Origin of the sequence: Caldibacillus sp. 210928-DFI.2.18, from assembly GCF_020554505.1 — a bacterium.
Classification (GTDB): domain Bacteria; phylum Bacillota; class Bacilli; order Bacillales; family Caldibacillaceae; genus Caldifermentibacillus; species Caldifermentibacillus hisashii.
In genome coordinates, this window is sequence record NZ_JAJCHL010000001.1 from 57,672 (window position 1) to 115,342 (window position 57,671).

Annotated in this window: 60 protein-coding genes, 1 tRNA gene, 3 pseudogenes and 1 riboswitch (1 of these 65 only partly in view); of the genes and pseudogenes, 39 read left to right on the forward strand and 25 right to left on the reverse strand. The window is 36.9% G+C overall.

The window, feature by feature from the left end; all coding sequences use genetic code 11:
* From LIZ98_RS00285 to LIZ98_RS00315, 7 genes are all read left to right on the forward strand, one after another.
* Positions 1–1,626 carry the 3' portion of a long-chain fatty acid--CoA ligase gene (locus LIZ98_RS00285; RefSeq protein WP_227138642.1) on the forward strand. It extends 48 nt beyond the left edge of the window, so the window shows 1,626 of its 1,674 coding nt (coding positions 49–1,674); its start codon lies off the left edge, out of view; it ends in the stop codon at positions 1,624–1,626.
* Positions 1,627–1,743: 117 nt separating this feature from the next.
* A complete protein-coding gene (locus LIZ98_RS00290) occupies positions 1,744–3,357 on the forward strand; it encodes a long-chain-fatty-acid--CoA ligase (protein ID WP_227138640.1) in 1,614 nt (537 codons plus the stop codon).
* A 138-nt stretch (positions 3,358–3,495) separates the two neighbouring features.
* On the forward strand, positions 3,496–3,648 hold the full coding sequence (locus LIZ98_RS00295) for a hypothetical protein (protein ID WP_161792890.1): 153 nt from the start codon (positions 3,496–3,498) through the stop codon (positions 3,646–3,648).
* A gap of 40 nt (positions 3,649–3,688) precedes the next feature.
* Positions 3,689–4,675 (forward strand): NADPH:quinone oxidoreductase family protein, encoded by a 987-nt coding sequence (locus LIZ98_RS00300; protein WP_108898011.1) that lies wholly within the window; start codon positions 3,689–3,691, stop codon positions 4,673–4,675.
* Between the two features lie 30 nt (positions 4,676–4,705).
* Complete coding sequence (locus LIZ98_RS00305) at positions 4,706–5,449, forward strand: SDR family NAD(P)-dependent oxidoreductase (RefSeq protein ID WP_041845196.1); 744 nt, start codon at positions 4,706–4,708, stop codon at positions 5,447–5,449.
* Between the two features lie 33 nt (positions 5,450–5,482).
* Entirely contained in the window at positions 5,483–5,890 is a 408-nt protein-coding gene (locus LIZ98_RS00310; RefSeq protein ID WP_034770023.1) for an acyl-CoA thioesterase, read from the forward strand.
* A 20-nt stretch (positions 5,891–5,910) separates the two neighbouring features.
* Entirely contained in the window at positions 5,911–6,921 is a 1,011-nt protein-coding gene (locus LIZ98_RS00315) for an NADP-dependent oxidoreductase (protein WP_227138639.1), read from the forward strand.
* A 283-nt stretch (positions 6,922–7,204) separates the two neighbouring features.
* On the opposite strand, the pseudogene LIZ98_RS00320 reads toward LIZ98_RS00315, so the two are convergent.
* Positions 7,205–7,600, reverse strand: a pseudogene (locus tag LIZ98_RS00320) (SDR family oxidoreductase); the annotation flags it as partial.
* A 117-nt stretch (positions 7,601–7,717) separates the two neighbouring features.
* Between LIZ98_RS00320 and LIZ98_RS00325 the strand changes: the two are divergent.
* The 3 genes from LIZ98_RS00325 (at position 7,718) to LIZ98_RS00335 (ending at position 11,248) form a co-directional block, all read left to right on the forward strand.
* A complete protein-coding gene (locus LIZ98_RS00325; protein WP_034770026.1) occupies positions 7,718–7,960 on the forward strand; it encodes a YkuS family protein in 243 nt (80 codons plus the stop codon).
* A 462-nt stretch (positions 7,961–8,422) separates the two neighbouring features.
* Positions 8,423–9,631 (forward strand): acyl-CoA dehydrogenase family protein, encoded by a 1,209-nt coding sequence (locus LIZ98_RS00330; protein ID WP_227138638.1) that lies wholly within the window; start codon positions 8,423–8,425, stop codon positions 9,629–9,631.
* A gap of 468 nt (positions 9,632–10,099) precedes the next feature.
* Positions 10,100–11,248: a saccharopine dehydrogenase family protein gene (locus LIZ98_RS00335; protein WP_227138637.1), complete on the forward strand. Its 1,149-nt coding sequence runs from the start codon at positions 10,100–10,102 to the stop codon at positions 11,246–11,248.
* 51 nt (positions 11,249–11,299) lie between these two features.
* Here LIZ98_RS00335 and LIZ98_RS00340 read toward each other — a convergent pair whose 3' ends face one another.
* Positions 11,300–11,710: a bis(5'-nucleosyl)-tetraphosphatase gene (locus tag LIZ98_RS00340; RefSeq protein WP_034770032.1), complete on the reverse strand. Its 411-nt coding sequence runs from the start codon at positions 11,708–11,710 to the stop codon at positions 11,300–11,302.
* 189 nt (positions 11,711–11,899) lie between these two features.
* Here LIZ98_RS00340 and LIZ98_RS00345 point away from each other — a divergent pair, with 189 nt between their 5' ends.
* Together LIZ98_RS00345 and LIZ98_RS00350 are read left to right on the forward strand one after the other, a co-directional pair.
* On the forward strand, positions 11,900–12,364 hold the full coding sequence (locus LIZ98_RS00345) for an NUDIX hydrolase (protein ID WP_034770034.1): 465 nt from the start codon (positions 11,900–11,902) through the stop codon (positions 12,362–12,364).
* Between the two features lie 345 nt (positions 12,365–12,709).
* Positions 12,710–13,243 carry a YceI family protein gene (locus LIZ98_RS00350; RefSeq protein ID WP_227138635.1) on the forward strand — a complete coding sequence of 178 codons (534 nt, stop codon included), beginning with the start codon at positions 12,710–12,712 and terminating at the stop codon, positions 13,241–13,243.
* Between the two features lie 83 nt (positions 13,244–13,326).
* On the opposite strand, the gene LIZ98_RS00355 is transcribed toward LIZ98_RS00350, so the two are convergent.
* Positions 13,327–13,638, reverse strand: coding sequence for a winged helix-turn-helix transcriptional regulator (locus tag LIZ98_RS00355; protein WP_227138634.1), 312 nt, complete (start codon positions 13,636–13,638; stop codon positions 13,327–13,329).
* 267 nt (positions 13,639–13,905) lie between these two features.
* Here LIZ98_RS00355 and LIZ98_RS00360 point away from each other — a divergent pair, with 267 nt between their 5' ends.
* From LIZ98_RS00360 to LIZ98_RS00375, 4 genes are all read left to right on the forward strand, one after another.
* Positions 13,906–15,291: a S1C family serine protease gene (locus LIZ98_RS00360; protein WP_108898016.1), complete on the forward strand. Its 1,386-nt coding sequence runs from the start codon at positions 13,906–13,908 to the stop codon at positions 15,289–15,291.
* Between the two features lie 244 nt (positions 15,292–15,535).
* Positions 15,536–15,650: riboswitch (TPP riboswitch) on the forward strand.
* A gap of 65 nt (positions 15,651–15,715) precedes the next feature.
* Positions 15,716–16,288, forward strand: a complete 573-nt coding sequence (gene thiT, locus LIZ98_RS00365; RefSeq protein ID WP_227138633.1) for an energy-coupled thiamine transporter ThiT — start codon at positions 15,716–15,718, stop codon at positions 16,286–16,288.
* Positions 16,289–16,437: 149 nt separating this feature from the next.
* Positions 16,438–16,794 (forward strand): hypothetical protein, encoded by a 357-nt coding sequence (locus tag LIZ98_RS00370; protein WP_034770043.1) that lies wholly within the window; start codon positions 16,438–16,440, stop codon positions 16,792–16,794.
* A 12-nt stretch (positions 16,795–16,806) separates the two neighbouring features.
* Positions 16,807–17,103, forward strand: coding sequence for a hypothetical protein (locus LIZ98_RS00375; protein WP_034770044.1), 297 nt, complete (start codon positions 16,807–16,809; stop codon positions 17,101–17,103).
* A gap of 86 nt (positions 17,104–17,189) precedes the next feature.
* Here LIZ98_RS00375 and LIZ98_RS00380 read toward each other — a convergent pair whose 3' ends face one another.
* The 3 genes from LIZ98_RS00380 to LIZ98_RS00390 form a co-directional block, all read right to left on the reverse strand.
* A complete protein-coding gene (locus LIZ98_RS00380) occupies positions 17,190–18,563 on the reverse strand; it encodes a dipeptidase (protein WP_227138632.1) in 1,374 nt (457 codons plus the stop codon).
* Positions 18,564–18,682: 119 nt separating this feature from the next.
* Positions 18,683–19,048, reverse strand: coding sequence for an Hsp20/alpha crystallin family protein (locus tag LIZ98_RS00385; RefSeq protein WP_034770047.1), 366 nt, complete (start codon positions 19,046–19,048; stop codon positions 18,683–18,685).
* Between the two features lie 138 nt (positions 19,049–19,186).
* Positions 19,187–19,333, reverse strand: a complete 147-nt coding sequence (locus tag LIZ98_RS00390; protein ID WP_072012675.1) for a small acid-soluble spore protein P — start codon at positions 19,331–19,333, stop codon at positions 19,187–19,189.
* A gap of 113 nt (positions 19,334–19,446) precedes the next feature.
* Here LIZ98_RS00390 and LIZ98_RS00395 point away from each other — a divergent pair, with 113 nt between their 5' ends.
* From LIZ98_RS00395 to LIZ98_RS00440, 10 genes are all read left to right on the forward strand, one after another.
* Positions 19,447–19,698, forward strand: coding sequence for a hypothetical protein (locus LIZ98_RS00395; protein ID WP_034770049.1), 252 nt, complete (start codon positions 19,447–19,449; stop codon positions 19,696–19,698).
* 105 nt (positions 19,699–19,803) lie between these two features.
* Positions 19,804–19,876 (forward strand) — tRNA-Lys (locus tag LIZ98_RS00400).
* Between the two features lie 320 nt (positions 19,877–20,196).
* Entirely contained in the window at positions 20,197–22,926 is a 2,730-nt protein-coding gene (acnA, locus tag LIZ98_RS00405; protein ID WP_255601870.1) for an aconitate hydratase AcnA, read from the forward strand.
* A 150-nt stretch (positions 22,927–23,076) separates the two neighbouring features.
* The gene (locus LIZ98_RS00410; protein ID WP_043988134.1) at positions 23,077–23,208 is read left to right on the forward strand and encodes an FbpB family small basic protein; all 132 of its coding nucleotides are present in this window, start codon (positions 23,077–23,079) and stop codon (positions 23,206–23,208) included.
* 227 nt (positions 23,209–23,435) lie between these two features.
* Positions 23,436–23,579 (forward strand): acid-soluble spore protein N, encoded by a 144-nt coding sequence (locus LIZ98_RS00415; RefSeq protein ID WP_041845130.1) that lies wholly within the window; start codon positions 23,436–23,438, stop codon positions 23,577–23,579.
* A gap of 99 nt (positions 23,580–23,678) precedes the next feature.
* Positions 23,679–23,900, forward strand: coding sequence for a small acid-soluble spore protein Tlp (gene tlp, locus LIZ98_RS00420; RefSeq protein ID WP_041901932.1), 222 nt, complete (start codon positions 23,679–23,681; stop codon positions 23,898–23,900).
* A gap of 118 nt (positions 23,901–24,018) precedes the next feature.
* Positions 24,019–26,322, forward strand: coding sequence for an AAA family ATPase (locus tag LIZ98_RS00425; protein WP_227138629.1), 2,304 nt, complete (start codon positions 24,019–24,021; stop codon positions 26,320–26,322).
* Between the two features lie 2 nt (positions 26,323–26,324).
* Positions 26,325–26,747: an acyl-CoA thioesterase gene (locus tag LIZ98_RS00430; protein WP_034770060.1), complete on the forward strand. Its 423-nt coding sequence runs from the start codon at positions 26,325–26,327 to the stop codon at positions 26,745–26,747.
* Between the two features lie 11 nt (positions 26,748–26,758).
* Positions 26,759–27,064 (forward strand): hypothetical protein, encoded by a 306-nt coding sequence (locus LIZ98_RS00435; RefSeq protein WP_041901930.1) that lies wholly within the window; start codon positions 26,759–26,761, stop codon positions 27,062–27,064.
* A 129-nt stretch (positions 27,065–27,193) separates the two neighbouring features.
* Complete coding sequence (locus tag LIZ98_RS00440) at positions 27,194–27,655, forward strand: FixH family protein (protein WP_227202899.1); 462 nt, start codon at positions 27,194–27,196, stop codon at positions 27,653–27,655.
* Positions 27,656–27,745: 90 nt separating this feature from the next.
* Here LIZ98_RS00440 and yidC read toward each other — a convergent pair whose 3' ends face one another.
* Together yidC and LIZ98_RS00450 are read right to left on the reverse strand one after the other, a co-directional pair.
* Entirely contained in the window at positions 27,746–28,612 is an 867-nt protein-coding gene (gene yidC / locus LIZ98_RS00445; RefSeq protein ID WP_082025862.1) for a membrane protein insertase YidC, read from the reverse strand.
* A gap of 34 nt (positions 28,613–28,646) precedes the next feature.
* Positions 28,647–28,934: a hypothetical protein gene (locus tag LIZ98_RS00450; protein WP_034770069.1), complete on the reverse strand. Its 288-nt coding sequence runs from the start codon at positions 28,932–28,934 to the stop codon at positions 28,647–28,649.
* Positions 28,935–29,168: 234 nt separating this feature from the next.
* Here LIZ98_RS00450 and spoIIP point away from each other — a divergent pair, with 234 nt between their 5' ends.
* Complete coding sequence (gene spoIIP / locus LIZ98_RS00455) at positions 29,169–30,284, forward strand: stage II sporulation protein P (protein WP_227138626.1); 1,116 nt, start codon at positions 29,169–29,171, stop codon at positions 30,282–30,284.
* A 91-nt stretch (positions 30,285–30,375) separates the two neighbouring features.
* Here the strand turns inward: spoIIP and plsY are convergent, their stop codons facing one another.
* On the reverse strand, positions 30,376–30,978 hold the full coding sequence (gene plsY, locus LIZ98_RS00460) for a glycerol-3-phosphate 1-O-acyltransferase PlsY (RefSeq protein WP_034770073.1): 603 nt from the start codon (positions 30,976–30,978) through the stop codon (positions 30,376–30,378).
* Between the two features lie 200 nt (positions 30,979–31,178).
* Complete coding sequence (locus LIZ98_RS00465; protein ID WP_041901927.1) at positions 31,179–31,469, reverse strand: hypothetical protein; 291 nt, start codon at positions 31,467–31,469, stop codon at positions 31,179–31,181.
* 217 nt (positions 31,470–31,686) lie between these two features.
* On the opposite strand from LIZ98_RS00465, the gene LIZ98_RS00470 reads away from it, so the two are divergent.
* Positions 31,687–32,052 carry a helix-turn-helix domain-containing protein gene (locus LIZ98_RS00470; RefSeq protein ID WP_052480288.1) on the forward strand — a complete coding sequence of 122 codons (366 nt, stop codon included), beginning with the start codon at positions 31,687–31,689 and terminating at the stop codon, positions 32,050–32,052.
* Positions 32,053–32,240: 188 nt separating this feature from the next.
* On the opposite strand, the gene LIZ98_RS00475 is transcribed toward LIZ98_RS00470, so the two are convergent.
* Together LIZ98_RS00475 and LIZ98_RS00480 are read right to left on the reverse strand one after the other, a co-directional pair.
* Complete coding sequence (locus LIZ98_RS00475; protein WP_227138625.1) at positions 32,241–32,723, reverse strand: spore coat protein; 483 nt, start codon at positions 32,721–32,723, stop codon at positions 32,241–32,243.
* A gap of 183 nt (positions 32,724–32,906) precedes the next feature.
* The gene (locus LIZ98_RS00480; protein ID WP_041901926.1) at positions 32,907–33,194 is read right to left on the reverse strand and encodes a hypothetical protein; all 288 of its coding nucleotides are present in this window, start codon (positions 33,192–33,194) and stop codon (positions 32,907–32,909) included.
* Between the two features lie 322 nt (positions 33,195–33,516).
* On the opposite strand from LIZ98_RS00480, the gene LIZ98_RS00485 reads away from it, so the two are divergent.
* The 4 genes from LIZ98_RS00485 (at position 33,517) to LIZ98_RS00500 (ending at position 39,488) form a co-directional block, all read left to right on the forward strand.
* Positions 33,517–33,930, forward strand: coding sequence for a CoA-binding protein (locus LIZ98_RS00485; RefSeq protein WP_034770077.1), 414 nt, complete (start codon positions 33,517–33,519; stop codon positions 33,928–33,930).
* Positions 33,931–34,279: 349 nt separating this feature from the next.
* Positions 34,280–36,271 carry a DNA topoisomerase IV subunit B gene (gene parE / locus LIZ98_RS00490; protein ID WP_227138623.1) on the forward strand — a complete coding sequence of 664 codons (1,992 nt, stop codon included), beginning with the start codon at positions 34,280–34,282 and terminating at the stop codon, positions 36,269–36,271.
* Entirely contained in the window at positions 36,258–38,723 is a 2,466-nt protein-coding gene (gene parC, locus LIZ98_RS00495; RefSeq protein ID WP_227138622.1) for a DNA topoisomerase IV subunit A, read from the forward strand. Before parE ends, parC begins: the two co-directional genes overlap by 14 nt.
* 297 nt (positions 38,724–39,020) lie before the next feature.
* The gene (locus LIZ98_RS00500; RefSeq protein WP_108898028.1) at positions 39,021–39,488 is read left to right on the forward strand and encodes a CarD family transcriptional regulator; all 468 of its coding nucleotides are present in this window, start codon (positions 39,021–39,023) and stop codon (positions 39,486–39,488) included.
* A 522-nt stretch (positions 39,489–40,010) separates the two neighbouring features.
* On the opposite strand, the gene LIZ98_RS00505 is transcribed toward LIZ98_RS00500, so the two are convergent.
* The gene (locus LIZ98_RS00505; RefSeq protein WP_034770090.1) at positions 40,011–40,385 is read right to left on the reverse strand and encodes a hypothetical protein; all 375 of its coding nucleotides are present in this window, start codon (positions 40,383–40,385) and stop codon (positions 40,011–40,013) included.
* Positions 40,386–40,409: 24 nt separating this feature from the next.
* Positions 40,410–41,186 carry an LAGLIDADG family homing endonuclease gene (locus LIZ98_RS00510; protein ID WP_041901924.1) on the reverse strand — a complete coding sequence of 259 codons (777 nt, stop codon included), beginning with the start codon at positions 41,184–41,186 and terminating at the stop codon, positions 40,410–40,412.
* A gap of 179 nt (positions 41,187–41,365) precedes the next feature.
* On the opposite strand from LIZ98_RS00510, the gene LIZ98_RS00515 reads away from it, so the two are divergent.
* The 3 genes from LIZ98_RS00515 (at position 41,366) to LIZ98_RS00525 (ending at position 43,122) form a co-directional block, all read left to right on the forward strand.
* The gene (locus LIZ98_RS00515; protein ID WP_108898029.1) at positions 41,366–41,977 is read left to right on the forward strand and encodes a winged helix-turn-helix domain-containing protein; all 612 of its coding nucleotides are present in this window, start codon (positions 41,366–41,368) and stop codon (positions 41,975–41,977) included.
* A gap of 90 nt (positions 41,978–42,067) precedes the next feature.
* Positions 42,068–42,796, forward strand: a complete 729-nt coding sequence (locus LIZ98_RS00520; protein ID WP_108898030.1) for an MFS transporter — start codon at positions 42,068–42,070, stop codon at positions 42,794–42,796.
* 101 nt (positions 42,797–42,897) lie between these two features.
* Positions 42,898–43,122, forward strand: coding sequence for a hypothetical protein (locus LIZ98_RS00525; protein ID WP_034770111.1), 225 nt, complete (start codon positions 42,898–42,900; stop codon positions 43,120–43,122).
* Positions 43,123–43,323: 201 nt separating this feature from the next.
* Here the strand turns inward: LIZ98_RS00525 and LIZ98_RS00530 are convergent.
* A pseudogene (locus tag LIZ98_RS00530) lies at positions 43,324–43,575 on the reverse strand (proline dehydrogenase family protein); the annotation flags it as partial.
* Here LIZ98_RS00530 and LIZ98_RS00535 point away from each other — a divergent pair.
* Positions 43,567–43,710: pseudogene (locus LIZ98_RS00535) on the forward strand (MocR-like pyridoxine biosynthesis transcription factor PdxR); the annotation flags it as partial. The pseudogenes LIZ98_RS00530 and LIZ98_RS00535 sit on opposite strands and share 9 nt — an antisense overlap.
* Positions 43,711–43,770: 60 nt before the next feature.
* Here the strand turns inward: LIZ98_RS00535 and LIZ98_RS00540 are convergent.
* From LIZ98_RS00540 to LIZ98_RS00550, 3 genes are all read right to left on the reverse strand, one after another.
* Entirely contained in the window at positions 43,771–44,154 is a 384-nt protein-coding gene (locus LIZ98_RS00540; protein WP_034770093.1) for a hypothetical protein, read from the reverse strand.
* A gap of 358 nt (positions 44,155–44,512) precedes the next feature.
* Positions 44,513–44,902 carry a thiol-disulfide oxidoreductase DCC family protein gene (locus LIZ98_RS00545; protein ID WP_095141255.1) on the reverse strand — a complete coding sequence of 130 codons (390 nt, stop codon included), beginning with the start codon at positions 44,900–44,902 and terminating at the stop codon, positions 44,513–44,515.
* A 133-nt stretch (positions 44,903–45,035) separates the two neighbouring features.
* The gene (locus tag LIZ98_RS00550; RefSeq protein WP_227138621.1) at positions 45,036–45,584 is read right to left on the reverse strand and encodes an HD domain-containing protein; all 549 of its coding nucleotides are present in this window, start codon (positions 45,582–45,584) and stop codon (positions 45,036–45,038) included.
* A gap of 385 nt (positions 45,585–45,969) precedes the next feature.
* Here LIZ98_RS00550 and LIZ98_RS00555 point away from each other — a divergent pair, with 385 nt between their 5' ends.
* Together LIZ98_RS00555 and LIZ98_RS00560 are read left to right on the forward strand one after the other, a co-directional pair.
* A complete protein-coding gene (locus LIZ98_RS00555) occupies positions 45,970–46,233 on the forward strand; it encodes a DUF1292 domain-containing protein (RefSeq protein ID WP_227091332.1) in 264 nt (87 codons plus the stop codon).
* Between the two features lie 35 nt (positions 46,234–46,268).
* Complete coding sequence (locus LIZ98_RS00560; protein ID WP_162835736.1) at positions 46,269–46,415, forward strand: hypothetical protein; 147 nt, start codon at positions 46,269–46,271, stop codon at positions 46,413–46,415.
* Between the two features lie 58 nt (positions 46,416–46,473).
* Here LIZ98_RS00560 and LIZ98_RS00565 read toward each other — a convergent pair whose 3' ends face one another.
* From LIZ98_RS00565 to LIZ98_RS00575, 3 genes are all read right to left on the reverse strand, one after another.
* Entirely contained in the window at positions 46,474–48,072 is a 1,599-nt protein-coding gene (locus LIZ98_RS00565; protein ID WP_227138620.1) for an acyl-CoA synthetase, read from the reverse strand.
* A 157-nt stretch (positions 48,073–48,229) separates the two neighbouring features.
* Positions 48,230–50,116 (reverse strand): molecular chaperone HtpG, encoded by a 1,887-nt coding sequence (gene htpG / locus LIZ98_RS00570; protein WP_227138619.1) that lies wholly within the window; start codon positions 50,114–50,116, stop codon positions 48,230–48,232.
* 120 nt (positions 50,117–50,236) lie between these two features.
* Complete coding sequence (locus tag LIZ98_RS00575; protein WP_227138618.1) at positions 50,237–51,010, reverse strand: NRDE family protein; 774 nt, start codon at positions 51,008–51,010, stop codon at positions 50,237–50,239.
* Positions 51,011–51,198: 188 nt separating this feature from the next.
* Between LIZ98_RS00575 and LIZ98_RS00580 the strand changes: the two genes are divergently transcribed.
* Positions 51,199–51,912 carry an NAD-dependent protein deacylase gene (locus LIZ98_RS00580; protein WP_041845149.1) on the forward strand — a complete coding sequence of 238 codons (714 nt, stop codon included), beginning with the start codon at positions 51,199–51,201 and terminating at the stop codon, positions 51,910–51,912.
* A 168-nt stretch (positions 51,913–52,080) separates the two neighbouring features.
* Here LIZ98_RS00580 and LIZ98_RS00585 read toward each other — a convergent pair whose 3' ends face one another.
* The 4 genes from LIZ98_RS00585 to LIZ98_RS00600 are packed head-to-tail and all read right to left on the reverse strand — an operon-like array spanning position 52,081 to position 57,578.
* Positions 52,081–53,607 carry an aldehyde dehydrogenase family protein gene (locus tag LIZ98_RS00585; RefSeq protein WP_309240435.1) on the reverse strand — a complete coding sequence of 509 codons (1,527 nt, stop codon included), beginning with the start codon at positions 53,605–53,607 and terminating at the stop codon, positions 52,081–52,083.
* 50 nt (positions 53,608–53,657) lie between these two features.
* Entirely contained in the window at positions 53,658–54,755 is a 1,098-nt protein-coding gene (locus LIZ98_RS00590) for an SDR family oxidoreductase (RefSeq protein ID WP_227138617.1), read from the reverse strand.
* A gap of 33 nt (positions 54,756–54,788) precedes the next feature.
* Positions 54,789–56,636, reverse strand: coding sequence for an AMP-dependent synthetase/ligase (locus LIZ98_RS00595; RefSeq protein ID WP_227138616.1), 1,848 nt, complete (start codon positions 56,634–56,636; stop codon positions 54,789–54,791).
* 30 nt (positions 56,637–56,666) lie between these two features.
* Positions 56,667–57,578 carry a R2-like ligand-binding oxidase gene (locus tag LIZ98_RS00600; RefSeq protein WP_216405240.1) on the reverse strand — a complete coding sequence of 304 codons (912 nt, stop codon included), beginning with the start codon at positions 57,576–57,578 and terminating at the stop codon, positions 56,667–56,669.
* Between the last annotated feature and the right edge of the window lie 93 nt (positions 57,579–57,671).

A 57,671-nucleotide genomic window follows, 5' to 3' on the forward strand; every position in this document is an offset into this window, starting at 1 on the left:
TTAACAGTACCGAAAACAACACTTTATGAAAATTTAGTTATAACCACTAAGAAATATCCGCAAAAACAAGCTTTACACTATTACGGGAAATCTTATACGTACAAACAATTGCTTGATGAAGTCGAAAGGTTAGCCGGATATTTGGAAAAAGTACTTCAAGTAAAGTCGAATGAAAAGATTTTACTGTTTATGCAAAATTCACCGCAGTTCATCATCAGTTTTTTTGCTATATTACGGGTTCGTGCAGTTGTTGTTCCAATTAATCCGATGAGTTTGACAAAGGATTTAGAATTTTATATTAAGGATTGTCAGATTAAACATGCCTTGGTCAGTCAGGAATTATATGAAAAAGTGGCACCGCTCAAAGGTTTCACATCGCTTCAAAGTATTATTGTGACCACATATTCAGACTATGCAAGCGAAGAACAAGCGATAGGCAATTTACCTCCAGAAGTAAAGGCACCACGTCAAACATTGTCACAAGACATTTCATGGCAAGAAGTTCAAAAGGCCGGATTTTCACCATCCCCTTATACTGGTGTAGCAGATGATGTTGCTGCTATTCCATATACATCCGGGACAACCGGATTGCCAAAAGGGTGTGTCCATACAAATAAAACCATTCAGGCCAATACGGTCAGTGCTTACCAGTGGATGAATGTGACCGCAGATGCCGTAGCTTTAACGACTTTACCGCTTTTTCATGTGACAGGACTTATTCACAGTCTTCTTGCACCGATTTATGCAGGCAGTACGATTATTTTATTTACAAGATGGGACAGAGATTATGCGGCAAAAGCGATCGAACAGTTTCAATGTTCGCACTGGATTAATATTAGTACGATGTTAATTGACTTTTTAGCAAACCCAAATCTTAAAGAATATGATCTTTCATCTTTACAAGTCATTGGAGGCGGCGGAGCAACAGTACCACAGGCTGTTGGAGAAAATTTATACAAAAGAACCGGTTTACAATATGTTGAAGGATACGGATTAACTGAAACTATGTCACATACCCATTTCAATCCGCCAGACCGGCCAAAAATGCAATGTCTTGGGATTCCTTCCTTCAATACAGATGCAAGAATTATTGATATTGGAACAGGAAAGGAACTTGGTCCTAATCAGGAAGGTGAACTCGTTGTCAATGGTCCCCAAGTGTTTAAAGGGTATTATCAACGGGATGAAGAAAATAGAGAAGCCCATATTGAGATTGATGGAAAATTATTCTTTCGGACCGGTGATATTGTAAAAATGGATGAAGAAGGATACTTTTTTATGGTTGATCGATTAAAACGGATGATTAATGCTTCCGGTTTCAAAGTTTGGCCGACAGAAGTAGAGTCGATTCTTTATGAACATCCTGCTGTTCAACAAGCTTGTATTGTCAGTGCCCCTGATCCAAGACGAGGAGAAACCGTGAAAGCTTATATCATTTTGAAAGAAAATGCAAAAGGTAAAGTTACTGAACAAGAAATCATTGAATGGGCAAAGGGAAAAATGGCAAGTTATAAAGTTCCTAAAATAGTAGAGTTTCGCGAAACATTCCCGACCACAAGTAGCGGAAAAATATTATGGAGAGTTCTTCAAAAAGAGGCAATGGAACAAAAAACAGCTTCAATCTAATTACAATTAAGCATGAAAAATGCTTAGCATGAATATTTTGATGTGAAGGAGAAAAACTTGTAATCTTGCAATTGGATGTAAGCGCTATCTATTAAATCGATTTTGGAGGTTGGTAATATGGAAAAAGTCTGGCATAAGCATTATCCAAAACATATTCGCCCAGAGTTGGAGATTCCCAATCTATCATTGCCTGAAATGTTGGTCGAAACAGTTAAGAAATATCCTAATCATCCGGCCCTTTATTTCTTCGGACAAGAAATTTCTTATACGAAGTTAGGGGAACTGGCCGGTGCATTTTCATCTTGCCTGCAACAGGATGGTTTTGAAAAAGGAGATCGGGCAGCAATTATGTTACCGAATTGTCCTCAGTATGTCATTAGCTATTACGGAATTTTACAAACGGGTGGAATTGTAATCCAAGTAAATCCGATGTATACATCGAACGAATTGGAATACATTTTACGGGATTCCGGAGCAAACGTCATTGTGATCTATGAACCATTGTTGCCGGTACTGAAACAAATTATTGCAAACACTTCTGTTAAACGCGTTATTACTGTAAATTTTGAGGGAAAAGAAGCAGTGGATGAGTTCTCGATTGATTTTGCCAGCTTTTTAAAATCAGTAAAAAAACCGCCGACACCGGTAATGATTCAAGCTAGTGAAGATGTTGCCGTATTGCAATATACCGGTGGAACAACCGGACGTTCGAAAGGGGCCATGCTTACCCATCGAAATTTACTGGCCAATGTAATCCAGTGTTATGAGTATTTTAAAGATGAGATTAAACCGGGGCAAGATCGTATGTTGACTGTTATTCCATTGTTCCATGTATACGGGATGACGTCCTGTATGAATTTGGCAATCTATACCGGTGCACTTAATATTTTGTTACCGCGATTCGAAATTGAAGAAGTATTGCAAACGATTAAAGAAAGAAAACCGACTTCCTTCCCGGGTGTGCCGACAATGTATATCGCATTAATCAACCATCCGAAAGTAAATGAATACGGTCTTGACAGCATTTCAATTTGTAATAGCGGCAGTGCACCGATGCATGTGGAATTAATGCGTACCTTTGAAGAGAAAACCGGGGCAAAGATTCTGGAAGGGTATGGACTGTCAGAAAGTTCACCGACAACACATTGTAATCCGGCATTTGGTCCGAGGAAGCCGGGCAGCGTAGGTATTGGTGTTCCATCCACCGATTATAAAATTGTCGATTTGGGCGATGGTATAAAAGAATTAAAGCCCGGCGAAATAGGCGAATTGATTATAAAAGGACCGCAAGTGATGAAAGGATACTGGAATATGCCTGAGGAAACAGCGAATACACTTCGGGATGGATGGCTTTATACCGGTGATATTGCCTACATGGATGAAGATGGCTATGTCTACATTGTGGATCGGAAAAAAGATATGATTATTGCCAGCGGGTATAATATATATCCCCGTGATGTAGAAGAAGTGATTTACCAACATCCGGCGATTAAAGAAGCGGTTGTGGTCGGTGTACCGGAAGCCTATCGCGGTGAAACCGTAAAAGCTGTCGTCGTTTTAAAAGAAGGTCAACAAGTATCAGAAGATGAATTAATCAGTTTTTGCCGTGAAAAATTGGCTGCTTTTAAAGTACCGAGAATTGTTGAGTTTCGGTCAGAATTACCAAAAACAAGCGTTGGTAAAATTTTAAGAAGAAAGATTAGAGAAGAATCTGCGAAAGTTTCAAAGTAATTCAATTAGTTGAAAGTGTTATATAAGACTATAAACATTCAGGCAGTTGTTTGGAAACGGGTCCTCTTTGTTGAAAGGAAATTTAGAAGAGGACCTGTTTAAAAATTCCCGTTCATATGCGTTGGAGGTGTGGTTAGTTTGAGTTCCGTACTAAAAAAGAGTTGGCCAAAATTTATCCCGGAAACACTAGAGTATCGTCTTGGTGAAAGACCATTACACGAATATTTAATACAAAATGCAACGGACTACCCAAATGAAACTGGGTATGTTTATTACGGGAATCATATCTGATTTTCCAGACGAACCGATTAAAAAGGGAGGTATATGTAGTATGCAAAGTTGGAAAGTGACAAAATTAGGCGAACCGAAAGAGGTATTGGCATTGCAAGAAGTGCCGGTTCCATCTGTTGAACCGGGAAAAGTTTTAATAGAAGTTGAAGCGGCGGCGTTAAATTTCTTTGATATTTTACTTTGTCAAGGAAAATACCAGGAAAAACCCCCGCTTCCTTTCACTCCGGGTTCTGAAATTTCCGGGGTTGTCAGAGATGTTGGGGAAGGTTGCAATCTCAAAATAGGCACACGTGTTCTTGCTACCCCCGGTTTACCAAATGGCGGTTTATCGGAGTATGTCGTCATTCCGGAACATTCCGTCTACGAAATTCCGGATTCAATGTCAAGTTCGGAAGCTGCCGGAATATTTATTACCTATCAAACGACTTACTATGCACTGCATCATCGGGCAAATCTCAAAACTGGTGAGGTATTACTCGTTCATGCCGGAGCTGGTGGAGTTGGTTCTGCTGCCATCCAACTTGGTAAGGCGATTGGAGCAAAAGTAATTGCTACGGCGGGCGGAGCTGAGAAAGTAAAAATTTGTCAACAATTGGGAGCAGATGTTGCTATCGATTATACACGTGATGACTTTGTGGATATTGTTAAGAAAGAAACTAATGGGCGAGGAGCAGACGTTATTTATGATCCGGTCGGTGGGGATGTATTCGACAAATCCCGAAAATGTATTGCCTTTGATGGAAGAATCCTTGTCATTGGTTTTGCCGGCGGAAGAATTTCAGATGCTCCGGTGAACCACGCATTGGTAAAAAACTATTCCATTGTTGGTGTCCATTGGGGATTGTTTGCAAAGCTTTATCCGGAAAGAGTAAAAGAAATCCATCAGAAGTTAATGAACCTTTATGAACAAGGAAAGATTCATCCTCTTATCTATCGTGAATTTGATTTAAAAGAAGTTCCGGAAGCATTAGAAATTTTGGCCGAGCGGAAAACATACGGAAAGTTAATTGTAAATATATCAAAATAGAAATTCAATAAAGATAGAAAGGAAGATTGGATGAGGTTACAGAATAAAGTTGCCATTATTACAGGCGGTGGGGGAGGAATCGGCCGTGCCACTGCATTAAAATTTGTTGAAGAAGGTGCTCGGGTCGTTATTTCTGATATTCAGGAAGCAAAAGGCATCGAAACTGTCAGCATGATTAAAGAAAGGGGAGGTGACGCATTATTTATAAAAGTAGATATGTCCAAACCGGATGAAGTTCAGTCATTGGCAGAAGCAACAATGAATACATTCGGAAAAATTGATATTCTTTTTAACAATGCAGGGGTAGGCAGTATGGAGAAAAAATTGCCCGATGTTTCTTTGGAAGAATGGCAACAGGTAATTAATATCAATTTGACCGGTGTCTTTCTGGGAATGAAATACGTCATTCCAAAAATGGAGCCGGGCAGTTCCATTATTAATACAGCAAGCATCGCCGGGATAAAGGGACAAAAGCTTGTTAGCGCCTACTCAGCATCCAAAAGCAGTGTCATCGCTTTAACAAAAACGGCCGCGACCGAGTTTGGCAGAAAAAATATACGAGTGAATGCCATCGCCCCCGGAATTATTGATACAGATATCGTTGAAGATTGGAAGAAGTCGGAAAAATGGCCGATTCTTTCAACGGCAAATGCATTAAGAAGAGTCGGAAAACCGGAAGAGATTGCTAATGCAGTGTTATTCCTGGCCTCAGACGAATCCTCCTTTATAACCGGTGAAACATTAATCATTGATGGAGGAACATTAAACCTTTAGAAATACATAATTTAATAGAAAAGGAGACTAGCTATGCACGAAATTGAAGTATATGTCCGTTTTAGTGAAACCGATGCGGCCGGACATGTAAATAATACAAGTTATTTTTTATATATGGAAGAAGCACGGACAAAATTTTTCAATGAACTGGGTTACGGTCATCATGAATCCTTACCCGGATTAAATTTAATATTAGCTTCAACAAAATGTGATTATATTGCTCAGAGCTATGCAGGTCAAACATTAAAGGTGGCGACCACTGTTTCTAATATTGGAAATAAAAGTTTTACAGTCGAACATCTCATTACCAATGCTGATTCCGGAACCATCATCGCAAAGGGAACAGCCACACTCGTTAGTTTCGATTTTGAACAGCAAAAAACAATGCCGATTCCGGAAGTCGTTCGGACCAATTTAGAACAATTTTTACAGCCACAGTAATTGAAAGTGAGGGGTTTCAAATGAAAAATGAAAACAGACGTTTCATTTTAGGTAGCCGGCCAAGCGGAATGCCGACAAAAGAAAACTTCCAAATCGTAACAGAGGCTATCCCTGAGATTAAGGAAGGAGAAATTTTAATTCAAACAATCTTTTTATCCGTCGACCCTTATATGCGTGGAAGAATGACCGGGATAAAAACATATGTTGACCCGTTTGAAGTAGGTAAAGTTTTAACCGGCGGGGTAGTCGGTAAAATTGTCGAATCGAAACATTCGAATTTCCAAGAAGGGGATATTGTAGAAGGGCAACTTGATTGGGCGGATTACTCCGTTTCAAACGGGCGCCACATTCGAAAAGTGGATCCGAACTTAGCACCGATTTCGACAGCGCTCGGCGTTATCGGAATGCCGGGTTTAACCGCTTATTTCGGGCTGCTAGATATTGGAAAACCAAAAGAAGGGGAAACGGTTGTCATCTCAGGGGCAGCCGGTGCAGTCGGCATGGTTGTCGGCCAAATTGCGAAACTAAAAGGTTGTCATGTCGTTGGTATTGCCGGTTCCCAGGAAAAAATCGCATATTTAAAAGAAGAGCTGGGATTTGATGCAGTTATCAATTATAAAACAGATCAAATAAAGCAGGCGTTAAAAACAGCTTGCCCAAATGGTATTGACGTTTATTTTGATAATGTTGGCGGAGAAATTTCCGATCTAGTGATGCGCTTTATGAATTTCCATTCGCGCATCGTCCTTTGTGGTGACATTTCTCAATATAATAATGAAAAAATTGAATATGGACCACGTTTCCAAAGCCTGTTAGTAACCCGTAGTATTTTAATGCAAGGATTTATTGTTTCCAATTATTCTAAACGTTTTGCGGAAGGATACCGTGACTTGGCAAAATGGGTGAGTGAAGGTAAATTGAAATATCGGGAAACGATTATTGACGGGTTGGAAAACGCACCGGATGCATTTATCGATTTATTTTATGGAAAAAACATTGGAAAACAACTAGTCCGAGTATCAAATGAGTAATTCTTAAAAATACTATTTAGGAGCTGTGCAAAAAGGCCAGCTCCTAATTGAATAAGTAAGCAACTTTTTCAATGAAATTTTTTTCTTGCGTTTTACGTACCGAACTCAACGATTTCTCAATAAGTATGTAACAATTTGACTTCTTTTTTGATATTAATAAAAAAATAAAATAATGTTTCTCTCAAAATAAAGTTTTTTTGTGCATTCTCAATAAAATCAGATTATAAGTGTAACAATTGACCTTATAGCAACCGGATGAATGTACTTTCGTCAATCACTTCCATTATCCGTTAACAATTTCCCCACCGTTTATGTGTAAAACTTGACCCGTCATATAAGAGGAATCTTCGCTGGCTAAAAATACATAGGCAGGGGCGAGTTCAGCAGGTTGACCGGCTCTTTGCATCGGAGTAGTTGACCCGAACGTTGCTACTTGATCACTTGTAAAGGTAGATGGAATGAGTGGTGTCCAAATTGGACCAGGTGCAATCGAATTAACACGTATTCCTTGTTTCACGAGAGAAGCGGAAAGTGATCTCGTAAATGAAACAATTGCTCCTTTCGTTGCTGAGTAGTCTAGTAAAGTCGCGTTTCCTAGATAGGCGGTAACACTGGAAGTATTAATAATGACACTTCCTTTTTGTAAATCGGGAAGGGAAGCTTTTGTAAGATAAAAATATCTACTATGAGGTTATCATTGCCAAAAAAGTGGAAAATATGATTGATTTGTCATTATGATGAATAAATGTATAAATTTGACACGAAAGGCAAAATTATCTATGAGGAGGTGGAATGTATGCCAAAAATCGGTGTTGCGTCTTCTTTGACAGATGTAAAACATGCATTAATGGAAAAAGGATATGATGTGGTAGAATTGAAAAATGAAAACGATGCTTCCGGTTGCGATTGTTGTGTAGTAACAGGTCTGGACTCCAATATGATGGGGATGCATAATACGGTTACACAAGGTTCAGTCATTGAAGCCAGTGGATTAAGTGCTGAAGAAGTTTGCCGTCAAGTGGAAAGCAGACTAAGTTAATTTATACTTAGGATTGTATTTTGCCTTTTCGCTTCATGATAAAACCTTGAAATGCGGAAGGCTCATAATCAATCCCAAAAATAAAAAGAAAACGTTTACAAATATTTGGTTTTGTATTAAAATAAACAGTAATAACACATGTTTTAACATTCTATTGTTAGTTACTTGTGTTTCCTCCATCATTTTGCAGGTCTGCCAAAAAGCAGATCACTTTGCCAGTTCATAATGACATCATCTATTCCGTGTCATTTATTGAACTGGTTTTTTTGTTAAAGAAATGATTGGGATTTACAAATAATTTTATGGAGGAAAACATAAATTTTATTGAAGGGAGCTGAGTAAAAACGCATTGCTGAGACATGTGGAAAATGAATGCACTGTTTTTTACGCACGACTATAACAGGAGTTTTGTCACGATTGTTTAAAATTATCACTTGGACTATTTATAGGAGATGAAAAAAATTGAACTTTGATTTTACCGAAGAACAAAATATGCTAAGAGAAACAGTTAGAAGCTTTGTAGATAAAGAGATTGTTCCCTATATTCGTGAATGGGATCGTTCCGGTGGATTCCCTCGCGAAATTTTCGATAAGCTGCGTGAACTTGGTTTAATGGGCGTTTGCATTCCGGAAAAATACGGTGGGAGTGGCATGGATTATAATTCACTTGCCATTGTCTGTGAGGAATTGGAAAGAGGAGATACAGCTTTCCGGACGGCGGTTTCTGTCCACACCGGACTAAATAGTTTAACTTTACTGCAATGGAGTACTGAAGAACAAAAGCAAAAATATTTGGTTCCACAGGCGAAAGGGGAAAAAATTGGCGCATTCGGGTTGACGGAACCGGCGGCAGGTTCAGATGTGGCTTCTATTCAAACAACCGCGAAAAAAGAGGGAGAGTATTATATTCTTAACGGTCAAAAAACATGGATTTCCCTTAGTGATATTGCCGATCATTTTATCGTATTTGCTTATACCGATAAAACAAAGAAATATCACGGGATGTCTGCATTCATTGTGGAACGGACTTGGGAAGGCTTTTCATCTAAAGCTATTAAAGGAAAATTAGGGATTCGTTCCGGTAATACGGGGGAGTTATTTTTTGAAAATATGAAAATACCAAAAGAAAACTTACTTGGTGAAGAAGGTGAAGGATTCAAAATTGCGATGTCTGCCCTCGATAACGGCCGTTTTACGGTTGCTGCCGGTGCAGTTGGTCAAATCATGGCCTGTCTGGAAGCAAGTGTAAAGTATTGTCATGAAAGGGAAACGTTTGGAGAACCTATCGGTAAACATCAATTAGTCCAGCAAATGATTGCCAATATGGAAGCAGGTTTACAAATGAGCAGACTACTTGTTTATAAGGCTGGGGAGTTGAAAAATCAAGGAAAACGTAATACACGTGAAACCTCACTCGCAAAGTGGCAGGCATGTGACTTTGCCAATAAAGCTGCCGATGATGCTGTCCAAATTCACGGAGCCTACGGTTACTCCGATGAATATCCGGTAGAGCGATTTTTACGGAATTCGAAAGCACCGGTTATTTATGAAGGAACAAGAGAAATCCATACAATTATGCAAGCAGAGTATGTGTTAGGTTATCGAAAGGATAAACCATTAAACAAAATGCTACCAGCTTGGGAAGGTAACAATGAACTGAATATCAAGTAAAACTCAATTTGATAATAAAAGGGGTATTTCATCCTTGTTTGTTGCAATTTGCATTTCTTACCCCTTTCGTCTTTTTACTGAAAATTTATCCCGCATAAACGGTCACTAAATTTTCCCCTTGAGGCTTAAGAGAAATCAAGGATGTAGGGGGGAAGATAAGTGCCTGATTGGTACAGCTAACCATCAGTGGGGATAGAGAACTCCCTTGATGGAAATTTCACTTTATTCCACCTTACTGAACCCCGCTAAACTTTCAACTACAAATGAAACCAGATTAATGGCAAAATATTCCAATACTATATCATGTCAAGATTTCCTACTAAAGCAGCAACTTACAAACGGTTCAAAATGATACTGAATCAGTTAAACAACTAGTAAAGTCATCGTGATTATTAGAATGAATAAAAATTAATGGTCACAAACTTTTTGACTTGTCACAATATAAAAAATACAGAAAGGAGTATTGTGATGAAAATCGGTGTGTTAGGCTCTGGACTTATGGGCAAAGAAGCAGCCCGGGACTTGGCGGAAAGTTCCGGTGTAACAACAGTCGGATTGGCTGATCTTGATTTTAACCGTGCAAAAACAGTATGTGAACAAATTCAATCTCAAAAATTGACTCCCTTTCAAGTCGATGCTCGTAATGAAGAAGAACTGGCGAATTTTATGAGTCAATTTGATTGTATTATTAATGCACTATTTTACTCGTTTAATGAAATCGTCGCAAAAACGGCAATTAAAGTGGGTGTTCATTCTGTAGATTTAGGTGGTCATATCGGTCATATGACGGATAAAGTACTTGCATTAAAAAATGATGCGAAAAACGCCGGAGTTACCATTATCCCTGATTTAGGGGTAGCTCCGGGTATGATTAATATTTTATCAGGTTATGGATACAGTAAGCTTGATAAAGCAACAGCGGTAAAAATGTACGTGGGCGGAATTCCGGTAAGACCGGATCCACCATTAGAATACAATCATGTGTTCTCAATGGAAGGTTTACTTGATCACTACACCGATCCTTCTTTAATTATTCGTAATGGAAAATTAATGGTTGTACCATCGTTATCTGAAATAGAACCGATTTATTTTGAAAAATTTGGTCCACTGGAAGCCTTTCATACATCAGGCGGAACTTCAACATTATCTATTTCTTATCCGGAATTAGAAACATTGGAATATAAAACGATTCGTTATCCAGGTCATGCGAAAAAGATGAAATTACTTGTTGATTTAAATCTTACAAGAACAGATTATGAAGTTGAAGTTGACGGAAAAACCATTAATCCAAGGAAAGTACTATTAAAGGTCCTAGATCCGATTGTTGAATTAAAAGATAAAGACGATGTCACTTTATTACGGGTAATCGTTTCAGGGGAAAAAGATTTAAATCCAGCTACTTATACGTATGAAATGGTGACATTTAAGGATTCAACTAAAAATATCACCGCGATGGCGAGAGCAACAGCGAATACGATTTCAGTTGTTGCACAAATGATTGCAAATGGTATTATTACAAAAAGAGGCGTTTATCCACCTGAACAAATTGTTCCCGGTGATATTTATATTGAAGAAATGAAAAAGCGTGGTGTGGTTATATCGGAAAATTTAAGTTGAATGGAGACCTTGGCTAACAAGATCTCAAATTTCTAGATGACCAGAGCATTTTTACTCTGGTTTTTTTATATAATCAATCGCAGCTTTAAGAATATGTTTGTCATTATCGAAGGTCACTTTGTCGATGGCTTCAGATAACGGGAACCATTTTGCATCACTTACTTCCTCCAGTTGACGATGAATGGCAGTTGGTTTTGTGTAAGCAAGAAAATAAATAACCTCTTTTAAAACGCCCTCGGCAGGAGAATAAGTAACCACTTTGCGAAAGTTCGTATCCAATTCAACTTGAAGACCGGTTTCTTCTGCAATTTCACGAAGGGCAGTTTCAGTTTCAGTTTCGTCCTCTTCCACATGTCCCTTAGGAAATGCCCAATGCCCGCCGTTTTGATGTTTAATAAGCAGAACTTTGTGAGGTTCTTCGGATGTAAAAACAATGGCACCGCAAGATTTTTCTCTTTTCATATAAACAATCCTTTCTTTACCAATTAATCAATATTATAACAAAAAAAGATCAAGGCTGTATGATTGTTTATTAATCTTTGCAAAATTTTAATGGAATAGTGATTTAAGTTCCCATCCTTGATATCTTTCCAATGAAGCAATTAATTAATATAATACAAATAGAAAAATAAAATGACAGGGGTTATTCATGTGGGCTATGTTGAGGATTTACGTAAAATTATTGGATCAAGACCTATTATTTTGGTAGGTTCTGTTACTGTTATTGTAAATGATGAAGGTGAAATTTTATTACAGGAAAGAACATATCCTACTGGTTTTTGGGGATTACCGGGTGGGTTAATGGAACTGGGAGAAACAACGGAAGAAACAGCACGTCGGGAAGTATTTGAAGAAACCAGTCTCGTCGTTGATCAATTACAATTTATTAATGTGTATTCAGGACCGGAATATTTTGTCCGTGCACAAAATGGGGATGAGTTTTTTATGGTTACTGTTGCATATTATACAAAGCATTTTTCAGGGGAAATGAAGGTCGATTTTTCAGAATCGGTATCGGTCCGATTTTGCCATCCGGATAACCTACCCGGACAATTGGTAAAAGGCCATAAAGTAATCTTGGATGAATTTTTAAGTAAGCATTATAAAAACATATGAAAAAACAAGCAACACCTTTCTTAGGAGAGGTGTTGTACTCATTTCATAGCTTGAAAAAGTGTTAACCGAATACATCCATGTAGTTGCTGCAATTTTTGATATGGATTGAGCAAAAGTTGCTGTCTATTTTCTTCCGTTTATTAATAGGCGAAATAATATCAAAACGCTCAAAATTTCAGTGCCAATAAATTTTTCGTAAAGCCGAGGCTAACATTCAGGGTTAATTTATTTCTAAAAAAAATATTTTTAAATCGAGATATTTTAATTGACAGTGATTTCTTTTGCTCTTATACTTATGTATATAAATAAGCTTACATAAAGTAAGTTGAAATGGAGGAATTAATTATGGCAAAAGAAAAATGGGTTTTAGATGCAGCTCATAGCAGTGTTGATTTTTCTGTAAAACATATGATGATTTCAAAAGTGAAAGGAACATTCCATACGTTTGATGCAACAATTGAGGCTGACCCGACCGATTTAACAACCGCAAATATTGATTTTGTCGTTGATTTGGCAAGCATTGACACAAGAAACCAAGACCGTGATGGACATTTAAAATCTGCAGACTTTTTTGATGTAGAAAATTATCCGAAATTAACGTTTTCTGCTACAAAGATTGTCAAAACAGGGGATAATGAGTATGCTGTAACCGGCGATTTGACCATTCGTGGTGTTACACGATCAGAAACATTCAAAGTGGAGCTCGTTGGATTATCTAAAAATCCGATGACTGGTGCTGAAACTGCTGGTTTTTCCGTCAGCGGACAAATCAATCGAAGCAATTATGGATTAACATGGAATGCTGCACTAGAAACCGGCGGCGTACTTGTTGGTGATGAAGTAAACATCTCACTTGAATTAGAAGCAACAAAAGGATAAGTAAATCTGCCAGGTGATCACGAGAGGAAAGTGGTCAGCTGGCATTTTTGTTGTTTTTTAGTAATTTTTTTCACTACATTTACTTATCCATCTATATAGTTCAGTGCCCAAGTTTGCAATTCCTTCATCACCGGATTTAATGCCAATCCTTTTTCGGTTAATGAGTATTCCACCCGGACCGGCACTTCCGGGAATACTTGTCTTGATACAATCCCCAGTTTTTCCAGATCCTTAAGGCGTTCTGAAAGGAGTCTGCCGCTAATCGGTATGGAACTTTCGATTTCACAGAACCGCATGGGACCATTCATTAATTGGTAAATAATTAATCCTGTCCAACGTTTCCCAATGATTTCAAAGGCCTTTTCTACCCGTGGACAAAGTGTCGGTTCCAACATCATCACCCCACTTTAACATGATTTTATCGAAAAAAGAATACGATCTACGTAAGCAAGTTTATAATCATAATAACATGAATCGTTCAAATCCTATAGGTCATTATTCTCACCTAGATGATTGAATTGGATGATACTTAATCATTTTTGGTAAGTGTTTTTTTTATAAATTCCTGTACATTTTTCATTTTTTTTCTACTTCTATTCATAATTTATTCATAATTTTTGTCTAAAATAATTGTAGAAAAAAGAGAGGGGAGGATAATAAACATGGAAGATTTCACAAACAAAAATCATGATGAATCTTTCGACAAACCAATTGATAACGATCAAAATGTTGATCAAAATGCGATGAATAAAACGACAAAACAATCGGATGGGAATGATTTACAAACAAACGAGGAACATGCAAATTCCCAAGAAACTGTTCGTCATTCTTCAACAAATACAAGCAGTGACCCGAACGATCATTTGAATGAGGATAGAAATAAGAAGAAAAGGAAATTCAATATCAAAACAATCGGATCAAATTTATTAGTTGGTATCATAAGTTCTGTATTAACAGTTGGTCTTGTTTCTTATTTTGGATTTCCGGCAAATGGAAATGATGATGGAGATACGACATCAGACGCGAAAGTAGTTCAACCGGTTTCAAAAGATGCGGTGTATACGAGCACGTTTACAAAAGCAGATCAAGCAACCATTGCCGATATCGTTGAAGAAATGTCACCGACCATTGTTGGTGTTATTAATCTTCAAAAAATGCAAAGTCAGTTTAATTTGCAATCAGAAAGTGTTCAAACCGGATCGGGTTCGGGTGTCATTTTTAAGAAGGATGATAAATATGGTTACATTATTACAAATAATCATGTCATCGAAGGGGCAAACGAGATTCAAGTATCATTATATAGCGGTGAAAAAGTAAAAGCAGAAGTCGTTGGTGCCGATGCATTGACCGACTTAGCAGTTCTGAAAATTGACGGAAAATATGTTAATGAAGTAGCTAGTTTTGGAGATTCCAGTCAATTGCGTACCGGTGATGAGGTGATTGCGATTGGAAATCCGCTTGGTGAAGAGTTTTCAAGAACGGTAACCCAAGGGATTGTCAGTGCTACCGAACGTTCGATATCAGTTAATACATCCGCAGGGGAATGGGAAATCACGGCTATTCAAACGGATGCAGCCATTAATCCCGGCAATAGTGGTGGTGCTTTGATTAATGCAAATGGGGAAGTTATCGGAATTAATAGTTTAAAAATTGCTGAGGACGGTGTGGAAGGTTTAGGATTTGCGATTCCGAGTAATGATGTAATTCCAATTGCTGAAGAGTTGATTAATAACGGTGAAATTAAACGGCCATATTTAGGTATTCAAATGTATGATGTATCGAATATTGTTCAATTTTATCGTCAGAGTATGTTTGGAAACTTGGAAAACGGTATCGTCGTTGCCGCTGTTGAACCGGGCTCACCGGCTGCTAAAGCAGGTTTGAAAGTAAATGATGTCATTGTTGGCATTGATGGCAATGAAATAAAAAATGTTACCGAATTAAGAAAATATTTATATAGCAAAGTAACACCGGGAGATTCCGTTAAAATCGATTTTTACCGAGATGGAAATAAACAAACAGTAACGGTGGAAACGACCTCAAGCTAAAGATAGGGAAACGGGAGGGAGTAGTACGAATCCTTCCCGTTTTTTATGGGAATTAGTACTCCTATTAAGATTTCAGTCAAACGGGCGCGAGGAAACCTATAAAACGTCCGATTGGTTCGGTCAAATAATCAGTGAGGATATTGATTCCCACCAAAGAATAAAGTTCCCTTTTTGAATATGTTTGTTTTTAAAAACTTTCCATTTTCCAAGATTTGTACTATAATATTTTTGACAATGAAATCAACGTTTCCACAGGGGGAGCTGTTGCTGAGAGTGAATAGCAATCGTAAAGAGAGCTATTCAGACCCTTTGAACCTGTCTAGTTAATACTAGCGTAGGGATTGTGGAAGAGAGGTAGGATTTATTTTCTACTTTTCTTAGCTTCCTATGGAACGTTTGATAAAAAAACATAGGAGGTTTTTTTATGCGTTCAAAACAATTACAACCATTAATTGAGTCTGCCATTATGGCGGCATTGGCACTGATCATTGATTTGTTGCCGTCAATTCAATTGGGACCATGGATTAGTATGTCATTTGCTATGGTACCGGTATTTATCGTTTCTTTCCGTTGGGGATTCCGATATGGTGTAGTATCCGGGTTGCTTTGGGGACTGCTGCAAGTAGTAACAGGAGATGTTACTTTTCTTCACTGGTTCCAATTTCTTGTTGAATATTTTGTTGCATTTGCTTGTGTCGGATTTGCCGGCTTATTTATGAATGTAATACAAAGGAAATTTCGTGAAGGACAAAAATTGGCCGGTTTAGGTTTTGCTGTTCTCGCTATGTTTATCGGTAGTGTTGCTAGATATATATGGCATTACATTGCCGGAATCGTTTTTTGGGGAAGTTACGCACCTGAAGGACAGCCGGCTTGGGTATATTCTTTAATCGTAAATGGCTCTGCTTGGTTGGGTTCATTTTTGCTCTGTTCGTTTGTTATGGCGTTTCTTTTGTCAGCATCTCCACGAGTTTTAACAGTAAGCCGAAACCAATAAAGCAAATAAGGAAGGGGGCTATCCAATTAGGAGCATCCCCTGTTTTATTTTATCTATTCAAAAAAGTTAAAAAACGGGAACTGTTTTACATAAAAAAGTTGAAAATGGGGATTCATAGGAATGGTACAGAAAACAAGGAGGGATTTTATTTGAGTAACTTAGAATGGTTGTCTCGAATTGAACAAGCAATCAGTATAAGCTTACCTGAAGTGAGTGCAAAATTTGATGACTACGAAATTCGGTTAACCGTGAATACGACGAAAAAACACCCGTCACTATCTTTTTATACAGAGATAGATACAAAGATTTTTGAATTTTGCACCATTTACTTCGATCCGGTAAATCAAGAACTTTATTCTTACTATTGGAATGAGGATTTTGAATTAAATTCAAAAATTCTTTTTACTGAGTTGGAAGAGATCATTGACTTTATCTATGATGCATTTTTTGACTTTTTGGATCATGTTGAGGAAGATGACGAAAACGAGCAAGTGGAAAGCAGTTAAGAAAATGAAGAATTGGAAGACGAATTCCCTTATAGCGAGATTGATGTTATTGAAGAAAATATTCAGTGGATTTCAAATAATAAACATTTAGAAATTGAACAAAACTGGAACGGTGGTGACCATTTTACTATTCTTTTAAAATTAGGTGTCAATACCGAGAATGGGGACGGCTTGCTCTATCGAAGTGTGATTTTTGAGGAAGATGAGAATGAAGTACAAGAAACAAATTTCTTCTCATTTAAGGAAGAAGAGGCAGAATATGTAATCGACTTATTAAATGATTATATCCGCTATCTAGAAAAGGAGTAAGCAAAATGAGTATTAGGGCTGCTCCAGGCACTTGGAACTTCCCTAATACTCGAAACCTAACTGAATTAATAAAAGTCAAACGTTTCTTATAAGGATTCCGCCAGATCATACCAATAATGGCACAGTGTCTCCATCCCTTTATAAAAGTTTTCTAAATGAAAATGTTCATTGGGTGCATGAAAGTTTTCACTGGCCAAGGCAAATCCAAGCAAAACAACCGGAATATTTAATGTTTCATTAAAATCGGCAACAATCGGAATTGAGCCACCACTTCTTGTGTAAGCCACTTTTGTCCCGTAAACTTTTTCACAAGCACGTCCGGCAGATTGGATAGCCGGGTGATCAAATGGTGTTAAGAAAGGTGAACCTTGGTCAAATGGAGTGATTTGAACGGTAACCCCTTTAGGTTTATGATTTTCAATATGTTTTACTAATAATTGAAAAATTTCTGCAGGATCTTGATTTGGAACGAGTCGGCAAGTAATTTTTGCAGTTGCCGTATTAGGTAATACCGTTTTAATGCCCTCACCTTGAAAGCCGCTATACATGCCGTTAATTTCCAAGGTTGGACGATAAGAAGTTCGTTCATAGAAGCTATAACCGGGTTCGCCAAACAGTTCCGGTACACCAAGTTCTTGACGAATTTTTTCATCATCAGAAGGGACTTGAGCAATTGCTTTCTTTTCTTCTTCAGTAATTTCCTCAACTTTATCGTAAAATCCCTCTACTAAAATTCGACCCTCACTGTCATGAAAAGAAGCGAGAATTTCAACAAGGGCATGGGCAGGATTTTGCACTCCGCCGCCGAAACTGCCGGAATGAAGATCACTATTAGCCCCTTTGACATCAATTTGCAAACCGGTTAAGCCCCGTAGACCATAACAAATCGACGGTTTACCTTTATCAAGCATATCCGTATCAGAAATGACCAACACATCCGCTTGCAGCATTTCTTTATGGCTTTGTAAGAAAATCGGTAAGTTTGGGCTGCCAATTTCTTCTTCACCTTCGAAAATGATTTTTACATTAACAGGAAGTTTTCCGTCCGTTTGAAGTAGCGCCTCAAGTGCTTTAATATGCATAAATACTTGTCCTTTATCATCGCTGGCACCACGGGCATATATTTTTCCGTCACGGACATCCGGATCAAATGGAGGTGTTTCCCATAAGTTTAACGGGTCAACCGGTTGGACATCATAATGGCCATAAATAAGCACTGTCGGTTTATTTTCGGCATAAAGCCAATCGCCATATACAACAGGGTGGCCTTTTGTCTTTAGCACTTGAACATGTTCGAGACCAATTCTTGTCAGTTCATCACGGAGCCATTCTGCTGCTTTAAGGACATCTCCTTTATGTTCAGATAAAGCACTGATGCTGGGGATCTTTAAAAATTCTTTTAATTGCTCCAAGTTTTCGCTTTGATTAGTATCTAAATATTGTTGGAATGATTGTGCCATTTAAAATTCCTCCATATGATTTTTGCTATTTTTGACAATTTTACTCCAAATTGGTGAGAATTTCCAGTCACTAAAAAAATGACATCAAGGCAAACCTGCCGTGACGCCTCATATTTTTATTATTTATCTTTTTTGTATAATTTTATTTCAAGTATATCATGTTCAAACCGTGTATCTATCTTGAGTTCATCAATCGACATGGGAAACGTAACCGTTCGTATTTTATAATTGTGGGAATGAGGATGATTTTTCTTGTGATCCTTTACTTTTATGGAAAGTTCTTGTCCGTTAACAGCAACATGGATATTTTCCTTTTGACAAGACGGTAAAAGTGCCTCAACAATAAATTCATTTTCAGTTTCGAATAGGTCAATACGAAATACTGTTTCATCCAAGTAAGTTGTAAGTGGATCAAGAAAAAACTGTTCAAACCAGTTTTCAATTAATTTGGAATCAAATGGGGCGTTTTCATCTTTCCCATTCATTTTAGGTCCCCCCAAATTTGAGCCATATGAAAATATATCGTATTACCTCTATTTTACGTATCACTTATTATTTAGTGACATAAAAAATTCGTTAAATTATTTGAATTTTATATATTTGATATTGAAGACTACAACAAATTACATCCCATGCCCCGGATTATTATTTTTTCTTGAATGATTTTGGTTTTTTACCTTTTTTGACCCACTTAACGGTTCGGGCTGTGTTCCATTACCATCACCTTTTCTGGCATTTTTCCGTACGTCTGAACCATCATTTTTATTCATTGTTTTCCCTCCTTACAATTTTAGGGGACCTTTGAGTATAGCATGTTCATAAAGAATGAAAGATAATCGAATAAAATTTTTCCTAATGAGCACGATAAAAAAGGGGTGATGTTATGCCTTACCATAAAAATAAACAACAGGCGTTTCAAGCGGCGGAGCAAGGAATGGAACAAGCTAGAGATATTTATCAACAACTTGATCCTTCTTCATCGGAATACGGGCATTATCTGCAACGTTTGAAGCAGGAAATTGATGAAACGGAACAACAACTTGAAAACGCACATGAAGTAGCTAGTGAAACGCAAAGAAAACAACTGGAAAATTACCAAGCAGAGATTGATACAATGAAACAAAATCTAGAATAAGCTTTTCGCGACTATTCCATTGGGATAGTCCTTTTTGAGTTTTTTTTCACATTTACTGTTGACAAGTCTTCTTAAAAGCAGTAAAATTTTCTTTGTCAACAGAACGGGGTATTAGCTCAGTTGGAAGAGCAGCTGACTCTTAATCAGCGGGTCGCAGGTTCGAGCCCTGCATGCCCCATCAAGGTAAAAAGCAATCAATTATTTGATTGCTTTTTTTTTACTTTATAAAAAATAATAGTAAATTGACTATAGGAAGGTTTTTGTCCTGCTCCAGCCACTTTGCAATTTTTTCTGGTTGGCAGCTAATTATCGTAACATAATAGTTTTCATTTTTACTGATGGTTATTTCAGTAAAATGATAAGAAAAAATTATGTATAACAATAATATAGTCATAATTTACTTATCTTATAAATTATATTAATATAGACTAAAAGGAAAGTTATATTGGACTTCGAATGTCTAACTTTTCTACTATTTGCTTTAAGGGGGGAGTTATTTTGTCAAACAAAGCACTATACGATGCAAAGAAATCCTTTCAACTAAACGGAAAACGATATCATTATTATCGTCTGAAATCAATTGAAGATGCAGGGGTAGCAAAAATTTCCCGTCTACCTTATTCGATCCGGGTATTACTTGAATCAGTCCTTCGACAAGTAGATGGACGTGTCATTACAAAGGAACACGTTGACCATTTGGCAAAATGGGGTTCTGATGAAGTGAAGGATGCCGAAGTACCGTTCAAACCTTCACGAGTAATCTTACAAGACTTTACCGGAGTTCCTGCTGTAGTTGATCTTGCTTCGCTCAGAAAGGCAATGGCAGATCTTGGTGGTGATCCAGATCAAATCAATCCGGAAATACCGGTTGATCTAGTTATTGACCATTCAGTACAAGTTGATAAGTACGGAACAAATGATGCATTGCGTTTAAATATGGAACTCGAATTTAAGCGTAATGCAGAACGTTATCAGTTCCTGAGCTGGGCACAAAAAGCATTTGATAATTACCGGGCTGTACCACCGGCCACAGGTATTGTTCACCAAGTGAATTTGGAATATTTGGCCAATGTTGTTCATGCTGTGGAAGAAGGCGATGGAGAATATATCGCATTCCCTGATACGTTAGTAGGTACTGATTCTCATACGACAATGATTAACGGTATTGGTGTACTTGGTTGGGGTGTCGGCGGTATTGAAGCGGAAGCAGGGATGCTCGGACAACCGTCTTATTTCCCTATCCCGGAAGTCATTGGTGTTAAATTGACAAATCAATTGCCAAACGGCGCAACAGCAACAGATTTAGCATTAAAAGTAACGCAAATTTTACGGCAAAAAGGGGTTGTTGGGAAGTTTGTCGAGTTCTTTGGACCGGGTGTATCAACATTGCCGCTTGCTGATCGGGCAACCATTGCCAATATGGCACCTGAATACGGGGCTACTTGCGGTTTCTTCCCGGTTGATGAAGAATCTTTGTCATACTTACGGCTCACCGGACGCAGTGAGGAACATATTGAATTAGTAAAAACTTATTTACAAAATAATGATCTATTCTTTACACCGGAAAATGAAGAACCGGTTTATACTGATGTTATTGAGCTTGATTTATCAACAATTGAAGCAAATCTTTCCGGGCCAAAACGTCCGCAAGATTTAATTCCATTGTCAAAAATGAAAGAAGCATTTCATACAGCAATTAGTGCACCTGCCGGTAACCAAGGCTTCGGCTTAAAACCTGAAGAATTAGATAAAGAAACAACAGTTACTTTCGCCGATGGGTCCAATGTAAAAATGAAAACCGGTGCTGTTGCCATCGCAGCAATTACAAGCTGTACAAATACATCGAACCCGTATGTTATGCTAGGTGCCGGACTTGTTGCGAAAAAAGCTGTTGAAAAAGGTTTACAGCCACCGAAATATGTTAAAACGTCTTTGGCACCAGGTTCAAAAGTTGTTACCGGTTATTTAAGAGATTCCGGCTTATTACCTTATTTAGAACAAATCGGTTTCAATCTTGTCGGTTATGGTTGTACAACATGTATTGGTAACTCTGGTCCGCTTTTACCTGAAATTGAAAAAGCTGTAAGTGATGCAGACCTTTTAGTTACATCCGTTTTATCCGGTAACCGTAACTTTGAAGGACGAATTCATCCACTAGTTAAGGCTAACTATTTAGCTTCACCGCCTCTTGTTGTTGCCTATGCTTTGGCCGGATCAGTGGATATCGATCTTCAAAACGATCCAATTGGTAAAGATAAAGACGGAAATGATGTTTTCTTGAAAGACATTTGGCCGACAACGGATGAAGTAAACGATTATGTAAAACGTACAGTTACACCGGAATTATTCCGCAAACAATATGAACATGTTTTCGATGATAATGAACGGTGGAATGCCATTGAAACGAGTGATGATCCGTTATACAATTGGGATTCAGATTCAACATATATTCAAAACCCGCCATTCTTTGAAAACTTGAAACCGGAACCTGATGAAGTAAAACCATTAACCGGTATGAGAGTAGTTGGTAAATTTGGCGATTCTGTCACAACTGACCATATTTCTCCGGCAGGATCAATCGGAATGAATACACCAGCCGGAAAATATTTAAGAGAAAAAGGTGTTGAACCACGTGATTTCAACTCTTATGGTTCTCGTCGCGGTAACCATGAAGTAATGATGCGCGGAACTTTTGCAAATATCAGGATCCGTAACCAAATTGCACCGGGAACAGAAGGCGGCTATACAACTTACTGGCCGACCGGTGAAGTTATGTCAATTTATGATGCTTGCATGAAATATAAAGAAAAAGGTGTTGGACTTGTTGTTCTTGCCGGTAATGATTACGGTATGGGCTCATCACGTGACTGGGCGGCGAAAGGTACGAATTTACTTGGAATTAAAACTGTTATTGCCCAAAGCTTTGAACGGATTCACCGCTCCAACCTTGTATTGATGGGTGTTTTACCATTACAATTTAAACAAGGTGAAAGTGCGGATACACTTGGTTTAACCGGAAATGAAATCATTGATGTTCATATTGATGAACATGTCAAACCACGTGATTATGTAAAAGTTACTGCGAAAAAAGAAAATGGCGATGTTATTGAATTTGAAGCGCTTGTTCGTTTCGACTCGGAAGTTGAAATTGATTACTATCGCCACGGTGGTATTTTGCAAATGGTATTACGTGAAAAACTACAGAAAAAAGCAGTTGCGAAAAACTAATTCATATTATCTTTAACCTGTCCTTTATAGAAGGGCAGGTTTTTTTAATTTTTTTTCTAAATCAACAAAAAAATGTCAAATTTTTGTCATAATTTAGCGAGCTTTTGTCAATAATATGTGATATTATGAATATAAAGGAGTGTGAGAAAATTGGGAAAAAGTAGAAATCGCTCATTTTCCGAACTTGTTAAACAAAATAAATCACAAATTTTAAAGGATCAGGAAATTATGGAAAAAATTGAAAGAAAAATTGAAGAAAAACAAATAAAAAAGGCAGAATAAATTTTGGAAAAAATGTAAGCGTCGACATTGCTTACATTTTTTTCTTTACATAACCGGTTGTATTAGATACAAGATAAATAAAGTGTAGGGTATCTCCACACGGATGGTTAGTTGAACCAATCGGACGCATGCGGGCAGCCCGTCCACATTTAACTTCTTTCTAAACTCGAAAATCTTGAGATGGGAGCTTATTGCCCGTTAAGGCGGGATAAAAGAGGAGGGATAAGATGAGTAATCCAAAAAGGAACGCTAAAGCATACCAACCGGACCATATCGGAATGCAGCCAAGGAAATACGGAGGAAACAAAGGGAAGAAAATGCAAGATCAATCCGGTCAGCATGCGCAAGTAATTCAAACAAAAGGGGAATAACGCCAAATTACTTATTCAATTTTATTGTATTCGTATAGTTTTCCGATAACTGTTAAAAATAAGATAGAACCTTTATTACATCAAGGAGGGCTAAATTGAATGAATCATACTCCGAAACCGGATGATCGGTCTGATAATGTAGAAAAACTGCAAAATATGGTACAAAATACAATTGAAAATATTCATGAGGCTGAACAATCTATGAAAACAGCTAGTGAGGAACAAGAACAACAAATTCGTAACAAAAATGAACGTCGTAGAGAAAGCATTGCAGCCATGCGGGATGAAATTAAAGATGAATACCATTCGCAACACGAGTAATTAGGTACTACAGGGAGGTCTTGACGATCTCCCGTTTTGTTTTCATTGTCTTAATTTGCGCTGGAAACCTTTTCAAAAGTATAATAAGTGAAAATAGCATTAGAAAGTGATTTATATTATGAATAAAATGAATAGCAGTAAAGCTGAGCAAATAAAGAAAACCTATAGTGAACAAGAAATGCTTGACTATCTCATTTCTAATTATGATCAACTGAAATCTGAACAACCTAAATATTTAGCTGATCTGATTGTGTCCTTTACAAATCAATTGTTAAATACAGGCATGAATCAACAATTTATTAAACGTTGGCTGGAGCATGCTTTGAAAATCGATCCGAAAAATAAACCGGCCCTTTCATCTTTAAGTACATATCGTTTGCAGGAAAAAAGGCAACTGACTAACTCACTTGTATTCCCGCCGCTAAGGGAATCTGATAATCGCTCCCAACGGCAATCGACATTATTAAAATACAGACAAGTATGTGAATCATTTTTATTGCTTGCCGATGAAGAATTACAGCAGCTCCAGCATGAACTTTTATTGTTTAAAGACAATGAACAAATGAAAAAAACGTATGATGATCTTATCGAGGTACTTGAAAAAATTATTGAAGAAATTGTTCAACTTCAAAAACGGTTAAATGACTTTGATGAATTATCCGGACGGACCTTTTATAACGTCAATCAAGTTGAACAAATCCAGGAAACCGTAACAACAATTACTGAATTGAAAAACAGGTGGATAAATTATTTTGTGGATCCAGCCGAGGACCAAGAAACAACAGCACTGCAACAGTTAAACGAAATGATCGGATTAACAGATGTAAAAAGAAGAATTGAAAACTTTTATCGTTACTTAAAATTTCAAAAGTCACGAAAAGAGTTCGGATTGCAAACGAAAGATGAACCAAGCCTAAATATGATTTTACTAGGAAATCCGGGTACCGGAAAGACAACGATTGCTCGTTTACTGGCAAAAATTTACCATGAATTGGGTGTTTTGCCAAGTGAAGAGGTGATTGAAACAAACCGATCCCAACTTGTCGGTTCATTCGTTGGCCAAACGGAAGAAAATGTACGAATGATTGTTGAAAAAGCACTGGGTGGTGTTTTATTTATCGATGAAGCATACAGCTTAAAACGGACCGGGCAATCCGGAAATGATTACGGTCAAACCGCAATCGATACGCTTGTTTCCTTAATGACAAGCAAGGAATATGGCGGAAAGTTTTCAGTTATTTTAGCAGGTTATCCCGAAGAAATGCGCCAATTTTTAGATGCGAATACGGGGTTGCGGAGTCGTTTTCCGCAATCAAATATAATTGAACTGCCCGATTACAGCTTGGAAGAATTGCTGGAAATTGGTCAAAAAATTGCCAGAAGCAATGATTTTCTTTTAACAACAAAGGCTAAAAAATCTTTAGCTTATTTAATTGAACAAGAACAAGTAGATCAAACGTTTGGAAATGCCAGGGCAGTACATAATTTAATTATGCAGGCAATTTTTCAAAAAGGGTTTCAAAAACAATCAACTCAACCGGAAATATTTTTTTACACTGTTCTTGATGAAAATGATTTCAAAAAACCAGCCAAAAATGAGCAAGATTCTTTATCGCCAATTGAAAAACTGAATAAACTCGTTGGATTAAAAGAAGTAAAAGATGCGGTGCAAACATATATTTCTTTTGTCAAAATGCAGACACTGAGAAAAGAACATAATTATCCTTCTGTACCGATTCAGCTTCACTCGGTTTTTACCGGGAATCCCGGTACAGGTAAAACAACGGTTGCCAAAATTTATGCAGAATTATTGAAGGAATGTGGCATGTTGAAACGTGGACATCTTGTTGTTGTAGGGAGGGCGGATTTAATAGCGGGCTATGTTGGCCAATCTGCTTTAAAAACAAAGAAGAAAATTCAAGAGGCACTTGGCGGTGTCCTTTTTATCGATGAAGCTTATTCTTTATTTCGAGAAAATAATCAAGATTACGGGAAAGAAGTTGTTGATACGATTGTTGATGAAATGACAAAACACGGGGAAAATCTTGTCATCATATTGGCCGGTTATCCAAATGAGATGGAGCAATTATTGGAAAGTAATCCCGGTTTAAAATCACGCTTTAAAAAGTTTTTCCATTTTGAAGATTACTCGGCAGAAGAATTAATTGCCATTATGAAGCTTTTTGCAAAAAGTTATGCTTACGAGCTGGACAAAGATGCTATTCAATTATTGCAACATGAATTATCGATAAAGAAACCAAAAGGGAATGGTCGTTTTGCTGAAAATTTGATTCATGAGGCAATTCAACAACAGTCACTACGGTTAATGAAAACAGACCATACTTTGGATTTAGCATGTGTTAATAGACTCACAAAAGAAGATATTAATGCTGCCTTTCAAATTTTACTAAAGGGAGAGTAAGTATGTATATTTCTACAATAAAAATACCAGTACGATATGCCGAAACAGACCAAATGGGCGTTGTTTACCATGCAAATTATTTAGTTTGGATGGAAATTGGCAGAACAGCTTTAATTGAAGAGTTGGGCTTTAAATATGCAGATCTTGAAAAAGATGGAATACTTGCACCAGTCCTTGATATCCAAGTTTCCTATAAAAAACCTTGCAAATACGGAGAAACGGTTCAAGTAAAAACTTGGATTGAAGATTACAATGGATTAAAAACAGTCTACGGTTATGAAATTTGGAAAGAATCAGGGGATTTAGCTGTAACGGCAACTTCTTCCCATGTTTGTGTAAAAAAAGATAGTTTCAGACCGGTATCCATCAGAAAAACCCATCCTGATTGGCATGCCGCCTATGAAAAAGCGAAAAGAAGACAATAGGGGGGATATGGATGGCTTTCGGTATTACCCGCCAGCATGTAAATGAATGGAAAAAAAGGATTGATCAAGGGGAAATTGCATTTTTAACGCATTATTGGTATGATGAGCGATTTCCTAAGGCCAAAACTGTTACAAAAGTTGGATGCAAAGATATAAATAAATTGATCCGGTGGGGAGAGCAATACGGTTTAAAAAAGGAATGGATTCATCATCGAAAAGAAGGATACTCCCATTTTGATCTGTTGGGAGATGTTGAAAAACAAATTTTGAAGCAAGAAGGGTTATGGGAATCTTCCCGATTTTTTAATAATTATTAGATTGTTAATGGCAAATCTTGGAGCTTCATAATGTTTAAATAAATGAATGGTTGCTGAAAACATTTGAAAATACCAGTTCATTTTTATTACAATGATTGGGAATGGGTTGATAACGAAAGGGGCAAGGGGATGAAGGTGAAATTAAACAATTTAACTATTATTCTTATTCTATTTTCTTTATTTTTAACGGCTTGTAATGCTTCAGCGAATAAAACAACAAATGAAGAAGAAATACCCGAATTAGTGGAAGTTGATTTACAAGTCCCGGAAAAAGCTGAAGTAGGGGAAAAGGTTTTAATCAAAGCACATGTTACCCAAGGCAATGAAGAGGTTGATGACGCAGATGAAGTCGTATTTGAAATTTGGAAAAACGGTAGTAAAGATGAAAGTCAAATGCTTGATTTCACAAAACAGGAGAAAGGAAATTATCAATTAGAAACAAACTTTGATTCATCCGGTGTTTACAATATTCAAGTTCATGTAACTGCAAGACGGATGCATGTGATGCCAAAACAACAAATCATCATCGGTGATGTTGATCCAAGTGAATTAACAACTACTGAAGAAACCGATCATCATGATCATCATTAAAATTATTGTGTAAAACCGAAATATAAATAGGAAAGACCAAGAATGCTTTTCACATTCTTGGTCTTTAACTTTGTAATCAATAAAATCCTTTTATTTTCTTTTCTTTTTCTTCTTTTTGTTAGGGGATTGATTTGGCTTTCTTTCTGCCCCTGATACTGCTTGGGTTGGCTGTGGTGTAACCGGGTATAATTTTCGTGTTAAATATGTTTGGCCAATTAAGAAGATACCACTAACCGTCCAGTAAACAGCCAAAGCTGATGCTGTTGATAGTGAGGCAATTAAAATCATCGCCGGAGACATGATGCCCATCATCTTCATCATTTGCTGTTGTTGTTGTGCCTGTTGTTCGTTTTGTCCAGGTGTAATATTTATCGGTGTTGTTGCCATGGAAACTTTAAATTGGAGAAAATAGGCAATACCTGCTAAGATCGCCATCCCCCAATCGGCTTCTCCCAGATTAAACCATAAAAACGAATGATCTGAAATCTCTGGAGATAGTCGGATGGCATAGTAGAGCCCGGTCCAAACTGGAATTTGCAATAAAATTGGAAGACAACCCATATTCAACGGATTGAAATTATGTTTTTGATATAACGCCATCATTTCTTGTTGAATTTTGACTTGTTCTTCCTTTGTTTTTGCAGCTTTTAACCGTGCTTGGATTGCTTCCATTTCCGGTTTCATAACTTCCATTTTCTCGCGCATTTCTTTTTGTTTCTTCGCTGTGTTTAAAGCAAATGGGAGAAGAACCGTCCTTAAGATAATGGTAATGACAATGATAGCAATTCCATAACTATTTCCAAAAAATTCTCCTAACGCCTTAATAGAAATAATAAATGGTCTGACGAGATAGTCATGAAATGCGGCACCTTCCGTTTCAGCTGCTGCACATCCGGACAATAAAATAACGGTCAGCAGTAACGAAATAGATAGAAAAAACGATTTTCTTTTTTTCAATATTATTCCTCCTCTTAGTTTCTCTAGTCTGTTTTTAGTATTGAAGGAAGAATAATCCGTCAGGTTCATCTGCACTACTACTTTCTTTCCTTCGAATGGTTTTTGGCAACCATAGTAAAAAAATATCCAATCGATTAATAGCCTGATTAGTTAGATTGGGATCCCCAATAACTAGAAATGTATCAATATTTTTTAATGGATATTGGGAAGTGTGAATTTGCGACCATTGTTTATAAATAAAAATTAATAAATACAGTAAGACAAATACATAAGATGAATAAATAAAAAGATCTTGATACGTTTCTGTCAACATTTCTATCATAGGTTAAACCCCTTATTTTTCATTTCCCTCATCATTCATTTTATTTTAAAACAGGATAATTAGAAAGTGTTTAGATACAATCATCCTCAACCATTGAAACGATTACCATTTTATATGAAGTCCATCCAAGAAGTCAAGATTACCTGTAATCTTGTAAAAAAAAATTTCTCTTCTAAAATAATGCCATATTTCATATCTATTAGTAAACAACGAAATTTAATAGGTGGTCTTAAAATGAAGCAAATATTAAAATTCCTCTTCTTTCTATTTTCTCTTATATCAGTAACAGCTACTGTTGTTACTAGTCAATCAAACTTATTCTTTTCAAGTTTTTTTTTACAGGAAATTCAAGATGATAAAACAGATTCAGAGATTTTTTTAAGAATGATAGCTTCAGAGAACCATTATTATTCGAAAATGTTAACAAATGAAGATCATTCTCTTTTTACAAATGCGATCAAAATTGCAACAAATATTAATATAAAAGATGTCCGAAGTTTGATATTTGATGAGGTACCGGGATTATTTGCCATGACATCCAATATTTTAGTAGCAGGAGAAGGTACCGATTTTACCAATTTACCCATTGAATCATCTCCACCGATTGAAGAAGTTTTAAAGGACCGTGAAATTGTTGAAGGAAGCTTGGATAATCTTGGTGGTGATGAAGCAATACCGCCTGTCAAAAAGCCAGAAAAAAATACTGTATTTATTTACCATTCTCATAGTAGAGAATCATTTCTTCCCCACTTGAAAGACGCTAGTAACGCTTCCGATGCACAGCATAAAGAAGTGAATATTACCATGGTCGGGGAACGATTAGGGAAAAAATTAATGGAAAAAGGCATTGGATCTGTCACTGATAAAACGGATATCCCGGAATTATTGGCTGCAAAAGGTTGGAAATACCCGAAATCATACGATGCATCTCGGGAAGTTGTCCAACAAGCATTAGCTCAAAATAATGATTTTACGTATTTAATTGATATTCATCGTGACAGTGCGAAACGGGAAACAACAACGACTGAAATCAATGGAAAAAAATACGCAAAACTATATTTTGTTGTTGGGAAGGCTCATCCGAATTTTGAACAAAACGAAAAAATTGCCCTTGAATTAAATCAAAAGCTGAAAGAAAAGTATCCGAGTTTGTCCAGGGGTGTATACAGCAAAGATAAAAATGAAGGTAACGGCGTATATAATCAGGATCTTTCACCAAATGCGATTTTAATCGAAGTTGGCGGACCGGAAAATACATTGGAAGAGATGTATAATACAATCGATGTATTGGCAGAAGTTTTTGCCGATTACTACTGGGAAAAAACGGATGCAGTAGAGGTAAATAATTAATAAAAAAGCACAAATAGAACCCGCTTAGCAACCGGAGTTAGACAAATCTGGAGGTTTGTAAAAAAGCCGGCTCTTGCTTTGGCCGGCTTTTTTACAACCATTTTACTTTCGGCTCGGTTTTGTCTTTGATCCGCTTGATATTAGCTCGGTGACGGTAAAAAATAAATCCGCTTAATAAGAATACGATAACAATTAACGGGATATCTCTTGTAAATAACGAATAAATAATGGCAACAACGCCTGCAACCATTGAAGATAAAGAAACATATTTTGATAAATACAATGTAATTATAAAGATAAGAATGAGAATGATAAAAAGCACCGGCTCATAATACAAAATTACACCGCCTGAGGTTGCTACCGCTTTTCCCCCTCGAAAATTAGCGAATATAGGATACATATGACCGAACGCAGCGACTGCACCGATAATTAAAGGGGAAATTGACCATTCTAACGATATTTGAAAGTAGGAAAATATATCAGCCAGTCCGGTCGCCAAAGTTCCTTTTAATATATCCGCTACCATAACAACAATTCCGGCTTTCACTCCCAGTGTACGAAAAGTGTTCGTTGCTCCCAAATTCCCGCTTCCATGTTCACGAATATCAGTATTATAAAAAACTTTCCCGATAATTAACCCTGAAGGAATCGAGCCAATCAAATATGCTAAAACAAATAAAATCACGGTGTTCATTATAAATTACCCCTTTAAAAAACCAAATGGATTCTTTTATGATTATACACAAAGAATAAAGCTTTTAATAGTCATTAAATTGATGTTCGGTCAGTTTTTTTTCCGGATTTTTTATACTTATCATGAAAAAAAGCCGACTTTTGTCGACTTTTTTCCTACTATTTCGGTAACCATGTTATAATGTTATATATTTCCATTTATTATTCGGGAGTTTGTCTATCCAATATACTGCTGAAAAATAAACAACCATCAGCAAAACCTTGTTTAAACACTTTTAAATCATATTCATCGCTCGTTTGAAAAATAACGTCTCTCATTTGCGCAGCTAAGTATTTTTTTTCTTCAGGAAGATAGTGTTCGATTTGATTTATGTATTCTTCCCATTTGTCACGGGATTTTGAGCATGCATTATTATGAAACTGCATGCGAATATACTCGATTCTTTCCAGTGCAATTTGGTTAAAATGATGATCGAAGGCAGGGGGGTGCATATGAATTCCACCTTTATTCACATATTGAATACATTTTAAATTATTATCTATATATAGAATAAAACATTACACACCATTTGTAAATAAGAAAATTATAAGTAATTTTTGATAATAGTAAGTATCACGTCTATACATAGAGAAATTGCCTTTCCATACATAGAAATGACAAATAGAAAACAGGGAAGACCATCGAAAAAATTGTTGGGAGTGGTAAATCGTGATAAATGATCAACAAATTGGCGAATTAATCAGGAAAATCCGGAAAGAAAAAGGATACACGACAAAACAATTAGCTGATAAACTAAATATTTCCCAACCGAAGTTATCCAGAATAGAAACAGGTGCACAACCGATCCCATTAACTTTGCTTTATCAATTTTGTGTTGCTTTACAAATTTCGTTAGCGGATTTTTGTTTTCTATTGGAAGATAATAATAATATTAATGAAATTATGAGCGTAAGGGAAAATTATTCCATTTACGATGATTTATCGAATTCCTCTTTAACAAAATTGTTAACTTCATTGAGTTTGGAAGAACGAAAGGCAATCATCCAATTTATTCAAGTATTTAAAAAGAGATAACCCCCAAATTGATAAAAGCAGTTTGGGGGTATTTTGAGAAATCAGTAATCCTACCTTAACGGCGAGTCAAGACCCCCACCTCAAGATTTTCGAATTTACAAAGAGATAGATGGGGAATGAAAGGTCCGATTGGTCCAATATACCATCAGTGGGGATGGAGAAAACCTCCACTGAAGGAGAATTACTTTCTATAAGATTTCCAAGTTTACTAAAAGAGCAAGAATAATTTGCAACAATAATTGAATATTTACTGCGAGATTTACGTCCGTTGTATTGACTTCTACACAGCGGGAATTTTCAACAACTGTCTTTTGAACATTAACTTGCTTAATACCGGTTGATGAAAATAAAGTTTGTTTGATTTCTTCAGCATCATCAGCCGAGGCAACAGTGATGTTAATAATAGCTGCGATAAACGCATTTAACGAAGCGACAAGAGAAATAGCTGCTTTTGTATCGGTTGTATTGACTTTTACTTCAGCTGAATCCCGAACGAGAATCAGTTCTTGAGATATTTGATATTCTCTTACAGTTTGAGTAGCTGATTGATCATCATCATTATGTGGTAAATAGCAGCTTAGCGGGTGTTCTGATGTCGGATCAAGCGCATTCCAGTCTGATCTTCTCTCTCTTGATTCTTCTAAATTCACTCGATATGTTTCCTGATTCAATTGAATTCCTCCTTTTTTTCATTTACTATAAAATATGCAGCGCCTTTTTTCGTGATAGGGACAACTATCGGAGGCTATTTGCCTTTTTTTTAGAATAAGAAAGGGTAAGAAATACAGGTGAAAACCTTTAAATTCTTTTTATTGTGACCAGCAAGCATCGCTAAACGGGCGTCCGGCGCTTTTCTAGTCATCCCTTTGATTTTCCGCTTGATTATCCATACTTGTTAAGAATTGATTGACTTCATTCTGTAATTGATAAAAAATATTTCTTAGACGCCGCTTTTCTTCCGGAGAGATACGATTGTCAGGTTGTACATTATGTTTTTCTAAAGTTTTTTTGACAAGGAAGTTGATAATTTCACTTTGAGAATTTTGTCCAGTTGTTGTTCTTTGATTTTGGAATTGTGTTTTATTTAGTTTTTTATCCCTTTGAGGATCCGGAGTATCTTCAAATCGTCTTGATCTTCTCATTAACAAGCCACCTTTCGCTTTTATTCATTACAATATGTAAGCAGTGGTGAATTTGAATAGACAACCGTTTATTTTTTGCTAATAGGAAAGTAAAAATTTTTCAATTTCTACTTTCCTAACGCATAAGTGTAACTATGGCTCTGCTCTTGCCTAAAGGCTAGGACGCCTGAGTTTTCTATAAAAAATATTCCTGCAAATTATTTTGCGTATCAGTAAACGGTTTTGATAGAATGAGGAGCTGAGATAAATGAAGTAATTTCTATGTGAGCCAGCAGGAATTTTCCGCTCGTGATAGAATATATAAGATGAAAAGGAGGTAGTCATGATGGTTGAAAATCCATCTTTAGAAGAATTAGGTGCCATTTTGAAAAAGGCAAAACGAATTGCTGTCGTTGGTTTAAGCAATAACCCGGAACGTACCTCATATCAGATTGCAAAAGCTATGCAAGAAGCAGGTTACGAAATCATACCTGTTAACCCGACGATTGATGAAGTTCTTGGCGTCAAAGCTGTTAAGTCGCTGAAAGAGATTAACGGTCATGTAGATATTGTGGACATTTTCCGGCGCAGTGAACACTTACCCGACTTGGCAAGAGAATTTATAGAAATTGATGCGGATGTATTTTGGGCCCAACAAGGGATTGTCAATGAGGAGGCCTATCATTTTTTAAAAGAACACGGTCGGACGGTTGTCATGGATTTATGCATTAAAGTCATTCATGCATTGACCCGTTGATAAGATTGCAAAGATAAAGGTCGGACTTGCCAATGTCCACCTTTTTATTATTTTGTATGCTATGATAGAGATTGCTTGTGTTTAGATGAGAGCTATTTAATCTGTTATAGACAAAATAGAAAAGAATTGTATATAATGAACTATATACAAACGAGTGTTCTATATGCTTAGATTTCACCTTACGGTGAGTCCACCCCCACCTCAAGATTCTGAGATTACAAAGAAAATAGATGGAGGATGAACTGCCCGCATCGTCCGATTAGTTTAACTAACCATAATGGGGGAAAACCCTCATTGATGAGAGTGTCACTTTATATTTTACATATGGATAACAGATTGTGAAAGGGGAATGGTTGTGGTAAAAAATCAACCAATGGAATACACTGATGATTCGATCCAGGTGCTCGAAGGACTAGAAGCGGTTCGAAAACGGCCTGGTATGTATATAGGAAGCACGGATAGCCGAGGTTTGCATCATCTCGTCTATGAAATAGTTGACAATGCAGTGGATGAAGTATTGGCTGGATTTGGTGACCATATTATTGTCAAAATTCACAAAGACAACAGTATCACCGTTATTGATAAAGGTCGGGGCATGCCGACCGGTATTCATAAAACCGGGAAACCAACACCTGAAGTTATTTTCACTGTCCTGCATGCAGGAGGAAAATTTGGTCAAGGCGGATACAAAACGAGTGGAGGGCTGCATGGAGTTGGTGCTTCCGTTGTCAATGCTTTATCTGAGCTGTTAATTGTCACTATCAAGCGGGATGGTGCTGTTTACCAACAACGTTTTGAAAATGGCGGCAAACCGGTAACAACCTTAGAAAAAGTCGGAAAAACAAAGGAAACCGGTACAGAAATTCACTTCAAACCTGATCCGACAATTTTTTCAAACACTGTATTTAACTATGAGACTCTGTCGGAGCGATTACAGGAATCAGCCTTTTTAATAAAGGGACTAAAAATCGAATTAATTGATGAACGAGACGGGAAATCCGATGTCTTTCAATACGAAAATGGACTGGAAGCATTTATTCATTATTTAAATGAGGATAAAGAACCCCTCCATCCGGTCGTTAGTTTTGAAGGCGAACAAAATGAGATTGAAGTCGATTTTGCGTTCCAATTTCATGATGGATATTCGGAAAACATGGTCTCATTTGTAAATAATGTCCGTACGAAAGACGGCGGAACCCATGAAATTGGTACAAGATCGGCCATGACGAGAGTATTTAATGAGTTTGCCCGGAAAATGAATTTATTAAAAGAAAAGGATAAAAATTTGGAAGGGTCCGATATTCGTGAAGGGTTATCAGCCATTATCTCGGTTCGTATCCCGGAAAATCTTTTACAATTTGAAGGACAAACAAAAGGAAAATTAGGGACAAGTGAAGCAAGATCTGCTGTTGAAACAATCATCACTGAACAACTGACTTATTATCTTCAAGAAAATATTGAGATTAGCACGATGCTTATTAAAAAGGCGATAAAATCTCAACATGCAAGAGAAGCGGCAAGAAAAGCCCGTGAAGAAGCCAGAAATGGAAAGAAACGAAAAAAATCCGAAGCTCTTCTTTCCGGGAAACTAACCCCTGCTCAATCCCGTAATCCGGATAAAAATGAATTGTATTTAGTTGAAGGGGACTCAGCAGGCGGTTCGGCAAAACAGGGGAGAGACCGCCGTTTTCAAGCTGTTCTGCCGTTAAGAGGAAAAGTCATCAATACGGAAAAAGCAAAACTTGCCGATATTATGAAAAATGAAGAAATCAATACCATTATACATACAATTGGAGCCGGTGTAGGGGCAGACTTTAATGTTGCGGATTCAAATTATGATAAGATTATTATTATGACCGATGCCGATACAGACGGGGCCCACATTCAAGTTTTGCTTTTAACATTTTTCTATCGATATATGCGTCCGTTAATTGAAGCAGGGAAAGTATATATTGCTCTGCCCCCTCTGTATAAAGTAAGTAAAGGAACGGGTAAAAAAGAAGTGATTAAGTATGCATGGACAGATGAAGAATTGCATGTTTTAACAAAAAAAATGGGAAAAGGATACATGATTCAACGATACAAAGGTTTAGGGGAAATGAATGCCGATCAATTATGGGAAACAACAATGAATCCGGAGACCAGAACTTTAATTCGCGTGAAAATTGATGATTTTACCCGTGCCGATCGCCGAATATCGACATTAATGGGCGATAAGGTTGAACCAAGGAGAAAATGGATTGAAACGCATGTTGATTTTGGCCTGGAAGAAGATGGAAGTTTATTAGAAAATCAAAATTTACAGTCGGTAAGTGAGGTGGATGATGATGGCAGATGCTGAACAACTTCTCGATTTACCTTTGGAAGAAGTAATTGGTGACCGATTTGGCCGTTACAGTAAATATATTATCCAAGACCGGGCATTACCCGATGCGAGAGATGGCTTAAAACCGGTACAACGCCGGATCCTTTACGCCATGCATAAGGAAGGAAATACCGCTGATAAAGCGTTTCGAAAATCGGCAAAAACGGTCGGGAATGTAATCGGTAATTATCACCCACACGGTGACTCTTCTGTCTATGAAGCAATGGTGCGTCTCAGTCAGGATTGGAAAATGCGTAATGTTCTTATCGAGATGCACGGGAACAATGGTAGTATTGATGGGGATCCGCCCGCTGCCATGCGATATACGGAGGCAAGGTTATCAAAAATTAGTGCTGAACTGCTTCGTGATATTGATAAACAAACGGTGGATTTTATTCCGAATTTTGATGATACCGAGGAGGAACCGGTCGTATTGCCTGCACGGTTTCCAAATCTTTTAACAAATGGATCAACGGGAATTTCGGCTGGGTATGCAACAGATATTCCTCCTCATAATTTAGGTGAGGTCATCGATGGAGCCATTTTCCGCATGCAAAATCCTTCCTGTACGATAGATGAACTTATGGACATCATTAAGGGACCTGATTTTCCAACAGGAGGAATCATCCAAGGAATTGAAGGAATTAAAAAGTCGTACGAAACCGGTAAAGGAAAAATTATTGTCAGAGGGAAAGCAGATATTGAAGCAATCCGTGGCGGTCGGGAACAGATCGTTATCACAGAAATTCCCTTTGAGGTGAATAAGGCTAATTTAGTGAAAAAAATTGATGAATTCCGCTTAGACCGTAAAGTTGAAGGGATTTCGGAAGTTCGTGATGAAACTGACCGGACCGGCTTACGTATTGTTATTGAATTAAAAAAAGAAGCGGATAGTACCGGGATATTGAATTACTTATACAAGAATACGGATTTGCAAATCACTTATAACTTCAACATGGTTGCCATTCACAATCGTCGCCCAAAATTGATGAGTCTGGCTGATTTACTTGATGCCTATATCGACCACCAAAAAGACGTTGTAACAAAACGCTCACAATATGATTTAAAAAAAGCAAAAGAGAGGCAGCATATTGTTGAAGGGTTAATAAGAGCATTGTCCATTTTGGATGAAGTTATTGCGACAATCCGTGCCTCAAAAGACAAGCGAGACGCAAAAGTTAATTTAATTAAACAATTCCAATTTACTGAACCGCAGTCTGAAGCGATTGTTTCATTACAACTGTACCGTTTAACAAATACAGATATTACCCAATTGCAGGAAGAGGCCGCTGAATTGGACAAAGTAATTTCAGAGCTAACTAAAATATTGGCTGATGAAAAGAAACTGCAAAGAGTGATTATCAATGAACTGAAAGAAATAAAGAAGAAATATGCCGAAGAAAGAAAATCACAAATTGAAGAAAAAATTGAAGAACTAAAAATCGGGTTAGAAGTCTTAATCAGCAGTGAAGATGTTGTTGTTACAGCAACAAAAGAGGGGTATTTAAAAAGAACCAGCCTCCGTTCGTATGCAGCTTCAAATGGCGAAGATTACGGGATGAAAGATACCGACAAATTAATTGCTTCATATGAAATGAATACAATGGATGTTCTATTAATTTTTACGAATAAAGGAAATTACTTATACTGTCCGATCCACTTATTACCGGATATACGATGGAAAGATGTCGGTCAGCATGTGTCCACAATTATTCCGATCGATCGGAGCGAACAAATTGTATCCGTAATCCCTGTAAAAGATTTTCACACTACGAATTACTTATTATTTTTTACAAAAAATGGCATGGTGAAAAAAACACAATTATCGCTGTATCAAGCTCAGCGATATACAAAACCACTAATTGCCATTCATTTAAAGGATGATGATGAATTATTATCGGTTCAATTATCAGATGGAACAAAAGAAATTTTCCTTTCTTCATATCTCGGATACGGACTTCGCTTTAATGAAGAAGAAGTGAATCCAATTGGTGTACGGGCTGCCGGGGTCAAGGGAATGAACCTAAAAGATGGTGATTTTGTTACCGGTGGAGCAATTATTGATGATCCGAAACATCAATCGATTGTAATTGCTACCCAACGTGGGGCAGTGAAAAGAATGGCAATAGATGAATTTGAGACTATGACCAGAGCAAAACGAGGACTGGTTATGGTCCGCGAATTAAAGGCACATCCCCATCGAATCGCAGGCTTTGTTCTTGCCCATGAGCAAGATACGGTCGTCATCACATCCGAGAAAAATATGACCGAGAAAATTTCCGTAAACGAATTACGGATGAATGATCGATATTCTAACGGTTCCTTCTTCATGGATGAATCAGAAAGCGGAAAAGTAATCGGGATTGGAAAATTACTTATGGAGCCGGTAAAGCTAACGATAAATGAGAATGAAGCTAGTTCAAAATAATAATACTCTGTATATAAGGCTGTCATTTAGGTTAATTACCTGGATGACAGTTTTTTTCTGTTTGACCGTAGCTCTCCGGGATTTTTGCACCTGTTAATCAGTTCACTAGCACATAAACGAACAATAAATCTGGTTAGCAAATTATCAGAAAAACCTACAATTTAGGCTGGCAAAAAAAATAAAAAAATTTATCATATTTATTGACATAATACATATTTACATGTTATATTTATTTATTTTGACAAATATACTTTATTATGTTACGGTTAATATATAATAAAAGTTGGAGGGATCATTTTGTTCAAAGTCGGAGAAAAAATTTTTTATCCAATGCATGGTGCCGGTGAAATTAAGGGGATTGAAGACAAAGAAGTCTTAGGCAGAATTCAACCTTATTATTTAATCATCATTCCCAGCAGCAATATGAATGTGATGGTACCTGTGACAAACGCAAAAAGATTGGGAATTCGTCCATTAACAGATCCAATCAGGTTAGATGAAATATTAATTACACTTAATGAACGTCACGTGGATAACGATATTCCATGGAAAGATCGATTTAAAGTTATTATGGAAAAAATAAAGAGTGGTAATATTCATGATACTGCGACGATATATAAATATTTGCTCGACCGTAGTAAAGAAAAAACGCTAAATACGAATGAAAAAGCTTTGCTGAGTAAAGTGCACAAATTTCTAATTAGCGAAATATGTATGATTCAAAATATTAATGAGAATGAAGCGGAGCATTTGCTTATTAGTTGATCCTCCTGTAATGAGTTCATCTTATTTAAATATCAAAAATAATACGTTTAAAAATTTGCAAGCATATATGTTGAAATGCTTGTTTTTCTTTTTTTAGTGCCATTTATCATAAATATGTAAATTTAGAATGGTAGAATGAAAAGGCAAAGTTTTAATTAACTATATTTATGTTATGTAAACAAAAAATGATGGTGTAACATTTTGAAGTGAAATTAAACATAAGTTAATGTAAACGAGATTTTACTTTTGGAACTCAGTAAATTTAAATCTCAGCATAAGCGGCAATATGAAATTTAATTTGGTGCTTAACCAATGGTAAATTTATATATGAATTGATTTGTTTAAAAAAATCTCCTTTAGAAATTTCCCTTTCGTCTCAATATCTTAAGATTACTTTTTAATTGAGACGTTCTTTCTTTTGTTCTTGTTTACTTCCCAGAACTTATATTATGTTCGGGGCGTTATTTTAATTGTAAAAAACATTTTACCTGCCTCCCCTATTTTTCAAAAAAAAGGATAGGTTTATTTTTCTATCCTGTATCGATAATTTTTTTCTTTAATATTATTGAAATCAATAAATTGAACGCTGTATTCAATGACATCATTAATATTAAGATGATGATCGTCAGCAAATTGTCTTACCGCAGCCAATAAATTTTTATCATAAGATGTTTTAAATTGAACACGATCTTTTGGCCGAGCTTTCTTATCAAAAGTAATAGTCCCGGATTGCAATAAATTTGATAGTCCATTTTCAAGCAAATAATTGACATGCGTATAGTGCTCTTCAGCCAATTGATACAGTTGGTTTAATATCGTTTTGCTTACATTTGTACGAAATTTTACTCTTGATGGATCGGTTTTCGGGACAATATGATCACCCACTTTTTTGAACATTAAAGCCATCTCCTCTTTGATTTATTATTGGATATCTACAAGACTGTGTATCGTCATACGTTCTTTTTTGTAAATAACATAGTTGTTTTTTGCATTTTTATAGATGATTTCGGCAAGTTTCGGTAAGTCATATTTTCCTTTTACCCATACTCGATAAATTGGTCTACCCTTTTTAGTATTTTGTGTGGTTATTTCAGTTCGTAATTCCCAGGATTTAAAAACATTTAGTAACCCTTGGGCAAATAAATTACTTCCTGTTGTAATGTTCATGACATATCCGGTTTTTTGCACCCAGCCATCTCCGTCAATTACGCCCCTTATAAAAGATGGTAAATACTCATTTGGTACATTAGGAAATGGAACGGTTAAAGATTTGTTTTCATAAATGCCTATTTTTCTTAAATCATCAGCAATAAGTTTTGAGTTAATGATTAATGTATGTGTCTTCTTTGTAGGACCGTATCCTCCCAGCACGTAATCGGCATCCATTATTTCAGCTATTTGTTTAAGTATTCTTTCATCGTTTTGGGCAAATATTATTGCATTTTTTGCCATTGTTCCATCTGTTATAAATAGTCCTAACACCCAAGCCATATCGTCAGTCCAAGTTTTAAAGAATTTTTCGTTAACTTGATGTTTGCGGGGTTGCCCGGTACGATTAACTTGAACCTTATGTTTGTATAAAACGTTTCTAATTGCACGAGCGCTTAAACCAGATATCTTTTCCATTTCCTTATAAGGTGTACCATTTCTATACAACTGAATAAGATAATCATCTGTGATACCTGGATTTCTCGGCATTGTTCTTCTCTCCTTGGAATGATTGATTCTCTACTTTATTCCAATTATATCAATAACAATGATTACGAACAAGTGTTTCTGTAAATTTTTATAAAAATATTTGATTTTTTACAAAGTCTTATGTTATTATACTGTTAAATATTTTTTACCGTTTATTTTATTTTTACGGAGTGATTTTTATGAAACAGATGATGACTTTAACTACCTATGAACAATTACGGGCAATTAGTGATCCGTTGCGGACCAAAATTTTAATGAAACTTCTTGAAAAACCCTATACGGGTCAACAGTTATCTGAGCAATTTGATTTATCTCGAGCGAAAATACATTACCACTTAAAAGAACTTGAAAAGAATGGTTTAATTGAGATTGTCAAACGGGAAGAAAAAAATGGTATTATCCAAAAGTTTTACCAATCGGTTGCTAGAGGTTTTACTCCTTCCGTTGATCTACTTCCCCACTCTGAAGAAATTGGCGATGCGACCAGAACCATTCTTTATCAAATGTTGGCAGAAACGCAAAATCGTGTGTTATCAGCACCTGCTGAAGCGTTTCTTAATGCTCCTAATGAGGATCCCGCAGACTGGAATCATCTCGGTTCCATATGGGAAATACATGCAACAGAGGAGCAATTTAGAGATTTTATTAAAAACTTTTTTGCCCTTGTGAATCAATTCAAACAACAGGTCAATCAGCATAGTGATAGTAAGAAGAAACTCTATCATCTTTCTGCCTATGGATTTGAAGTGGAAACACCTATGTTTGAAGATCCTTTAGAAGTCGATGATTAATCTTTAACATTTATCGATTTCTTTTTTTTAGCAAACGGTTAAATTTATTTGACCGAATAAATTAAATATACTGTTAGGAGATTGCTATAAATGAAAAAATTATGGAAAAATAAGAGCTTTTTATTTCTCTTTCTCGGACGGCTTGTTACGAATATTGGATATAGGGATGAATTAAAGGAAGGATTTTCAATTGTCTTTCATTCATTGCTTTCTGTATTTTTATTAGGGTCAGTTGTTTGTAACTTTGCTATAGGCATTTCGATGGCCGTCCTTCCCTCATACAGTAACGATAAAGGTGGTGTGGAAATATATGGTTTTTTGTTAGCTGCTCAGTCGACAGGTGTTTTGATTGGAGCTCTTCTTTCTTCTAAGTTGGAACAATTTCGTGTAGGACTCTCTGCTATTGTTATGTTTGCCATTGGATTCACAAGTTGGTTTTTATCGGCAATCATTCCATCATCAATGCTTGCTATCTCCCTATACGGTTTAGCGTGGATTCCAATTGGCGCGATTAATGTTTTATTCGGTGCAATTAATCAATCCATCATACCAAACAGCATGTACGGAAGAATTAGTTCAGTTACATATAGTTTGAGTGCAATTGCTATGCCATTTGGTTCACTATTGGGTGGATATTTAGCGGAAATTTTTAATAGTTCAATTGTCTTTGCCTGCTCAAGTTGCGGATTTATCATGATTTCAATTGTTTGGTTACTCCATCCAAAGTTAAGAAAGTTACCAACCGTTAAAGAAATGAAGCCGGAAACATTCTTAATTACTGTAAATAAAATGAACAATACTAGTTTACCAATGAAATAATATTTAATAAAAATACCCCATTTATAAACAGGTCAATCATCAAAACTTTCATCCAATCATATGCTTAATTATATAATTTTTTATAGAAGAGAGGTTGGATGATGGTTGTTACACATTTTGTAGAATTAGGAAATCGGGCAATTGTTCTGAGTCAGCTTCGGAATCAATTACCTTCCGTTAATGAGCAAGTAAAAATTAAAGGAAGAAAAGGAAAAGTAGTTAATGTCTACACACTAGATGGAAGTATTCACCATGTTGAAGTTGAATTTGAACAAGTGCTAAAACCGAGTTTTTCAGCGTTAGAAAATAAAAAGAAAAAAAGATAAAGACAGAACCTACCCCATGAATCCCTTTTTTCAAACCCCAATGGTGATTGATGGGGCAGGTTCTAGGTTTTGCAGGTGTGCAATAGAACTACGAAATTTACCTTCTCTCGTTCTCCACCACTCAGCTCTCAACTCGTCGAGATTCCTTCATAAATCCTTCCTCCAATAGTATGTATGAAACCTTTGTAAATCACCTGCTTTTTAATATGAACTACTCTCCCCTGCTAAGGATGGATCAATCATATCTGTTACTGCACGATACAGATTTTCCGGATATTCAGCGATTCGATGGCACAAATATAAATACCACTCTTTCCCGTAAGTCAAGTATACTTTACAGTTGTACTCTTTGTTTTTTAATTCCTTTATCAAATCTGGACGTATTCCGAAGAGCATTTCGATTTCTACATTGGGATGATTCAAAAACTAACGTTGTTCCATTTCCTGTATTACATCTGCACAGTTATATCCTATGGAATGAAGACATCTTTGCTGCCATTAAATAAAAACCCAAGATTCATCTTTGTTACTCCTCCCCATCAGTTTCCTTTAGGAGGAACGTTACCCATTCAGTTTATTGTTCACCTCAAACAAATTTTACAATTGTATTATTTCATTTCTATACTACCAATGAAACTCTAAAATGAGCTAAGCTTCTTCCGGGTAATACAAATATTTTCGTAAAGTGACATCACGGTGTTTCAATGTTTCCCCCTTGAACCGAATCCAAATTTCATCATCTGCCATAACCCCGTGTGTTTTACGAACGATTGCCCAACGGTTATAGTTATTTAAGCCGAGTTTCGCCAATAGTTCTTTTGCATTCACTCTCGTACTCGGGAACACGCGCCATTTTAACCATCTTTCAAGTTCTTCTTTTGTAATATAACCTTCTGAATCAGGAGAAAATTGTTTATTAAATCCTTTTATGTAGTTGATAACATAAGGTTTATCACTTCCCTCGGGTTTTAAATCAACACTGGCAATCACTTCATCCATAAACATGACGTCAAATTTTGTGTAATCAATCATCTAATCACCTTCTTTAATCAATAATTAATCTTTGTAAAGATCTTTCCTGCAATTGAGATAGTACAACATCTTTCGCTCTATTAAGATGATAAGGTGCTTCTTCCAATTTTTGAACTAGTAAGTTACGTTTTATAAAAGGATCACCTTGATATAAAGCAGGTGTATTATTGTTAAAGACGTACGATTGGTTTTTGCCTAGTCATCCCCAATACTTGGTGCGACATTTGACATCGGTAATTGCTCCAATTCTTTTCCCCTTGGCATGCATCCACCTCCTTCTCCCCTATTGTTTACATTGGAGAAGGAAAAATCATAAAAACTGCTAATGAAACATGTTTTTCATAAATATTCTTAAGGATTATAAAAATCGTTTTCTCATTTCCGGTGAAGGGATTGTACAAGCTTCTTTTTTACCGAACCAATTGTAGCGGTTTTTTGCGATCAGTTGATAAACGAAATCTCGAAATGGTCTTGGAATAACAAGAAGCAGATATCCAAGTTTCCAAAAGCCGGATAAATTTTTACAAATACGAAGTGCTGCGGTTGACTTTATATAATAGTTGTTACCATCAAGGAGAACGAGACTATCCACATCTTTTGCCACATTGTATTGCGAAAGTAGCTGCTTTGCCAAATCACTTTGGAGAGAAGCAAACTTGAAATGTCCCTTTTTATCCCGCTTAATAATAAATTGGACGCTCCGATCACAAAACTGACAAACACCGTCAAAAAGAATTATTTTTGTCAATACGCTCGCCCTCTTTTAATTAGTCATTTATTTATCTTTCCTGTCTCCACTAAATTATATATTGGCCTTGCTATCCAATAAAAAACCTTGAATGGCTTTGATTAACAATGAGGATAAAATGGGATACCCCACCCTACTTTTCTTTTCCAAATACAGATATGACTTCATTTTTTAACTGAACGAAAATCCTTTCATTTGCTATTTTGTTTTCCAGTTTATGAACGACTTCCCGGTAATACCATGCCTGCTTTTCGCGTCCCCTCTTGAATCGGGTCCACACCTTCTCCCCTTCTCTTTCAAGTTCTCTCTTAATAGTTGTTAGATTATGCAGTTTGTCGGCACAAACGATGAGGCAAACATCTCTCGGCTCGGTAGCAAGATGATCGATTGTGGCCTGTTTTCTCTCTTCCCAACTTAAGCTTTTATCTTTCTCAGATGCACCGCGTACGATGTCGGCAATTCTTTCTCCAAAATCCTTTCTGATATCATCAAGCGTTAAATCAGTATCTTCCATGGTATCATGCAAAATTCCGGCGGCAACAACTTCCTCGGCATACCCGAATGTTAAAAGCAACACCCCAACAGTATATGGATGCGAGATATACGGAAGATTGGTCCCTTTCCGATATTGGTGATCATGGGCTTTTGCGGCAACTTCAATTGCTTTTTCAATGACAGACATGCTTAAACTTCCTCCAAAAAAAGAATAAGGAAATCAACAGTACTTTTAATTATTTATTTTCTCTTTTTTATATTGTTGATACGTAATTATTCCACAAGGGATACCAACTTGAAAAGCAGCCAGCAGACTCCAGTAGAAAAATCCCCACTGATGGGTAAAAAGCGAGATGATGAGAAAGACCATTGGAATAAATAGACAACTTTATAAAATCCCGAATATGCCCCATTTTATATTTTTACTCATAATGCCCCCTCCTGATTATCAGAATAGTCCTATAATAAAGTTTACCATAAAAACCAATTATTTTTAACCATATTTCAAAAGGATGTTTTTTATAAAAATGTAAATACTGTAATTAGTATCAATGATAGATGGAGGAAATTTCATGAGTTACTATTTACGGGATTCAGTTACTGTTCAAAAAGAGCAAGGCGAAGAAGTTGAATATTTTATTGAAGCGCTGTTTGATGTCGATGATGAAAGTTATGCGCTGATTCGAAATGATGATGAGACGCTGTTAATGAAAATTGAAGAAGAAAATGGAGAACAATTTCTTGTTGGTGTTGAAAAGCCGGATTTAAGTGAATCTATTTTGGATGCTTATCAAATAGCTGTTAAAGCGAATCCAGCTGATCAGCCGAAAGAATGAAAACGTTGAAATCATTTTAACGAGGAGGATTTAATGTGAAAAAATTGAATCAAAAAGAAGAGCCGACGATTGCACCGGGGATTGACAATGATGAGGAATTGGAACAAAAGGCGACAAAGGCTGAAAAAGAAAAGGGAGAGTACACGGAAGTAACTACCCTTACATTGGATGATTTTGATTGATCATCCAATAGTCATTATAGAAAAAAGCGCTACAACACGTAACGCTTTTTTTATCTTATTATCCTAATTCTTTATACATTTCCCTCAAAGTCCGTTTTAACAGTTTTCCACTTGGGTTTTTCGGCAATTCATCGGCAAATTCAATATATTTGGGTACTTTAAATTTTGATAAATGGTTTTTACAAAAATTCAGTATATCCCCTTTCGTTAAATTGGCCCCTTTCTTTGGAACGATAATGGCCATAACTGCTTCAATCCAATATGGATCGGGTATGCTAATAACCGCCACTTCGGATACCCCATCCAATTGATAAATAACTTCTTCCACTTCCCGGCTGGATACATTTATTCCACCTGTTTTAATCATATCTTTCTTGCGGTCAACAATGGTAATATAGCCCTCTTCATCCATTACCCCCAGGTCTCCGCTATGAAACCAACCATTCCGAAATGCTTCCTCTGTTTTCTCCGGGTCAAACAAATATCCTTTCATCGCATGTGGGGTACGGTGAACAATTTCCCCAATCACACCACGTGGGACCTCCACATCATTTTCATCTACAATTTTTGTTTGAACATGTAAAGACGGCTTCCCTGCTGAACCAAGTTTTCGCATTTGGTCTTCCGGTTTTAAAACTGTAGCGAGCGGGGCGACTTCGGTTTGACCGTAAAAATTAAAAAATCGGGCTTGCGGCAGACGCACAGACAGTTCTTTTAATACTTCCATCGGCATGATTGCTGCACCGTAATAACATTTTTCCAACGAAGATATATCCCGTTTATTAAAATCCGGATGGCGAAGTAACGAAATCCATACTGTTGGCGGACAAAATAATTGCGTTATTTTTTCCTTCTCTACCGTCTCTAAAATGACATCCGGCTTTGCGCTTTCAAGAATAATGCCACTCGACCCTAAATATATACTAGGTCCGAGAAAACAGTGAAGTTGAGCGCTGTGGTAAAGCGGTAAAGCATGAATACAGACATCATTTTCCGCCATCTCACCGCTGACAATACAACTCACATATTCACTGACAATGCTTTTATGGGTAAGCATCACCCCTTTTGGACGTGATTCGGTACCGCTTGTGTAAAGGACATGTGCCAAAGATTCATCATCAATATCGGCATCAATGAATTCAGTTGATTGGTCTTTTCTCTCAACTGCAAGTGATTTCCAGCTTTTCAATTCATCGGGAACGGATTTGTCTAACGGATAATCCATTAAATAACGGAACCGAATGGCTCGACTGCCTGCCGCAGTATCAAGCACAGCAGCAAATTCAACCGCAGACAAAAATCCGCATACACCGGCATGATTAATGACATACTTCACATCTTGAGAAGTAAGCATGTAATTCAGAGGAATCATCACCGCTCCAATTCTTGCTAGTGCGAAATTGACGATAACAAAGTCAAGGCTGTTTTTCGAAATAACGGCAATCATATCCCCTTTTTTCATTCCATCAGCAATAAACGCATGTGCCGTCTGATTAACGAGATCATCCAGTTCAGAATAGGTAAACCGCATTCCGTTGTAAGCGATTGCAAATTTATTCGGAACTCGCTCTCTTGTTCTTGTCAACAAATCCCCTAACGTATTTCTTCTTACCCGGTCGATCCTTTTCGATACTTCCACATTCATTTCTGTATTCATGCCCCTACCCCCTGTTTTATAAAATATTAAAAATTTATACGTTTATTTTAATAAAGAAAAATCGGGTTGGCAATGGCGGAGTTTGTCTATATTTGGCGAATAGAAAAAAGTATCCAATAAAAAGGAGCATATACCTTTTACTGGATACTCTTCATCTTTACACCATTACCTTACACATATCATTTGTGAATGCTACCGGGTCTTCAATCGGTAAATCTTCAATTAATAATGCTTGGTTATATAAAAGTTTCGTGTAGAGTTCAAGTTTTTCTTTATCGTTTCTAAAAGCGGCTTGCAAGGATTTGAACACATCATGATGGGTGTTAATTTCAAGTACCTTTTCAGCTGTCACTTTCTGTCCATTCGGGTTAGGCATAGCGTTTAATACTTTCTCCATTTCAATGGTAATCTCACCCTCGGTTGACAAGCAAACCGGATGCGTTTTTAATCGTTTGGATGCTTTTACTTTCTTAACCTTACCACCGAGGACACTTGCCATGTAATCAAACAGTTCCTTATATTCCTCTTCTTCTGCTTCCGTTTCTTTCTCTTTCTCCTCCGATTCAATACCGAGGTCGTTGTCGGATACAGATTTAAATTGTTTTTCTTTGTAATCCATGAGCATTTTGATGGCAAATTCGTCAATATCCTCGGTGAAATATAAAATTTCATAGCCTTTATCACGAACAAGTTCAGTTTGCGGTAATTTATCAATTCGGTCAATCGAATCACCTGTTGCATAATAAATATACTTTTGGTCTTCCGGCATACGTGATACATACTCATCTAATGTCACTAATTTTTTCTCTTTGGAAGAATAGAACAACAGCAAATCTTGTAATACATCTTTATTCGCGCCAAAATCGCTGTACACGCCAAACTTTAATTGACGGCCAAATGCTTCATAAAATTTTTCGTATTGTTCCCGCTCATTTTTCAACAAGTTTTCCAATTCTCGTTTAATTTTATTTTTAATATTTTTGGCAATCACTTTTAGTTGTCGGTCATGTTGCAACATCTCGCGGGAAATGTTCAGTGACAAGTCTTCCGAGTCGACCATCCCTTTGACAAAGCTGAAATAATCTGGGAGTAGATCGGCGCATTTATTCATGATGAGCACACCGTTCGAATACAATTCTAACCCTTTTTCATAATCCGGTGTGTAAAAATCATACGGTGCCCGTTCCGGAATATACAGAATCGCATTATAGCGTACAGTACCGTCAACACTAATATGAATATGTTTTAACGGCTTGTCGAAACCGTACCGTTTTTCGTTATAAAAATTCATGTAATCGTCATCAGACAACTCGCTTTTATTTTTCTTCCAAATCGGTACCATGCTGTTGATTGTTTCTTCTTCTTTATAATCAACATATTTATTACTGTCATCATCTTTCGGTTTTGAATGGGTGACTTCCATCTTAATCGGGTAGCGGATAAAATCGGAATATTTCTTAATAATTTCTTTTAAACGCCATTCATCTAAAAATTCATCATAAGATTCATCTTCCGTATTTTCTTTCAGTTTCAAAATCACTTCCGTACCGGTATCCGCTTTTTCCACCGGTTCAATGGTGTATCCGTCTGCACCACTTGATACCCATTTATATGCTTGGTCAGAACCTAACGCACGACTTATGACAGTCACAACATCAGCGACCATAAACGCGGCATAGAAACCAACTCCAAATTGACCGATAATATCAAAACCGTCTTTAATTTCATTTTCTTTTTTGAAAGCAAGGGAACCGCTTTTGGCAATCGTTCCGAGATTTTCTTCCAATTCTTCTTTCGTCATCCCAATCCCGGTGTCAATGACCGATAACGTTCGATCGTCTTTATTCGGCACAATTCTTATGTAGTAGTTATCTTTATCAAAGGAAAGGGAATCATCCGTCAATGCTTTGTAGTAGATTTTATCAATCGCATCACTTGCATTGGAAATCAATTCACGCAAGAAAACTTCCTTTTTTGTGTAAATGGAGTTAATCATCATTTCGAGAAGTCGCTTTGATTCTGCTTGGAACTGTTTTTTTTCCATCATCTTTCTCCTTTCAAATAAAATCTTTTCGTACTTATTTTAGCACTCTATTGTCCAAAGTGCTAATCGACATTTATGTAATATCATACAATCTAAGTTCTGTCAATTTCCTTTATTAGGTCATTTTTCTTTCCATTTAACAATTGAAATACAAAACCGTCTTTCTCCTTTTGCTTCCGGTTGATAAATTCGTTCAATATAGGAAACTTCATTGTTTGACATAAGCATGACGGTTGAACTTCGCGTGCCATAGTCATCGCTTTTAATAAAAAGTGGTGATAGCATTCGTTCCATCTCTATTGGAACACCGGTATTCGGTAATAGCTCGTCCGGAAAAGGGTCGGCTTTCATCAGTAACTTAAATAATTCGTCAGGGAGGTCGGTGACGTTCTTATTCAATAATTTTCGAAAATTGTCTCTGCCAACTTCCACCTTTGGCCATGGTGTATTCAACAAATGATTGCTTAGACCGTAAATTCCGGGCAACAACTCTCGAACGATCCCTTCTATATTGGAAAAATAATACAATTGATCTTTGTCACCGGCAATGAAATTAAAACCTGGAAATTGATTGGACTCTGCTTGTACGATTTTAAAAAAGTCGGGAATTTCCCTTTTAAAGGTGAGTGCATTTCGAACAAGTTCCCCGCGTGATTTTTTGCCAACAATATTTTCACTCGGATCCCGATAATTCGTTAAAGCGGCAAACCGTCCAAATTTTGTGACCCCCATCCAAGTGCCCATTTTTTCCAAATCCCGTCCGGCTAATATATTCGGTTCGTCATCCCAAAAGTGAACAGGTGCTGTCGGTCGTTGAAAAAATTCATCCCGATTTGCTGCCACGATTAATGGGTACTCCGGATGCATTTTATAAGCAAATAATATCAAACACATTTTCTTCCCCCACCTTCTCTACCAAAATCACATCTATTAATGTGTTAAATTTTTTTCTTTGTAATTAAATCTTTACATATTTTAAAATGAATATAAAGCCAAATTTTGTTTTTTTGAACTTTGCCGGCAGAAGGCGTACTATATTTATAGGGAAACGTATTTAAAATGAAAGAAGGAGAGGAAATGACATGTTAGAAGATTGGTTAAAATCATCTCGTCATACGGTTGTCTTTACCGGAGCAGGGATGTCAACTGAAAGCGGGTTACCGGATTTTCGTTCAAGCAATAACGGACTTTGGAGAAAAAAAGATCCAAGTCAAATTGCCAGTACGAAAGCCTTGAATGAAAATGTCAAAGAATTTATTGAGTTTTATCGAGAACGCGTATTAGGTGTAAAAGAATTTGGCCCTCATCAAGGACATTATATATTAGCCAAATGGGAACAAGAGGGGATTATTCGCTCCATCATCACCCAAAACGTTGACGGTTTTCATCAAGAAGCGGGCAGCACTCGTGTGGCCGAATTACATGGAACACTTCAAAAACTGCACTGTCAGAAATGTGGAAAAGAATATAGCAGTGAAAACTATGTAAACAAAGATTATTATTGTGAATGTGGCGGCGTGTTACGTCCAAATATCGTATTATTTGGTGAAGTATTGCCGCAAGATGCTTTTCAACTTGCTATGGAGGAAACAGAGAAAGCAGACTTGTTTATCGTTTTAGGTTCTTCTTTATCCGTTACGCCAGCCAACCAATTTCCTTTAATTGCCAAAGGGAGTGGTGCGAAATTAGTAATTGTGAACATGGAACCTACCCCATTTGATAAGTTTGCCGATCAAGTGATTCATGATAAAAAGATCGGGGAATTACTTACAGAACTTGATCAAAAGATACAATAATCATTCTCTTGTTTCAAAATTACATTTTGGTTCAATCAGTAAGGATTTTTCCATCCCACTGATTGAACGCTCGACTTGTCTCTTTTTGAAATTAGTAAAATTTTGCTTTCTAAACGCATCCGTGATAACTGAATAGACGAAATCAATATAAACATTATAAGAACCGAATTACCTTCTTAAAAGCTTCAAATAACTTCGCAAAAATCGAATCCATTTTTTTCGTTCACGGAAATAACTTTGAAATAACTGCAGAAACGCTAAGTACTTTCCTTTATATGGATACCATTGAATTTCTTTATTCAGCTTGCCTCTGTCTAAAATAATGGCTTTTTCGTGGCAAAAAATCCTTAATCCTTCTTCACTGTGGTAACGACCTATACCGCTATCTTTTGTTCCGCCAAACGGTAAATAATGATTAGCTACGGAGACTAATACCTCGTTTATCGTTACAGCTCCTGACACGAGTCGACTGGCTACCCGCCTTGCTTTTTTTAAATCAGATGTCCAAACGCTGGCATTTAATCCGTAATTGGACTCATTAGCCAGCTTAATTACCTCTTCTTCCGTTTTAAAGGGGATGATCGGCATCACCGGGCCAAACGTTTCTTCACAAACGACTTCCATATCTTGGTTAAGATTGGCTAAGATTACCGGCTGAATAAACATGGAATCATCCCATTTATCGGGTGGTGTGCCCGAAACTAACACAGCTCCTTTCTCCAATGCATCCTTTACATGTTGTTTCACAATTTCTTTTTGCTTTGGAAAAGTCATCGACCCGATGTCACTGTCTTTATCGGTACCTTGAATAAGTTTTTCCGTTTCTATCTTTACCATATTTAAAAAATCATCGTATATCGATTCCTCTACATAAATTCGTTCCGCACTCATACATACTTGCCCGGAATTCGTAAAAGCACCCCATACCGCACCTTTTGCCGCCCGTTTCAAATTTGCATCTTTAAATACAATGAGCGGATCTTTCCCGCCAAGCTCTAATGTAGTCGGAATTAATTTTTTGGCGGCAACCTCTTGAATGATTTTTCCTGTACGAACCGAACCGGTAAAAAAAATGTAATCAGGATTTCCTGCAGTCAATGCAGCACCAACCTCTTTTCCGCCATGTGCAACTTGGATAACATCTTTTGGAAAACCGGCTTTTTGAAAAATTTCTTCAATATATTTACCGACTAATGGAGTGACTTCGGAAGGTTTTAAAATAACCGTATTTCCTCCCGCCAGCGCACTGATGACCGGAACAACAGCAAGCTGAAGCGGGTAATTCCATGGCGATATCACCAGAACAACCCCTCTTGGCATATATTCGACATATGATTTTTTGCCGATTAATAAAAGCGGTGTTTTTACTCTTTTAGGAGACAATATTTTTTCAGCATGTTTCACAATTGTAGTAATCGCATCCAATGTCGGCATGATGTCTGCTACCATTGCTTCGGTTGGAACTTTCCCTGTATCTTGGACAATTACTTGGGCAAGCCGGTCCATGTTCTCCACCATAACCGACTTCAATTTTTTCAAATAGATGAGTCGTTCCGAAATGGCAAGTGTGCTCCATTTTTCAAAAGCGGTACGCGCTTGATGATAATACAGCTCCACTTCCTCGATTTTTGTCTCCTCAATATCTTCCATATATTCACCGGTTGCCGGATTAACAGCTTGCAATAGGGTCATCATTCCCATACCTTTCAATTAAATAATTTAAAATAAAACTAGAACCGTTTCTATTATCTTATAACAATATGATACTGATCATTATCCTTATTTTCTAAATAAAACCGGATCATGGACGGCATTTGATCTTTTAAATCCGGGCAAGATATAGAAGCTTCCCGCAAATCCCTTTGTGCATTTGTGCAATCAAATTTACCCATCCATGTGAGATAATCCAAAGTTTCTTTTTCAATCCGTAACGCCTTTCGTATCGATGCAAAAGAAAGCAAAAATCTTGGAATAAATAATGGTATTTTCCCTCTGGGGCGTTTTCCAAGTAATTCTTTTAACATCATTTCATATAAAACCGGAACTTTGTAAGGTTTCGGATCAGTTAAATGATAAGTTTTCCCCTCACCGATATCGGCATGGCTTAAGTAAAGGACTGCTTCCACAATAAAATCAACCGGAACTAAATTAATTTCCGCTTCCGGATTTCCCATTTTTGGAAAAAGGGGGGTATTTCGCAAGCGGTCCATCATATTTAAGAACAGATAAGGCCCGTCAAATTTCACCGTTTCTCCCGTTTTTGAATGCCCTTTGACAATTCCCGGCCGGATAATCGTTACCGGAACTTGCTTTTTTAATGCATGGACTAATAATTCTGCTTCATATTTTGTTTCTTCATAATAATTTTTAAAACCGGGTGGACGGATCAATTCGTCTTCCTTTAGTATACCTGTTCTTGTCCCTGTAATATAGGCCGTACTGAAATAGGTATATCGTTTTAATTTTTGAAGTTTCTGTACCCATTCATTGACATTTCTCGTCCCGTCTACGTTGACCCGATAAGCAATATCCCTTGGTACCGCCAAATCGTAAATAGCAGCGAGATGAAATACATGGGTTACAGATGTCTCAAGCTCTCTATTTATTTTTTCGTTAATTCCTAAATGAACTTTCGTAATATCGCCTTCTATAATCGATATTTTACCATCCGGGAGCGAATATTGTTCATTGAATTGATTGATTCTCACTTTTGCTTGATGTTTCATAGTCGGAAGAACGAGCACATATATTTTTTCAACATTATCATATTTCGTTAAAATCCCGTGAATTAATTGATTAGCAATAAAACCCGGAAAACCGGTAAAAAAATAAACCTGACTCACCCTTTCACCTCCATAGCCATATTTTTCATCCCATTAAGCGGTAAATACTTTTACATTTTTCTTATCTTTATCTTCTTCATCGTAAGCCTTTTCGATTGCATCCCGATACTTGTTTTCAACCACTTTATATCGGACGGATAGCTTCGGTGTAATTTCACCGCTCTCAACAGTCCATTCATCTTCCACGATAATGATCCGCTTTGGTTTTTCATATTCGGCAAATTGTTGAATCGCTTGTTCTACTTCACTTATTAATAAATGTTGTACCTTTTCATCACGGACAATTTCATTATAAAACTTTCCCTGAATGCCATGTCGCTCCATCCATGGGATTAACTGTTCATAATCAGGTTTTATTAAAGCCACCACAAATTTTCGCTTGTCACCTACAACTAAAGCATATTCGATAAAAGCACTTTCACAAATGGCATTTTCAATTGGCTGTGGAGCGACGTTTTTACCGGTTGATAAAACAAGAATTCTCTTTTTCCGATCAACAATTTTCAAATAACCATCTTCATCCCATTCTCCGAGATCTCCGGTTTTAAACCAATCACCATCAAAGGCTTCTTTTGTTGCTTCTTCATTTTTATAATAACCTTTCATTACACTCGGACCACGAACGAATATTTCCCCGTCATCAGCCATTTTGACTTCGAGGTTAGGTAGAACTTTCCCTACAGTTCCGATTTTAGCCCTAACCATTGGATTGGTTGCTACAACAGGTGCCGTTTCCGATAATCCGTATCCTTCTAAAATAGGGAGATCAATGGCCCAAAAAAAGTTTGCAATATCCCTATTTAGCGAGCCACCGCCTGAGACCAGTCCCCGAAGATTGCCCCCAAGTTGTTTTTTCACCTTTTGAAAAACTAAACGATCGGCAATTTTCCATTTTCTTTTTAACGACTTTGGCATGGTATCGCCTAAAATCAATTCATCGACACGAGCTTTTAGATAAAGTTCATACCTTTCTATTCCCACATTCACTGCCCAATTGAACACTTTTTTCTTAATGGCACTACCTTGTTCGATTTCTTCCATTACCCTTGCATACACTTTCTCAAAAAAACGGGGAACACTGGTCATGACGGTAGGTTGAATTTCCTTTAAATTTTCCGGCAAAGTATCAATACTCTCTGCATAAGCAATTGTTGCCCCGACGGAAAGCAAAGTATAATGTCCTGCCATTCTTTCAAAAACATGAGAAAGAGGTAGGTAGGAAAGTGCTAGATCATCCGGTGTAATTTCAATTAACCAAAACTGAACGGTCTCAATATTCGCCAAAAAATTACCATGAGTAAGCATGACACCGTTTGGTTTTCCGCTTGTACCGGATGTATGAATAATTGTCACCAACTGATCACGATCAATATTGCGCCATCTTTCCTCCCAATCATTTAAAGAATTCCTTTTCCCAATTTCTTCTAATTGAGCAAAACTGATTTCATTATCCGTTGATCTATAATCATCATTCGGGTACATGGTGATAATATAATCAATCGTATCTACCCGACTATCAATAATTTTCTTTCTTTGTATTTCATTTTCAACGACAACCGCACGCACATCCGCATTTTCAAGAATATAACGAACTTGGTGAGTCGGCAAAGTCGGATAAATCGGTACACTCACTGCATTTAAACTTGCCAAGGCAAAGTCTGTGATTCCCCACATCGGATTACTGTTCGAAATAATGGCTACTTTATCTTGCTCTTGGATACCTAAATGATGAAGACCCGATGCAACATGGATAATTTTTTGCCAAAAGGTACGATAGGTCATTTTTTGGTAAATCCCATCTTCTTTCCAAATAAAGGCGGTCTTATTAGGATATTTGTCAATGGTTCGATCCAACATTTCCACAAGATTTTCCGGTTTCATCCGATTCCCCCTTTCAAGAAACAAATAAATTTAAACTTCTGTCGTCCATTCTTGATCTAATTGAACTGCATCAGCATATTTACGCGCCCGATCAACCTGGTTTTTCCGAATTTCAAACTGCCTTTTTGCATATTCCCTCATGATATTTGAATCAAAATCAAATCTTGTTCGTACCCAATCTTGGGCAACTTGGATATCATATAATGTTGTTAAGTATTCAATGACACCGTATGCATCCGGCCATAATTCATCCATATAATCAATGAAAATTTTATAGTTTTTCTCATTCCCGGCGACATGTCTTTGGATAGTATAAATTCCGAAACGAAGATGCCGACCTTCATCCTGGTTCAAATAATCAATCCCTTGTAAAATGCCCGGTAACATCCCTGCTTTTTTAAATATTTGGCGAAAAGAGTAATAACCGGTTTCTGCCAAAATCCCTTCAACAATCATATTGTAAACGGTTGCAGCCTTAATGATAGCTTCCGGTGAATCATCGGTATTGAGTCGTTCCATTTTTTCCGGTAATTCTTCATAAAAAATTCGCTTATAACTGTCGCCATGGAAAGAGGTAAGATCAATATTTTGAATCCCAATTTCTTTTTGCCATCTGGAAAATAATTCCGTATGTTTCGCTTCATCAAACATGAAAGTCGACAAAAACATTGTATCTTCCAATCTTCCTTGCCTTGCCATCAGCTGTACCATTGGCAAGATATCTAATGTGACAGCTTCTTCACCGCCGGCAAATGAGGCAACCAGCGGTAAAATCGTTATTCTTTCATCATCGGTCATATTTTCATAATCAATTTTATCCTGTGTAAAATCAATTTCGGCCGGGTCCCATTTCCCGTTTTTCTTCGCTTTTTCCCACAATTTATACATCGGTGATTCCCAATTCAATTGGCTGTCAACAGTTTGAAAACTCTCATGAACCATACAAATACCTCCTTGAAAAATTTGTCAAATTTAGCCGGCACAAACAGTTACTAAATCTTCCTGTTATGGTTTAAGAGAAAGATGTAAAGGAAG

Bases quoted from the DNA above. Each gene is read 5' to 3' on its own strand.
- LIZ98_RS00340 (WP_034770032.1), bottom strand. From the start codon at position 11,710: ATGAAAAGAGAAAAATCTTGCGGTGCCATTGTTTTTACATCCGAAGAA.
- htpG (WP_227138619.1), bottom strand. From the start codon at position 50,116: ATGGAAAAAAAACAGTTCCAAGCAGAATCAAAGCGACTTCTCGAAATG.
- plsY (WP_034770073.1), bottom strand. From the start codon at position 30,978: ATGAACACCGTGATTTTATTTGTTTTAGCATATTTGATTGGCTCGATT.
- LIZ98_RS00600 (WP_216405240.1), bottom strand. From the start codon at position 57,578: ATGGTTCATGAGAGTTTTCAAACTGTTGACAGCCAATTGAATTGGGAA.
- LIZ98_RS00465 (WP_041901927.1), bottom strand. From the start codon at position 31,469: ATGCACCCCCCTGCCTTCGATCATCATTTTAACCAAATTGCACTGGAA.
- LIZ98_RS00525 (WP_034770111.1), top strand. From the start codon at position 42,898: ATGGTTGTTACACATTTTGTAGAATTAGGAAATCGGGCAATTGTTCTG.
- LIZ98_RS00315 (WP_227138639.1), top strand. From the start codon at position 5,911: ATGAAAAATGAAAACAGACGTTTCATTTTAGGTAGCCGGCCAAGCGGA.
- LIZ98_RS00385 (WP_034770047.1), bottom strand. From the start codon at position 19,048: ATGAATGGGAAAGATGAAAACGCCCCATTTGATTCCAAATTAATTGAA.
- LIZ98_RS00595 (WP_227138616.1), bottom strand. From the start codon at position 56,636: ATGAAACCGGAAAATCTTGTGGAAATGTTGGATCGAACCATTGACAAA.
- thiT (WP_227138633.1), top strand. From the start codon at position 15,716: ATGCGTTCAAAACAATTACAACCATTAATTGAGTCTGCCATTATGGCG.
- LIZ98_RS00520 (WP_108898030.1), top strand. From the start codon at position 42,068: ATGAAAAAATTATGGAAAAATAAGAGCTTTTTATTTCTCTTTCTCGGA.
- spoIIP (WP_227138626.1), top strand. From the start codon at position 29,169: ATGAAGCAAATATTAAAATTCCTCTTCTTTCTATTTTCTCTTATATCA.
- LIZ98_RS00325 (WP_034770026.1), top strand. From the start codon at position 7,718: ATGCCAAAAATCGGTGTTGCGTCTTCTTTGACAGATGTAAAACATGCA.
- LIZ98_RS00350 (WP_227138635.1), top strand. From the start codon at position 12,710: ATGGCAAAAGAAAAATGGGTTTTAGATGCAGCTCATAGCAGTGTTGAT.
- LIZ98_RS00480 (WP_041901926.1), bottom strand. From the start codon at position 33,194: ATGAGAAGATCAAGACGATTTGAAGATACTCCGGATCCTCAAAGGGAT.
- LIZ98_RS00515 (WP_108898029.1), top strand. From the start codon at position 41,366: ATGAAACAGATGATGACTTTAACTACCTATGAACAATTACGGGCAATT.
- LIZ98_RS00380 (WP_227138632.1), bottom strand. From the start codon at position 18,563: ATGGCACAATCATTCCAACAATATTTAGATACTAATCAAAGCGAAAAC.
- parE (WP_227138623.1), top strand. From the start codon at position 34,280: ATGGTTGTGGTAAAAAATCAACCAATGGAATACACTGATGATTCGATC.
- LIZ98_RS00360 (WP_108898016.1), top strand. From the start codon at position 13,906: ATGGAAGATTTCACAAACAAAAATCATGATGAATCTTTCGACAAACCA.
- LIZ98_RS00415 (WP_041845130.1), top strand. From the start codon at position 23,436: ATGAGTAATCCAAAAAGGAACGCTAAAGCATACCAACCGGACCATATC.
- LIZ98_RS00555 (WP_227091332.1), top strand. From the start codon at position 45,970: ATGAGTTACTATTTACGGGATTCAGTTACTGTTCAAAAAGAGCAAGGC.
- LIZ98_RS00540 (WP_034770093.1), bottom strand. From the start codon at position 44,154: ATGATTGATTACACAAAATTTGACGTCATGTTTATGGATGAAGTGATT.
- LIZ98_RS00585 (WP_309240435.1), bottom strand. From the start codon at position 53,607: ATGATGACCCTATTGCAAGCTGTTAATCCGGCAACCGGTGAATATATG.
- LIZ98_RS00305 (WP_041845196.1), top strand. From the start codon at position 4,706: ATGAGGTTACAGAATAAAGTTGCCATTATTACAGGCGGTGGGGGAGGA.
- LIZ98_RS00335 (WP_227138637.1), top strand. From the start codon at position 10,100: ATGAAAATCGGTGTGTTAGGCTCTGGACTTATGGGCAAAGAAGCAGCC.
- LIZ98_RS00580 (WP_041845149.1), top strand. From the start codon at position 51,199: ATGTTAGAAGATTGGTTAAAATCATCTCGTCATACGGTTGTCTTTACC.
- LIZ98_RS00390 (WP_072012675.1), bottom strand. From the start codon at position 19,333: ATGAATAAAAATGATGGTTCAGACGTACGGAAAAATGCCAGAAAAGGT.
- LIZ98_RS00550 (WP_227138621.1), bottom strand. From the start codon at position 45,584: ATGTCTGTCATTGAAAAAGCAATTGAAGTTGCCGCAAAAGCCCATGAT.
- parC (WP_227138622.1), top strand. From the start codon at position 36,258: ATGGCAGATGCTGAACAACTTCTCGATTTACCTTTGGAAGAAGTAATT.
- LIZ98_RS00300 (WP_108898011.1), top strand. From the start codon at position 3,689: ATGCAAAGTTGGAAAGTGACAAAATTAGGCGAACCGAAAGAGGTATTG.
- LIZ98_RS00310 (WP_034770023.1), top strand. From the start codon at position 5,483: ATGCACGAAATTGAAGTATATGTCCGTTTTAGTGAAACCGATGCGGCC.
- tlp (WP_041901932.1), top strand. From the start codon at position 23,679: ATGAATCATACTCCGAAACCGGATGATCGGTCTGATAATGTAGAAAAA.
- LIZ98_RS00430 (WP_034770060.1), top strand. From the start codon at position 26,325: ATGTATATTTCTACAATAAAAATACCAGTACGATATGCCGAAACAGAC.
- LIZ98_RS00290 (WP_227138640.1), top strand. From the start codon at position 1,744: ATGGAAAAAGTCTGGCATAAGCATTATCCAAAACATATTCGCCCAGAG.
- LIZ98_RS00435 (WP_041901930.1), top strand. From the start codon at position 26,759: ATGGCTTTCGGTATTACCCGCCAGCATGTAAATGAATGGAAAAAAAGG.
- LIZ98_RS00425 (WP_227138629.1), top strand. From the start codon at position 24,019: ATGAATAAAATGAATAGCAGTAAAGCTGAGCAAATAAAGAAAACCTAT.
- LIZ98_RS00565 (WP_227138620.1), bottom strand. From the start codon at position 48,072: ATGAATACAGAAATGAATGTGGAAGTATCGAAAAGGATCGACCGGGTA.
- LIZ98_RS00395 (WP_034770049.1), top strand. From the start codon at position 19,447: ATGCCTTACCATAAAAATAAACAACAGGCGTTTCAAGCGGCGGAGCAA.
- LIZ98_RS00510 (WP_041901924.1), bottom strand. From the start codon at position 41,186: ATGCCGAGAAATCCAGGTATCACAGATGATTATCTTATTCAGTTGTAT.
- LIZ98_RS00485 (WP_034770077.1), top strand. From the start codon at position 33,517: ATGATGGTTGAAAATCCATCTTTAGAAGAATTAGGTGCCATTTTGAAA.
- LIZ98_RS00450 (WP_034770069.1), bottom strand. From the start codon at position 28,934: ATGATAGAAATGTTGACAGAAACGTATCAAGATCTTTTTATTTATTCA.
- LIZ98_RS00440 (WP_227202899.1), top strand. From the start codon at position 27,194: ATGAAGGTGAAATTAAACAATTTAACTATTATTCTTATTCTATTTTCT.
- LIZ98_RS00505 (WP_034770090.1), bottom strand. From the start codon at position 40,385: ATGTTCAAAAAAGTGGGTGATCATATTGTCCCGAAAACCGATCCATCA.
- LIZ98_RS00575 (WP_227138618.1), bottom strand. From the start codon at position 51,010: ATGTGTTTGATATTATTTGCTTATAAAATGCATCCGGAGTACCCATTA.
- LIZ98_RS00355 (WP_227138634.1), bottom strand. From the start codon at position 13,638: ATGTTGGAACCGACACTTTGTCCACGGGTAGAAAAGGCCTTTGAAATC.